At 65.3% G+C, this 53948-nt stretch carries 56 protein-coding genes and 1 pseudogene (1 of these 57 running past the window's edge); 27 read left to right on the top strand and 30 right to left on the bottom strand.

The window, feature by feature from the left end:
• A protein-coding gene (locus tag DFK10_RS11275) for a polyprenyl synthetase family protein (RefSeq protein ID WP_109389135.1) crosses the window boundary here: on the top strand, positions 1-957 show its 3' portion. 39 nt of this gene lie to the left of the window's left edge; 957 of the gene's 996 nt are visible here — the last part of the coding sequence; the start codon falls outside the window, past its left edge; it ends in the stop codon at positions 955-957.
• Here DFK10_RS11275 and DFK10_RS11270 read toward each other — a convergent pair.
• The 3 genes from DFK10_RS11270 to DFK10_RS11260 all read right to left on the bottom strand — a co-directional run bounded on the left by DFK10_RS11270 (position 954) and on the right by DFK10_RS11260 (position 5271).
• The gene (locus DFK10_RS11270; protein WP_109389134.1) at positions 954-1811 is read right to left on the bottom strand and encodes a 4-(cytidine 5'-diphospho)-2-C-methyl-D-erythritol kinase; all 858 of its coding nucleotides are present in this window, start codon (positions 1809-1811) and stop codon (positions 954-956) included. The genes DFK10_RS11275 and DFK10_RS11270 overlap by 4 nt on opposite strands.
• Complete coding sequence (locus DFK10_RS11265; RefSeq protein WP_235866829.1) at positions 1798-3492, bottom strand: tetratricopeptide repeat protein; 1695 nt, start codon at positions 3490-3492, stop codon at positions 1798-1800. The genes DFK10_RS11270 and DFK10_RS11265 overlap by 14 nt, the downstream gene beginning before the upstream one ends.
• Positions 3493-3621: 129 nt before the next feature.
• Positions 3622-5271, bottom strand: coding sequence for an electron transfer flavoprotein-ubiquinone oxidoreductase (locus DFK10_RS11260; protein ID WP_109389132.1), 1650 nt, complete (start codon positions 5269-5271; stop codon positions 3622-3624).
• Positions 5272-5498: 227 nt separating this feature from the next.
• Between DFK10_RS11260 and greA the strand changes: the two genes are divergently transcribed.
• Together greA and DFK10_RS11250 are read left to right on the top strand one after the other, a co-directional pair.
• Positions 5499-5969, top strand: a complete 471-nt coding sequence (greA, locus tag DFK10_RS11255; protein ID WP_109389131.1) for a transcription elongation factor GreA — start codon at positions 5499-5501, stop codon at positions 5967-5969.
• A 24-nt stretch (positions 5970-5993) separates the two neighbouring features.
• The gene (locus tag DFK10_RS11250) at positions 5994-7004 is read left to right on the top strand and encodes a hypothetical protein (RefSeq protein ID WP_109389171.1); all 1011 of its coding nucleotides are present in this window, start codon (positions 5994-5996) and stop codon (positions 7002-7004) included.
• 516 nt (positions 7005-7520) lie between these two features.
• Here DFK10_RS11250 and DFK10_RS11245 read toward each other — a convergent pair.
• Positions 7521-8102, bottom strand: coding sequence for a GNAT family N-acetyltransferase (locus DFK10_RS11245; protein ID WP_109389130.1), 582 nt, complete (start codon positions 8100-8102; stop codon positions 7521-7523).
• Positions 8099-8692 carry a molybdenum cofactor guanylyltransferase MobA gene (gene mobA, locus DFK10_RS11240; protein ID WP_109389129.1) on the bottom strand — a complete coding sequence of 198 codons (594 nt, stop codon included), beginning with the start codon at positions 8690-8692 and terminating at the stop codon, positions 8099-8101. The genes DFK10_RS11245 and mobA overlap by 4 nt, the downstream gene beginning before the upstream one ends.
• 64 nt (positions 8693-8756) lie before the next feature.
• On the opposite strand from mobA, the gene DFK10_RS11235 reads away from it, so the two are divergent.
• Together DFK10_RS11235 and DFK10_RS11230 are read left to right on the top strand one after the other, a co-directional pair.
• Positions 8757-9470 (top strand): AzlC family ABC transporter permease, encoded by a 714-nt coding sequence (locus DFK10_RS11235; protein ID WP_109389128.1) that lies wholly within the window; start codon positions 8757-8759, stop codon positions 9468-9470.
• Entirely contained in the window at positions 9467-9799 is a 333-nt protein-coding gene (locus tag DFK10_RS11230; RefSeq protein WP_109389127.1) for an AzlD domain-containing protein, read from the top strand. Before DFK10_RS11235 ends, DFK10_RS11230 begins: the two co-directional genes overlap by 4 nt.
• Here the strand turns inward: DFK10_RS11230 and DFK10_RS11225 are convergent.
• From DFK10_RS11225 to DFK10_RS11210, 4 genes are all read right to left on the bottom strand, one after another.
• Positions 9780-10394 (bottom strand): hypothetical protein, encoded by a 615-nt coding sequence (locus tag DFK10_RS11225; RefSeq protein WP_109389126.1) that lies wholly within the window; start codon positions 10392-10394, stop codon positions 9780-9782. The two genes, DFK10_RS11230 and DFK10_RS11225, sit on opposite strands and share 20 nt — an antisense overlap.
• 15 nt (positions 10395-10409) lie before the next feature.
• On the bottom strand, positions 10410-10544 hold the full coding sequence (locus DFK10_RS11220) for an aa3-type cytochrome c oxidase subunit IV (protein WP_109389125.1): 135 nt from the start codon (positions 10542-10544) through the stop codon (positions 10410-10412).
• Positions 10545-10622: 78 nt separating this feature from the next.
• On the bottom strand, positions 10623-11108 hold the full coding sequence (locus tag DFK10_RS11215) for a DUF6173 family protein (RefSeq protein ID WP_109389124.1): 486 nt from the start codon (positions 11106-11108) through the stop codon (positions 10623-10625).
• A gap of 17 nt (positions 11109-11125) precedes the next feature.
• Positions 11126-11584 carry an Lrp/AsnC family transcriptional regulator gene (locus DFK10_RS11210; RefSeq protein ID WP_217810139.1) on the bottom strand — a complete coding sequence of 153 codons (459 nt, stop codon included), beginning with the start codon at positions 11582-11584 and terminating at the stop codon, positions 11126-11128.
• A 105-nt stretch (positions 11585-11689) separates the two neighbouring features.
• Between DFK10_RS11210 and DFK10_RS11205 the strand changes: the two genes are divergently transcribed.
• On the top strand, positions 11690-11932 hold the full coding sequence (locus DFK10_RS11205; RefSeq protein WP_109389122.1) for a DUF6356 family protein: 243 nt from the start codon (positions 11690-11692) through the stop codon (positions 11930-11932).
• Positions 11933-11934: 2 nt separating this feature from the next.
• Here the strand turns inward: DFK10_RS11205 and DFK10_RS11200 are convergent, their stop codons facing one another.
• Positions 11935-12960 (bottom strand): MBL fold metallo-hydrolase, encoded by a 1026-nt coding sequence (locus tag DFK10_RS11200; RefSeq protein WP_109389121.1) that lies wholly within the window; start codon positions 12958-12960, stop codon positions 11935-11937.
• 15 nt (positions 12961-12975) lie between these two features.
• On the bottom strand, positions 12976-14676 hold the full coding sequence (locus DFK10_RS11195) for an acyl-CoA dehydrogenase (protein ID WP_109389120.1): 1701 nt from the start codon (positions 14674-14676) through the stop codon (positions 12976-12978).
• Positions 14677-14800: 124 nt separating this feature from the next.
• Between DFK10_RS11195 and DFK10_RS11190 the strand changes: the two genes are divergently transcribed.
• Positions 14801-15745 carry an L-threonylcarbamoyladenylate synthase gene (locus DFK10_RS11190; RefSeq protein ID WP_109389119.1) on the top strand — a complete coding sequence of 315 codons (945 nt, stop codon included), beginning with the start codon at positions 14801-14803 and terminating at the stop codon, positions 15743-15745.
• 45 nt (positions 15746-15790) lie between these two features.
• On the opposite strand, the gene DFK10_RS11185 is transcribed toward DFK10_RS11190, so the two are convergent.
• Positions 15791-16357 carry a YqgE/AlgH family protein gene (locus DFK10_RS11185; RefSeq protein ID WP_109389118.1) on the bottom strand — a complete coding sequence of 189 codons (567 nt, stop codon included), beginning with the start codon at positions 16355-16357 and terminating at the stop codon, positions 15791-15793.
• A 103-nt stretch (positions 16358-16460) separates the two neighbouring features.
• Between DFK10_RS11185 and DFK10_RS11180 the strand changes: the two genes are divergently transcribed.
• Positions 16461-17261: a protein-disulfide reductase DsbD domain-containing protein gene (locus tag DFK10_RS11180; RefSeq protein WP_109389117.1), complete on the top strand. Its 801-nt coding sequence runs from the start codon at positions 16461-16463 to the stop codon at positions 17259-17261.
• On the opposite strand, the gene DFK10_RS11175 is transcribed toward DFK10_RS11180, so the two are convergent.
• The 4 genes from DFK10_RS11175 to DFK10_RS11160 all read right to left on the bottom strand — a co-directional run bounded on the left by DFK10_RS11175 (position 17240) and on the right by DFK10_RS11160 (position 23558).
• Positions 17240-20620, bottom strand: coding sequence for an efflux RND transporter permease subunit (locus tag DFK10_RS11175; protein ID WP_109389116.1), 3381 nt, complete (start codon positions 20618-20620; stop codon positions 17240-17242). The genes DFK10_RS11180 and DFK10_RS11175 overlap by 22 nt on opposite strands.
• A gap of 3 nt (positions 20621-20623) precedes the next feature.
• Positions 20624-22084: an efflux RND transporter periplasmic adaptor subunit gene (locus DFK10_RS11170; RefSeq protein WP_109389115.1), complete on the bottom strand. Its 1461-nt coding sequence runs from the start codon at positions 22082-22084 to the stop codon at positions 20624-20626.
• A gap of 128 nt (positions 22085-22212) precedes the next feature.
• On the bottom strand, positions 22213-22755 hold the full coding sequence (moaB, locus tag DFK10_RS11165) for a molybdenum cofactor biosynthesis protein B (RefSeq protein WP_109389114.1): 543 nt from the start codon (positions 22753-22755) through the stop codon (positions 22213-22215).
• Positions 22752-23558 carry a uracil-DNA glycosylase gene (locus tag DFK10_RS11160; protein WP_109389113.1) on the bottom strand — a complete coding sequence of 269 codons (807 nt, stop codon included), beginning with the start codon at positions 23556-23558 and terminating at the stop codon, positions 22752-22754. The genes moaB and DFK10_RS11160 overlap by 4 nt, the downstream gene beginning before the upstream one ends.
• A gap of 102 nt (positions 23559-23660) precedes the next feature.
• On the opposite strand from DFK10_RS11160, the gene DFK10_RS11155 reads away from it, so the two are divergent.
• From DFK10_RS11155 to plsY, 6 genes are read left to right on the top strand one after another with little or no spacing between them, the layout of a single operon-like run.
• Entirely contained in the window at positions 23661-24623 is a 963-nt protein-coding gene (locus DFK10_RS11155; RefSeq protein WP_109389112.1) for an aspartate carbamoyltransferase catalytic subunit, read from the top strand.
• On the top strand, positions 24620-25051 hold the full coding sequence (locus DFK10_RS11150; RefSeq protein WP_109389111.1) for a hypothetical protein: 432 nt from the start codon (positions 24620-24622) through the stop codon (positions 25049-25051). The genes DFK10_RS11155 and DFK10_RS11150 overlap by 4 nt, the downstream gene beginning before the upstream one ends.
• Complete coding sequence (locus DFK10_RS11145) at positions 25048-25608, top strand: hypothetical protein (RefSeq protein WP_109389110.1); 561 nt, start codon at positions 25048-25050, stop codon at positions 25606-25608. The genes DFK10_RS11150 and DFK10_RS11145 overlap by 4 nt, the downstream gene beginning before the upstream one ends.
• Positions 25605-26039, top strand: a complete 435-nt coding sequence (locus tag DFK10_RS11140) for a hypothetical protein (protein ID WP_109389109.1) — start codon at positions 25605-25607, stop codon at positions 26037-26039. The genes DFK10_RS11145 and DFK10_RS11140 overlap by 4 nt, the downstream gene beginning before the upstream one ends.
• Before the next feature lies 1 nt (position 26040).
• On the top strand, positions 26041-27318 hold the full coding sequence (gene pyrC, locus DFK10_RS11135) for a dihydroorotase (RefSeq protein WP_109389108.1): 1278 nt from the start codon (positions 26041-26043) through the stop codon (positions 27316-27318).
• Positions 27311-27919 (top strand): glycerol-3-phosphate 1-O-acyltransferase PlsY, encoded by a 609-nt coding sequence (gene plsY / locus DFK10_RS11130; protein WP_109389107.1) that lies wholly within the window; start codon positions 27311-27313, stop codon positions 27917-27919. The genes pyrC and plsY overlap by 8 nt, the downstream gene beginning before the upstream one ends.
• On the opposite strand, the gene DFK10_RS11125 is transcribed toward plsY, so the two are convergent.
• Positions 27916-28608: a peptidoglycan recognition protein family protein gene (locus DFK10_RS11125; RefSeq protein WP_109389106.1), complete on the bottom strand. Its 693-nt coding sequence runs from the start codon at positions 28606-28608 to the stop codon at positions 27916-27918. The two genes, plsY and DFK10_RS11125, sit on opposite strands and share 4 nt — an antisense overlap.
• A gap of 202 nt (positions 28609-28810) precedes the next feature.
• Between DFK10_RS11125 and DFK10_RS11120 the strand changes: the two are divergent.
• Positions 28811-29193: pseudogene (locus DFK10_RS11120) on the top strand (DUF805 domain-containing protein).
• A 42-nt stretch (positions 29194-29235) separates the two neighbouring features.
• On the opposite strand, the gene DFK10_RS11115 reads toward DFK10_RS11120, so the two are convergent.
• The 3 genes from DFK10_RS11115 to DFK10_RS11105 form a co-directional block, all read right to left on the bottom strand.
• Positions 29236-30606, bottom strand: a complete 1371-nt coding sequence (locus DFK10_RS11115; RefSeq protein ID WP_109389105.1) for a glutamate--cysteine ligase — start codon at positions 30604-30606, stop codon at positions 29236-29238.
• Positions 30607-30698: 92 nt separating this feature from the next.
• The gene (locus tag DFK10_RS11110) at positions 30699-31196 is read right to left on the bottom strand and encodes a hypothetical protein (protein ID WP_235866828.1); all 498 of its coding nucleotides are present in this window, start codon (positions 31194-31196) and stop codon (positions 30699-30701) included.
• A complete protein-coding gene (locus DFK10_RS11105; protein WP_109389103.1) occupies positions 31196-31912 on the bottom strand; it encodes a 16S rRNA (uracil(1498)-N(3))-methyltransferase in 717 nt (238 codons plus the stop codon). Before DFK10_RS11105 ends, DFK10_RS11110 begins: the two co-directional genes overlap by 1 nt.
• Before the next feature lie 11 nt (positions 31913-31923).
• On the opposite strand from DFK10_RS11105, the gene ubiA reads away from it, so the two are divergent.
• The 3 genes from ubiA to DFK10_RS11090 are packed head-to-tail and all read left to right on the top strand — an operon-like array spanning position 31924 to position 35185.
• Entirely contained in the window at positions 31924-32889 is a 966-nt protein-coding gene (ubiA, locus tag DFK10_RS11100) for a 4-hydroxybenzoate octaprenyltransferase (RefSeq protein ID WP_109389102.1), read from the top strand.
• A 57-nt stretch (positions 32890-32946) separates the two neighbouring features.
• Complete coding sequence (locus tag DFK10_RS11095) at positions 32947-34866, top strand: OmpA family protein (protein ID WP_109389101.1); 1920 nt, start codon at positions 32947-32949, stop codon at positions 34864-34866.
• Positions 34859-35185: a hypothetical protein gene (locus tag DFK10_RS11090; RefSeq protein WP_109389100.1), complete on the top strand. Its 327-nt coding sequence runs from the start codon at positions 34859-34861 to the stop codon at positions 35183-35185. Before DFK10_RS11095 ends, DFK10_RS11090 begins: the two co-directional genes overlap by 8 nt.
• Before the next feature lie 274 nt (positions 35186-35459).
• Here the strand turns inward: DFK10_RS11090 and DFK10_RS11085 are convergent, their stop codons facing one another.
• Positions 35460-36050, bottom strand: a complete 591-nt coding sequence (locus DFK10_RS11085; protein WP_109389099.1) for a TlpA family protein disulfide reductase — start codon at positions 36048-36050, stop codon at positions 35460-35462.
• Positions 36051-36077: 27 nt separating this feature from the next.
• Between DFK10_RS11085 and argH the strand changes: the two genes are divergently transcribed.
• The 5 genes from argH to DFK10_RS11065 all read left to right on the top strand — a co-directional run bounded on the left by argH (position 36078) and on the right by DFK10_RS11065 (position 42047).
• A complete protein-coding gene (argH, locus tag DFK10_RS11080) occupies positions 36078-37472 on the top strand; it encodes an argininosuccinate lyase (protein ID WP_109389098.1) in 1395 nt (464 codons plus the stop codon).
• The gene (locus tag DFK10_RS16500) at positions 37469-37642 is read left to right on the top strand and encodes a hypothetical protein (RefSeq protein ID WP_217810137.1); all 174 of its coding nucleotides are present in this window, start codon (positions 37469-37471) and stop codon (positions 37640-37642) included. Before argH ends, DFK10_RS16500 begins: the two co-directional genes overlap by 4 nt.
• Entirely contained in the window at positions 37642-37947 is a 306-nt protein-coding gene (locus DFK10_RS11075; RefSeq protein WP_109389097.1) for a DUF2834 domain-containing protein, read from the top strand. Before DFK10_RS16500 ends, DFK10_RS11075 begins: the two co-directional genes overlap by 1 nt.
• A 164-nt stretch (positions 37948-38111) precedes the next feature.
• Positions 38112-39377, top strand: coding sequence for a diaminopimelate decarboxylase (gene lysA / locus DFK10_RS11070; protein ID WP_109389096.1), 1266 nt, complete (start codon positions 38112-38114; stop codon positions 39375-39377).
• A 72-nt stretch (positions 39378-39449) separates the two neighbouring features.
• Positions 39450-42047 carry a TIGR02302 family protein gene (locus DFK10_RS11065; RefSeq protein WP_109389095.1) on the top strand — a complete coding sequence of 866 codons (2598 nt, stop codon included), beginning with the start codon at positions 39450-39452 and terminating at the stop codon, positions 42045-42047.
• A 60-nt stretch (positions 42048-42107) separates the two neighbouring features.
• Here the strand turns inward: DFK10_RS11065 and DFK10_RS11060 are convergent, their stop codons facing one another.
• The 3 genes from DFK10_RS11060 to DFK10_RS11050 form a co-directional block, all read right to left on the bottom strand.
• The gene (locus DFK10_RS11060; protein ID WP_109389094.1) at positions 42108-42383 is read right to left on the bottom strand and encodes a DUF1905 domain-containing protein; all 276 of its coding nucleotides are present in this window, start codon (positions 42381-42383) and stop codon (positions 42108-42110) included.
• An 88-nt stretch (positions 42384-42471) separates the two neighbouring features.
• Positions 42472-43092, bottom strand: a complete 621-nt coding sequence (locus DFK10_RS11055) for a YdeI/OmpD-associated family protein (RefSeq protein ID WP_109389093.1) — start codon at positions 43090-43092, stop codon at positions 42472-42474.
• Positions 43093-43097: 5 nt separating this feature from the next.
• Positions 43098-44060, bottom strand: coding sequence for a zinc-ribbon domain-containing protein (locus DFK10_RS11050; RefSeq protein ID WP_109389092.1), 963 nt, complete (start codon positions 44058-44060; stop codon positions 43098-43100).
• Between the two features lie 182 nt (positions 44061-44242).
• Between DFK10_RS11050 and DFK10_RS11045 the strand changes: the two genes are divergently transcribed.
• Genes DFK10_RS11045 through DFK10_RS11030 form a run of 4 tightly spaced genes read left to right on the top strand, consistent with a single transcriptional unit; the run spans position 44243 to position 47146 of the window.
• Positions 44243-44914 (top strand): cell division ATP-binding protein FtsE, encoded by a 672-nt coding sequence (locus DFK10_RS11045; protein WP_109389091.1) that lies wholly within the window; start codon positions 44243-44245, stop codon positions 44912-44914.
• Positions 44914-45816, top strand: a complete 903-nt coding sequence (locus DFK10_RS11040) for a cell division protein FtsX (RefSeq protein ID WP_217810136.1) — start codon at positions 44914-44916, stop codon at positions 45814-45816. Before DFK10_RS11045 ends, DFK10_RS11040 begins: the two co-directional genes overlap by 1 nt.
• Entirely contained in the window at positions 45816-46550 is a 735-nt protein-coding gene (locus DFK10_RS11035; RefSeq protein ID WP_109389089.1) for a lysophospholipid acyltransferase family protein, read from the top strand. The genes DFK10_RS11040 and DFK10_RS11035 overlap by 1 nt, the downstream gene beginning before the upstream one ends.
• The gene (locus DFK10_RS11030; protein WP_109389088.1) at positions 46547-47146 is read left to right on the top strand and encodes a pyridoxamine 5'-phosphate oxidase family protein; all 600 of its coding nucleotides are present in this window, start codon (positions 46547-46549) and stop codon (positions 47144-47146) included. The genes DFK10_RS11035 and DFK10_RS11030 overlap by 4 nt, the downstream gene beginning before the upstream one ends.
• 1 nt (position 47147) lies before the next feature.
• Here DFK10_RS11030 and DFK10_RS11025 read toward each other — a convergent pair whose 3' ends face one another.
• From DFK10_RS11025 to DFK10_RS11000, 6 genes are all read right to left on the bottom strand, one after another.
• Positions 47148-48560, bottom strand: a complete 1413-nt coding sequence (locus tag DFK10_RS11025; protein WP_109389087.1) for a 3'-5' exonuclease — start codon at positions 48558-48560, stop codon at positions 47148-47150.
• A gap of 1 nt (position 48561) precedes the next feature.
• Positions 48562-49080 (bottom strand): hypothetical protein, encoded by a 519-nt coding sequence (locus DFK10_RS11020; RefSeq protein ID WP_109389086.1) that lies wholly within the window; start codon positions 49078-49080, stop codon positions 48562-48564.
• Between the two features lie 3 nt (positions 49081-49083).
• Positions 49084-50904, bottom strand: coding sequence for a DUF294 nucleotidyltransferase-like domain-containing protein (locus DFK10_RS11015; RefSeq protein WP_109389085.1), 1821 nt, complete (start codon positions 50902-50904; stop codon positions 49084-49086).
• A 101-nt stretch (positions 50905-51005) separates the two neighbouring features.
• Positions 51006-52793 (bottom strand): sodium:solute symporter family protein, encoded by a 1788-nt coding sequence (locus DFK10_RS11010; RefSeq protein WP_109389084.1) that lies wholly within the window; start codon positions 52791-52793, stop codon positions 51006-51008.
• 5 nt (positions 52794-52798) lie between these two features.
• Positions 52799-53059, bottom strand: coding sequence for a DUF4212 domain-containing protein (locus DFK10_RS11005; protein WP_109389083.1), 261 nt, complete (start codon positions 53057-53059; stop codon positions 52799-52801).
• A gap of 60 nt (positions 53060-53119) precedes the next feature.
• Positions 53120-53791: an adenylate kinase gene (locus tag DFK10_RS11000; protein WP_235866827.1), complete on the bottom strand. Its 672-nt coding sequence runs from the start codon at positions 53789-53791 to the stop codon at positions 53120-53122.
• Between the last annotated feature and the right edge of the window lie 157 nt (positions 53792-53948).

The raw sequence follows: 53948 nt of genomic DNA, 5'->3' as shown, positions 1-53948 counted from the left end.
GCCGAGGCGCTGGCCGAGGACATGGGGCGCGTCAACACGATGATCCGCGAGCGGATGGCCTCGGAACACGCTCCGCGCATCCCCGAGGTCACGGCCCACCTGGTCGAAGCGGGTGGCAAGCGACTCCGGCCCATGCTGACGCTCGGGGCGGCGCGGATGTGCGGCTATGACGGACCTTATCATGTGCATCTGGCCGCGACGGTGGAATTCATCCACACCGCGACCCTGCTGCATGACGATGTCGTGGACGAAAGCCAGCAGCGGCGCGAGCGGCCCACGGCGAACCTGTTGTGGGACAATACCTCGTCCGTTCTGGTGGGGGATTACCTGTTCGCGCGGTCTTTCCAGCTGATGACCGAAACAGGCTCGATCCGCGTTTTGCGCATCCTGTCCAATGCGGCGGCCACCATCGCCGAAGGCGAGGTGCTGCAACTGACCGCCGCACGCGACCTCGCCACGACCGAGGAGACCTATCTCAAGATCGTGCGCGGCAAGACCGCAGCGCTGTTCTCGGCGGCGATGGAGGTGGGCGGTGTGATCGCCGGTCAGGATGACGCGCGCGTGCAGGCCATGTTCGACTATGGCGATGCGCTGGGCATCGCCTTCCAGATGGTGGACGATATCCTCGACTATGCGGGCAGTGATGCGACCGGCAAGAACATCGGCGACGATTTCCGCGAACGCAAACTGACCCTGCCGGTGATCAAGGCGGTGGCAAAGGCCGATGCCGAGGAACGCGCCTTCTGGCAGCGCACCATCGAGAAGGGCAAGCAGGACGACGGTGACCTCGGAACCGCTTTGGCCCTGCTGGACAAGCACGCTGCGATCGACGCGACCCGCGCCGAGGCCGTCGCCTGGGCGGATCGTGCCAAGGCAGCGTTGGCCGGGCTACCGGACCATCCCATCCGGGGCATGCTGATCGACTTGGCCGACTACGTGGTGGCGCGGCTGCGCTAGAGGTTCCATTCCTCGCTGGCCGCGACCCACCAGTCGGGACGGGCGGTTCGGATGGCCGCTGCGGCGGCGTCGCGGGTCGCTGCATCCTCGAAGATGCCGAAACAGGTCGCCCCGGATCCGGACATGCGCACCAACTGGTTGCCCGGCTGGGCGTCCAGCGCCTCCAACACCTCGCCGATGACCGGCGCCGCGGCGATAGCGGGCTCTTGCAGGTCGTTGCGCTGCTCTGCCAGCCAGCCGACCCACGAATCGATCTCGAACGGGTCGGGCATGTCACCGGGCAGGGGGGGATTGTCCTTGCACCGCAGCCCCTTGAACACCTCTGGCGTGGACAGGGCGATGCCGGGATTGACCAGAACGATGTCAAGCATCGGCGCCGGGCCGAGCGGGGTCAGGGCCTCACCGATTCCCTCCATCCGCAGCAATCCTGGGTGCATGCAGACGGGTATATCGGCGCCCAGCGGCAGGACCTCGGCGGCGGTGGGAAGTGGCATGTCCCAGAGGGTAGCCAGCGCGCGCAGGGTCGCTGCGGCGTCGGAGGAGCCGCCACCGATCCCGGCGGCAACGGGCAGGGCCTTGTGCAGGTGAATCCGTGCGCCGCGATCCGGGTCAAGCAACCGCGCCGCGCGCAGCACCAGGTTGTCCGCCTCCATCGACAGGCTGTCCGCAAACGGGCCATCAATGGTCAGACTCAGGTCGTCTGCGAGTGTGGCGGTGATCGTATCGCCGGTGGCGGCAAACATCACAAGCGAATCGAGCTCGTGATAGCCGTCAGGCCGCTGCCCCGTGACATGCAGGCAAAGGTTCAACTTGGCCGGTGCAAAGGCGGTGACGCTGTCCTTACTGGCGGTCATAGGCCATGTCGGCTGGGTCCTGGTCCTCTTCCCTAAGAACCTCGGTCAGCCCGACCTCCAGCTTGCGGCGGATGCGCTCGGCCAGGTCGGGCTCGGGGTCGAAGGACAGGGCCCGCTGCCACTGGAAATACGCCTCGGCCTCGCGGCCCACCATCCAGTAGGTGTCGCCGAGGTGATCGGTAATGATCGCGTCAAGCGGTTCCAGTTCAACGGCCCGTTCCATGTGGGTGACGGCTTCGTCATAGCGGCCCAGCTTGAACAGCACCCAACCGAGGCTGTCGGTGATGGCGCCACTGTCTGGGCGGGCCTTGGCAGCCTGTTCGATCATGGCCAGAGCCTCGTCCAGGTTGATGCCCATTTCTACCATGGAATAACCGAGGTAGTTCAGCACCGAAGGCTGGCCGGGGTTGAGGCGAAGGGCCTCGCGGAAATCGGCCTCGGCGGCGTCCCACTGGCCCAGTCTTTCATGGGTGATGCCGCGCGCATATGTGACCCACCAGACCGATGGGTCGTCCTCGGGATAGAGCGACAAGGCGGTATCATAAGCGGCATTGGCCTTCTCGTACTCCTGTTCCCGGCGCAGGATGTCGCCCAATGCGGTATGCACCATCGGAAAATCCGCATGGCTGCGGGACAGTTGCGAAAGCACCTCGATCGCCGCGGCAGTCTTGCCATCAGACCGAAGCGCCTCGGCTCGGCCCAGTTCGGCGGCCAGGAAGGCGGGATCGTCCGTGGCGACCTTGGCGAAGGTGGCGGCGGCCAGGTCATGCTGGCCGATATCGTCCAGCAGGTTGGCCGCCGCGATATGGGCATCGGCGCGGTCCGGGTCGATATGGGCGGCAGACTGCGCATACATGAGCAGGTAAGCGTCTTCGGCCTCGCCCCGCAGGGCCTGTGCCAGGCTCAGGAACAGGTAGGCCATGGCCTCGCGCGGTGTTTCGGCCACGCCGATGCCCTCCGGCGCGATGCCGGCGGCGAGGCTTTCACGGATTGCCTGCAATTCGGGATTGGGGCTCTGGCCGAAGGCCTGTTCCAGCACCTCGTGCGCCTGCTCGAACCGGCCCAGCCGGGCCAGCACCTGCACATGGGTCAGCACCGATGCCCGGGTCGGGATCACACCCTGATCGGGCGAACGCGACAGGATCGCATCGGCGCCTTCGAGATCGCCGACCATGGAAAGGGCCAAGGCCTTGTGAAGGTAACCGAAGCTCTGCAGTCCGGGCGTGTCGATCATCTCGTCGAACGTGTCCAGAGCCGAATCCATTCGCCCTTTGCCGACGAAGGCCCAAGCTTGCGTTATCCCGTCGATCATCGGCCCGACCTCGTGGCCGGATTCCAGCAGATCGAAGATCCCGTCCCAATCCTCGGTCCGGGCGGCTTCGGCCAGAAGGGTCAGGTTGGCCATCTGACTGGTCTGGCCGTCGTCATGCATGGCTTGGGCGACGGGCAATGCGGCATCCATCTCGCCGATGGCGATGAACGAGGTCAGCGCGTTTTCGCGCAATGCGGGATTGGCCGGATCGCGCGTCAGCGCCTGCCCGAAATACTTGGCTGCGGCATCGAAATCCTGCGTCAGACCAGCCTGACGCGCTGCCAGGTAAGACCCGAGGTCCGGTTCAGCGGCCACGGGTCCCGATACCAGGAGTGCGGCGACCAGGGCGAGGCTCAGGGGCTTGGGCACATGTCTCTCCGTAAAAGGGCGGCTTTTCATGAGTATAGCGCCCTCTCATTCGGGGCAAATCACAAGCTTGGGGGACGGCAATGCGCCGCCTGCTATATCAAAGGGCCCCGCGCGGGGCCCTTCTTGAAGTCACATATTCGGGTAATTCGGTCCGTCGCCGCCCTGCGGGACCGTCCAGTTGATGTTCTGACTCGGATCCTTGATGTCGCAGGTCTTGCAGTGCACGCAGTTCTGGAAATTGATGACGAATTGCTGCGTGCCGTCCTTTTCCACGACCTCGTAGACGCCGGCCGGGCAATAGCGTTGGGCCGGTTCGGCGTATGTCGGAAGGTTGACCGAGATCGGCACACTGGCATCCTTGAGGTGCAGATGCGCTGGCTGGCTTTCCTCGTGGTTGGTCATCGAATAGCTGACATTTGTCAGCCGGTCGAAGGACAGCGTGCCATCGGGCTTGGGATAGTCGATGGGCTGGTGCTTGTCCGCCGGCTCGGTGGCCTCGGCGTCGGATTTGCCCTGCTTCATCGTGCCGAACAGCGACAGGCCGAACAGGTTGTTCGTCCACATGTCGACGCCGCCGAGGGCAAGCGATGCCGTCAGTCCCCACTTGGACCACATCGGTTTAACGTTGCGGACCTTCTTGAGATCCTTGCCGATGGCGCCTTCGCGCACTTCGGCCTCATAGGCGGTCAGCTCATCGCCCGCGCGGTCGGCCTTGATCGCCTCAAAGGCGGCCTCGGCCGCGGCCTTGCCGGACAGCATGGCGTTGTGATTGCCCTTGATGCGCGGCACGTTGACCATGCCCACCGAACAGCCCAGCAGCGCCACGCCGGGTGCAACCATCTTGGGCATGGACTGGTAGCCGCCCTCGGAAATGGCGCGGGCGCCATAGGCCACGCGTTTGCCGCCCTTCAGCAGCTCGGCCACCATCGGGTGATGCTTGAAGCGCTGGAATTCCATGTAGGGATAAAGGTGCGGGTTCTTGTAGTTCAGGTGAACCACGAAGCCGACATAGACCTGGTTGTTTTCCAGGTGGTAGATGAACGACCCGCCGCCCGCGTTGCCGTTCAGCGGCCAGCCCATCGTGTGGGTCACCGACCCCTCGCGGTGCTTGTTGGGGTCGATTTCCCAGATTTCCTTCATGCCGAGGCCGAATTTCTGCGGCTCTTTCCCGGCGGAAAGGTCGTATTTCTCGATCACTTCCTTGGCCAGAGACCCGCGCACGCCCTCGGAGAGGAAGACGTAACGCCCATGCAGTTCCATCCCCGGTTCGGTGTTTTCGCCAATGCTGCCATCGGCCTCTAGGCCAAAGACCCCCGCGACAACGCCTTTCACTTCGCCATTGTCCCCGTAGACCAGTTCGGAACAGGCCATGCCGGGGAAAATCTCGACGCCGAGTTCCTCGGCCTGCTCGGCCATCCAGCGGCAGACATTGCCCATCGAGACGATATAGTTGCCGTGGTTGTTCATCAGCGGTGGCATGGGGAAGTTGGGGATACGGATCTGGCCCGCTTCGCCCAGCATGTAGAAATTGTCATCCTTGACGGGGACGTTCAGCGGCGCGCCCTTTTCCTTCCAGTCCGGGATCAGCGCGTCGAGACCGCAGGGGTCAAGAACCGCGCCCGACAGGATGTGCGCCCCGACCTCGGAGCCCTTTTCCAGCACCACGACATTCAGGTCGGCATCGAGCTGTTTGAGCCGGATCGCAGCCGACAGGCCGGCAGGCCCTGCGCCGACGATGACGACATCATATTCCATGGATTCGCGTTCGATCTCGGCCATTCCGGGCCTCCCCTGTCATGCGCGCAACTATGTTTCGCCTTGGTTACAGGACCGGCAATTCAAGGGCAATCGAGACACGACGTTAAATTGTCGCGTCGCGACCTGTGCGGGGCTTGCGGACACGCTTTCAGCCCATATTCTCCTGCATGGCGCATGCCCCCTTGAGGCCCAATGGTCCAAGGGGTTATGAACGCCCACTTGCTGTTTTACCTTTTCAGGACGGACCAATGGAAAAGATACCGCTGACTCGTGCCGGTTACACCAAGCTCGAAGCCGAGCTGAAGCAATTGAAGAGCGAGGAACGCCCGGCCATCATCAAGGCCATTGCCGAGGCGCGCGAACATGGCGATCTGTCCGAAAATGCCGAGTATCATTCCGCCAAGGAAAAGCAGTCCTTCATCGAGGGCCGCATCAAGGAGCTGGAGGGCGTGATGTCGCTGGCCGACGTGATCGACCCGGCAAAGATGTCGGGCGCGATCAAGTTCGGCGCCACGGTCGAGATCGTGGACGAGGATACCGACGAGGAGAAGACCTACCAGATCGTCGGTGAATACGAGGCCGATCTTGAAAACGGACGCCTCAACATAAAGTCGCCCCTTGCCCGTGCCCTGATCGGCAAGGAAGAGGGCGACAGCGTCGAAGTGCGCACGCCCGGCGGCGACCGCAGCTACGAGATCCTGAAGATTTCCTACCTCTAGGGCCGGAGACCCGCGATAATGGCGATGCGCCCCACCAAGGCCGACGCGGCCCTCAAGGCAGGAGAAAAGCCCGAGGGGCTGCGCCTCTCGGCTGTGGAAATCATTGCCGGCGCGCTCAGCCTGGTGTGGCTGGCGGCGGCGGCGCTGTTCTTCCTCATCCTGCCCACGGAAACCGAGGGCGGCGGGTTCGACACCATGGGGTTCGTGATGACCCTTTTGGCGGTGTTCCTGCCCATTGCGGTGATCTGGGTGGCCGCCATTGCCATGCGCTCGGCCCGGATCGTGCGCGAGGAATCGCGTCGGTTGCAGGCGGCCATCGACGCCATGCGTCAGACCTACGTGGCCGACCGGCAGGCGCGCGGGGCGGGCGGCATGGACCCGACCGTCGAGAAGAAGCTCAACGAGATCGCCAAGGCCGCGCAAAAGACAGAGACCGCGCTGGCGACCTTCACCTCGGCGCGGCCCGCCCAGGCTGCCACGCGTCTTGCCCCCGCGCCCAAGCCCGAACCGGGCGACGACCAGCCGACCCTTGCCCTTGGCACCAGCGCCGAGGACATGACCCCGCCGATCCAGCGGTCCGATCTTGTGCGCGCGCTGAACTTTCCCGACACCCAGGATGACGAAGTCGGCTTCGCCGCCCTGCGCCGGGCGCTCAAGGACCATTCCGCCCGCCAGCTGATCCAGGCCAGCCAGGACGTGCTGACCCTGCTCAGCCAGGACGGCATTTACATGGACGACCTGCGCCCCGATCGGGCGCGCCCGGAATTCTGGCGCCGCTTTGCACGGGGTGAGCGTGGCAAGGCCGTGGCCGCTCTGGGCGGTGTGCGTGACCGCTCTTCGCTGGCATTGACGGCGGGCCGGATGCGCGAGGACACGATCTTTCGCGATGCGGCGCACCATTTCCTGCGCAAGTTCGACCAGATGCTCGAAAGTTTTGAGCCCGAGGCCAGCGACGAGGATATCGCCGCCCTTGCCGAGACCCGCACGGCGCGGGCCTTCATGCTGCTGGGGCGCGTGACGGGGGCCTTCGACTAGGCGGCGCCCCCCGGACAGCAGATGCCGGGGGAAAGCGGTGGCCTGAACACCCGTTCAGCTTCCTTGAGGAAGAGAATCGGACGGCTGCTTTGCGGGACGAAGCGGTCATTCTGTAGCCCGGGCCGAATAGCACCGAAGGTGCCGGCCTATCGCCAGACCGCCCACGGGGCTGGCGATCAGGTTGGGCTGGGTGCATCGCTCATGCGGCGCGCGAACATGGCAGGGATAAAGCGCGCAGAAAAGGCGTCGGTCGCCATCCCGCGGTCTGTCGACAGGCCACCCGACAAACGTCGGACATGGGTTCGACCTGCCTTTCGCCGCAGTCGGCCTGAGTGTCCGCCCGGGCCGGCACGTGCCGTTCGCGAAGGGTCGCTCCGAACTCTGCAAGCCCCGCTCCCTGCGCAAAGCTGCCGCTCGGGGGGCGGCCAAGTGGCGTGCATTCGGGTCGCGGGGGTGCGCGCGGAGCGGCACGACGGCCCGCCGCGCTGATCGGGGTGCAAGGGCGGCGTCGGCCGTTCAGCCCACGCGCCGGATCATCGTCGTGGCGCTGCGAAATCCGAAGACATGGCGCAGCACGCCCAGCCTGTGTTCGCCGCCCGGCACGAAACCCTGCCGTTCATACAAGGCGCGGGCGCGCGGGTTGCTGTCGATGACGTCCAGCCGAAGCTCGGAATAGCCGCGCCCCGCGGCCTCTTTCGCGATGGCGTCCAGCAGGGCGGTGCCGATGCCTCGACCGCGGTCCTCGGGCGCGACGATGATCCCGTCCATCAGGAAGCGATGATTTTCCACCTCGCGCTCCAGCAGGGCGAGCATCCCGGCCCGCCATGTCCCCCCAAGCCGGCCGTAATGGCGCGTCATGTCCCCCAACCCGCCACCGACAAAGGCGCCCTCATAGGTCTTGAAGCCCACAAGTCCCAGCAATTCACCCGCCGGGTTGCGCATGGTGATCGCGTGGGCCGGGTCCATCACGTCCTGCAGGAAACCAAGGGCGCGGGCGCGTGGCCCCATCACCCGCCCGAGCTTTTCTCCGAAGGCCTCCCAGTAGAGCGCCGCGATACGTGGCCGCTCCTCATCAGCGAAGCCGCGGCTGATGCTCATGTAGCGTTGGCCAAGGCAGCTTCGGCGCGCGCCAGGTCTTCGGGCCGGTTTACATTGAGAAAGGCCGAGGGCTCGGTTGTCGGGAAATGGGCCTGTGCAGCGCCAAACTGGTCGGTCCAGTCGGTGACCTTGCGAACCCCACTGTCCAAGGCGGCGGAAAGGTCCGGGCGCAGGTCCACGGGCCAGAGTCCAAAGGTCGGGTGCAGGCCGCTTTCGTCCGCCGCGATGGCCAGCCCCACAGGGTGCGCCTCGGCCGCCAGCAAAAGCCGCGGCACCAGATCGCAGGGAAAGAAGGGCACGTCGACCGGCACGGTCACGACGTGGCGTGCGCCCATCGCCGCCGCCCAGTCCAGGGCGGCCAGAATCCCGGCCAACGGGCCGGGGTGGCCAGTGATGCTGTCGGGCAGCCGCGTGAACTCGGTCGGCAAGTCCGTATTGGTGTTTACCGCCAAGGCGGCGACCTGCGGCTCCAGCCGGTCGATCGCCCGTTGCAGCAGCGTTTGGCCGCCCAGGATCAAGGTGGCCTTGTCCGTGTGCCCCATTCGCGTGCCGCGCCCGCCTGCCAGTATCACGCCCAGCGGCTGTGTCATCGGTTGCCTTGCTCCTTGCGGCGCGATAGTCCGAACCGTCGCTATCGAACCTTAGGTCAGTCCCTTGGCCCGAACCAAGCCAAAAAACACGTATTACCTGGGCCTGCGTGACGGGCTTCCCTTCCTGTTGGTGACTGGGCCCTTCGGATTGCTGTTCGGTGTGGTGGCGGCCGAGGCCGGTTTGACCACACCGCAGGCGCTGGCCTTTTCCACCGTTGTCTTCGCCGGCGCAGCGCAATTCGCCGCCCTGCAATTGATGGTCGAGAACGCCCCGGTGCTGATCATCGTCGCCACCGCGCTGGCGGTGAACCTGCGCATGGCGATGTATTCGGCATGGCTGGCGCCCTGGCTGGGCGCCGCGCCGCTCTGGCAGAGGGCATTGGCGGGCTATCTGAACGTGGACCAGAGCTTTGCCTGTTCTGCGATGCGCTTCGAACAATACCCCGACTGGACAGTGTCGCAGCGCCTGGGCTTCTTTTTCGGCGTGGTCACCCCCATCGCACCGTTCTGGGTGGCGATGACCGCGCTGGGCCTGTGGTTGGGCGAAGGAATCCCCGACTGGCTGGCGCTGGATTTTGCCCTGCCGATCTGCTTTCTGGCCATGATCGGCCCCATGATGCGCACGCTGGCACATCTGGCGGCGGCCTTCACCTCGGTCGTGCTGGCCCTTGTGTTGGCAGGGGTGCCCTACAATCTTGGCCTGCTTGTTGCGGCTCTTGTGGCGATGATGGTGGGTGCCCAGGTCGAGCTGTGGCAGGCGCGGAGGGTTCAGACATGAGCGACGCGACGATCTGGACGATCATCGTGGCGGTGGGGATCGGCACCTTCCTTCTGCGGTTTTCCTTCCTCGGGGTCCTGGGGGCCGCGCGGCTGCCGGACTGGGTGCTGCGGCATCTGCGCTATACCGCCGTCGCGGTTCTGCCCGGGCTGGTGGCGCCGCTGGTTCTGTGGCCCGCTGCCACCGGGGGCACACCAGACCTGCCACGTTTCGCGGCGGCGGTTGTGACTGTGGGGGTGGGCTATCTCACACGGAACGTGATCGGCGCAATGGGTGCCGGGGCAATCACGCTCTACGCAGTTTTGTGGCTTACTGGCCTGTCCGGATAGCCCGGTCGATCTGTGCGGCAGCGACGGATTTGTCGTCGCTGTCAGTCTCGCGGTATTCCGAGGTTTGCACTCCTGGCACACGGGCAAACTGATCGGCCAGGTTGTTGGGGAAAATCGTCGTCCGGATGAAGCCGAACCCCGGCAATTGCGCGAGAATGCGCGAGGTATGCGTCGTGCACAGCGATTTCGGCGTGGGGCCGTTTTCCATCACCAGCCGCATCGCCAGTTCGGCGGTTTCGGGTGAAACCTCAACATACTGTATCAGCGTGTAGTAGGTGATCCGCGAATGATAGGAAATATAGAACTGCTCGATCCGCGGCGTGATGCCGAAATGCACGTCGTTGCGTTCGGGGATCGAGGGGTGGCCGAATGTGCCGGCCGGATCGAAAAGCACCCTTTGGCTGGCATTGATCATCAGACCGGTATGCGCACCGTTGTCGCTACCGGTATTCTTCATGGTGAACAGCGTCAGGGACTTCGGCCCGGGATGGGAATAGGCCTTTGCCGCCACGAATTCATCGGGTGCCCACACGCGGGGCGCCCCGCAGGCGGCAAGGGCCAGCGGCGCGGTCAGGATGAATTTGCGGCGGTCCATGACGGGGCTGCCCGATCAGCCGTTGATCAGCGCAAGCAGGATCAGCGCCACGATGATCACGATGGTGGTGCGCACCGTGAATGTCATGAACCCGGCAAAGGTCTTTTCCTGTTCGGTGATGTCCATCTCACCGTGCTTGTGGTCTGCCATGTCGTTCCCTCGGAAATCCAGCTTTCGATGCAGCGGATGTAGCCCATTCCGGCGGCCCTGTCAGCCCCGATCCGGCGGTCAGCCTGTCGCATCCTCGTTTTCACCCGCTCCGGCCTCGTCCTGGAGATCGCGCGCCAGTCGGAATCCGATCCGGGTTGGCTCCTTGCGGTCGATATGCTTGGGCAGGGCCCGGAGCATCACAGAGAGCTGGCTCACATGCTGGATCAGCTGCGTCTTGATCCCGTTTGCGTCGGATCCGTAAAACGTAATGATGTCAGGATCGAAGAACCCCATCCCCTCGATCCGCATGACGCCGCTGTCACTGCCGGCAAAGCCCATGGCGATCTCGTGCTCGTCATCGAGCTGTTCCTCGAAGTTCTGGATGTAGAGAATCAGGCGCTCATAAGCCCATTCCGCCGGGCTCTTCTGCTGCACCGGGGTCTTGGCGATCGCATCCGGCAAGGGTTTTTGCGAGGGGGACTCGTCATCCGCGTGGACCTCATGGCGGCGGGGCAGGGCCTGGGCCTCTATCGCCTCGGCTGTGGTCTTGATGTCGTTTTCCATTCCGGCCTCCGGCTGTGTCACAACGGCAGGGCCGTCGTTTCCTTGATTTCCTCCATAACGAAACTGGCCGACATATCCGAGACCGGAACCTGCGCGATCACACGTTTGTAAAAGGCGTCATAGGCGGCCACATCCGCGACACGCACCCGCAGCAGGTAATCCAGGTCGCCGGACATGCGGTAGACGCCCACCACTTCGGGCATGGCGCGAACGATGCGCTGGAACCTGTCCATCCAGCGGGCGTCATGGGTGTTGGTGCGCACAAGGACCATGACCTCCAACGGGCAACCCAGCTTGACCGGATCGGCCAGGGCGACGCGCCCGGTGATGATGCCGGCTTCTTCCATCTGCCGGATGCGCCGCCAGACCGCGTTGCGCGACAAGGCCACCCGTTCCGAGATTTCGTCGGCGGTCAGCGTGGCGTCCTGCTGCAGCAATGCAAGGATTTTGCGGCTCAGATCGTCCAATTCTGCCATTATGTGAGATCATATCCCAAGAATTTCGACTACCGCCCCATTCTTTGAGATCAGACGTCGCGGTGCAAGCGCTAAGATGGCGGCAGTTCAGATCAAGGAGGTCCCATGACCGACACCACCGACCAATCCCATCGCGCCAGCCTTGCCCGCCGGGTGTTCCTCGACCATCCCGCAAGCGTCGAAGAGAGCTATCTGCAGCATATGGGCTTTGCCTTGCGTTTTGCCTTCTGGCTGGCCGTTGCGGCGGGTGCTGCGCTGATTCATGCCGTGGTGCCGGCGCTGTGCGAGAAGACCGCCAGCCGCATCGTGGCACGGCTATACGCGCGCACGGCCAACCGGGGGCAATAGCGTCAGGCGGCCTGAAACCACCAGGCGCCGTCTTCCCGCAATTCCCGAGTGGCCTGTCCTGTCTGATACAGGTGGTTCAGATGGGCCAAGGCTTCGACCAGGGCCAGCCCGTATTGGCCGCCGGAAATCTCGCGCTTGAAGATCGGAAGGAAGCAATCGCCTGCGCGGCGCGGTTCGGCCAGGTGATCCATCAGCCGCCGCAAGGCCCCATGGTGGTTCTCGATCAGCTGCGTCAGGCGCAAGGGTAGTCCGGTAAAGGGTAGCTTGTGCCCGCCCAAGACAAGATGGCGGTCCTCGGCCAAGGGTTGAAACCGCGCGCAGCTGTCCAGCCATTCGGCCAGGGGGTCCGCCTCCGGTTCGGTCGGATAGACCCCGATATTGGGGCTGATCGAGGGCAGCAACTGGTCACCAGCAATCACAAGGTCGTCGTCGCGCGACCAGAACGTCGCATGTTCCGGGGCGTGGCCATTCCCCATCCGGACGTCCCAGTCGCGGCCGCCCATGCGGATCACTTGTCCTTCTTGCAGCCGGGTATAGCCCAGCGGCAAGGGATGCGTGCAATCGGCAAAGTTGAAGGGCCGTTCGCTACGGCGACTTTCCAAGATCTGCGGGTCCATGCCCGCACGTTCGTAGAAGGTGATCGACCGGGCCGGATAGGCCGGCTGTTCGTCCAGTTGCAGCATCCGCGCCATCAGCCAACCGGTGCGTGGCATGGCCAGGTCCGCGCCCGCCTCCTGAAACCAGCCGGCCAGGCCCATGTGGTCGGGGTGGTGGTGGGTGCAGATGACGCGGGTGACGGGCTTGCCGGCCAGCGGTCCGGCAAGGATCGTTTCCCATATGCCCCGCGACTTGCGGCTGTCAAAGCCGGTGTCGATCAGGGTCCAGCCGTCGCCCTCGTCCAGTGCGTAGACGTTGACATGGTCCAGTGCCATGGGAAGGGGCAGGCGCAGCCATAGGACGCCTTCGGCAATCTCCGTAGCCGCGCCGTGCTCTGGCGGTGTGTCCCAAGGATAGCGGATGCCGGTCATGGCCGCCTCAGACCATCACGCGCCCAGGTCGTCAAGCGTCAGTGCCATGAGGTCTGCCGCCCCGGCGCGGGCTTCGGCCAGGTGGGCCGCATATTCCGGCAACAGTCGGGTGATGTAGAATCGCGCCAGCCTTTCGTGGCCGTCATCGCCCTGACGCGCCGCAATGAGGTGAAAGTGTCCACCCAGAACGCGGGCAAAGCCCATCAGAAACGGTGTGGCCCCGGCCAGCCGGTCCGGCATTTCCTGCGCAACCAGCCATTCAACCGCTTCGCGCAGCGTTTCGGCGGCCTCATACACATCCTGCGCCAGGTCCGGCAGGGTTGCCTTGGCCGCGTCGGCCCCTTCGCAGATCTCGTCGATCAGGGCGATGGCGGCCTCGCCCCCGTCCATCATCTTGCGCCCGACAAGGTCGATCGCCTGGATGCCGTTGGTGCCCTCGTAGATCGCCGAAACGCGCACATCGCGGGAATACTGGGCGGCGCCGGTTTCCTCGATATAGCCCATGCCGCCATGCACCTGCACGCCGAGTTCCGCCACCCGCATCCCGACCTCGGTGCCGAAGGCCTTGGTGATCGGCGTCAGAAGGGCGGCGCGGGCCTGCCAGGCCGGGTCGTCCGTCGCCGTGCCCATGTCGATGGCCACGGCATTGGCGAAGGCGATGGCGCGGGCGGCGAAGGTGTCGGCCTTCATGCTGGCCAGCATCCGCCGCACATCGGGGTGTTCGACGATGGTGCCGGTGCCGCCGACCTTGCCTTGCCTGCGATCCAGCGCATAGGCCAGCGCGTGCTGATACGCGCCCTCGGCCACGCCGATGCCATGGGTGCCGACGCCGAGGCGCGCATTGTTCATCATGGTGAACATCGCGGCCATCCCGCCATGCGGCTCGCCGACCAGCCAGCCGGTTGCCCCGTTATATTCCATCACCGCCGTGGGCGACCCGTGCAGGCCCATCTTGTGTTCCAGGCTGACCACACGCAGGGAGTTGCGCGCGCCGGGGTTGCCATCTTCATCGGGGATCATCTTGGGCACCATGAACAGGCTGATCCCCTTGGTGCCCGGCGCCCCGTCCGGCAGGCGGGCCAGCACGAGGTGGCAGACGTTCTCGGTGAAATCGTTGTCGGCCCAGCTGATATAGATTTTCTGGCCGGTGATCGCGTAGGTGCCGTCGCCGTTCGGCTCGGCCTTGGTGCGCAGGGCACCCACGTCGGACCCGGCCTGCGGCTCGGTCAGATTCATGGTGCCGCACCAGTCACCGGAAATCAGCTTGGGGATATAGAGCGCCTTGATATCCTCGCTGGCATGGTGTTCCAGCGCCTCGATCTGGCCCTGGGTCATCAGGGGATTGAGCTGGATCGCAAGGCAGGCGCCACAGATCATGTCGTTGACCGCGTTGGTCAGGGTCATCGGCAGGCCCAGCCCGCCTGTGTCTGGATGCGCGGACATGCCGATCCAGCCACCATCGGCAATGGCGCGATAGCCTTCGGCGAAGCCGGGCGGGGTGCGCACCTTGCCGTTTTCGAGGGTCGCCGGGTGCTGGTCGCCCACGCGTTGCAGCGGGGCAAGAACCTCGTCGCACATCTTGCCGGCCTCGGTCAGGATCGCATCGACCATGTCGGGCGTGGCCTCGGCAAAGCGGTCGGTGGCCCGGACGGCATCGAAGCCCACCACCTTGTCGAGAAGGAAGCGCATATGCGGAACCGGGCTTTGATAGGGCATCTGGACCTCTTGGCGATGGTGCTTGGATTCGCGCAAGAGCAGGGGTAAGCCCACCCTAACGCGCGCCTCACGCTAGCTGGCGCGGGGTTTGTCGCAACCGAAACGCCACGTCATGACAGCTGATATGCCCGAGATAGAGACCGAGCGCCTGGCCGCCGACCGCAGCGGGCTGGACCGGGCCGCTGCCTTGCTGGCGGCGGGCGGGCTGGTGGCGATACCGACCGAGACGGTCTACGGCCTGGCCGTGGATGCGACAGATGATGCGGCCGTCGCGCGGCTTTATCAAGCCAAGGGGCGGCCCAGTTTCAACCCGCTGATCGTGCATGTCGCCGGTCTCGACGAGGCCCGCGCGCTGGTCGAGATGCCGCCGGATGCCGAACGCCTGGCCGAGGCCTTCTGGCCCGGCGCCTTGACGCTGGTTCTGCCGCTCCGCCCGGCCTCGGGGATTTCGCCATTGGTCACGGCGGGGCTGGAAACGCTGGCGGTTCGGGTGCCGGCGCATCCGCTGGCACAGGGCCTGCTGCGCCGCACCGGGCCGCTGGCAGCGCCTTCGGCGAATCCTTCGGGGCAGGTCAGCCCCACCAGCGCGGCGCATGTTCTTGATGGCCTGTCGGGCCGGATCGCCGCCGTGGTCGATGGCGGCCCCTGCGCGGTGGGTGTCGAAAGCACCATCGTCGGATTTCTTCCGGATCCGGTGCTGCTGCGCGCCGGGGGCCTCCCGGTCGAGGCGCTTGAGGCCTGCCTGGGCGCGCCTTTGCCCATCGGCGGCGAGGCCGGACAGCCGATTTCGCCGGGGCAACTGGCCTCGCACTACGCGCCGAAAGGCGCGGTGCGCCTGAATGCCACCGCCGCAGAGCCGGGGGAAACGATGCTTGGTTTCGGCGACGTGGCCGGTGACCTGACGCTTTCGGCCAGCGGCGACCTTGTCGAGGCGGCGGCGAGCCTGTTCGCGCGTCTGCATGAGATGAACGACATGGGCGCGGACCGCATCGCGGTGGCGCCGATCCCGGAGACCGGGCTCGGCCGGGCGATCAACGACCGCCTGCGCCGGGCGGCCGCGCCCCGTTAGGACGGGTCGCGAAAGGCGGCACCAACAGGGCGTCCGGCGGCCGCCCTAGGCGTGACCGGCGGTGTCCGACAGGGTCAGTGGATCGACCCCAAGGCGCTTCAATGCGGCGGTCCACTTGTGCTCGTTGGCGCGCCCGAACAGGATGTCGTCCGAGGCCGAAACGGTCAGCCATCCGTTCTGGGCGATTTCCGACTCCAGTTGCCCCGGCCCCCAGCCGGCATAACCCAGGGCAAGCAGGCTGCGACGTGGCCCGTCACCCCTTGCGAGCGATTCGATCACGTCCAGCGTGGCGGTCATGGCGACGCCGCCGCCCACCGTGATTGTTCCCTCTTGCGAGGTGAAATCGTCGGAATGGAGCACGAAGCCCCGCGCGGTTTCCACCGGCCCACCGAAATGCACCCGCACGTCCGGCGGGTTCGCCCCCTCGATTTCCAACTGTTGCAGAAGCTCGGCAAAACGAATCTCGGGCGCGGGCTTGTTGACGATCAGCCCCATGGCCCCGTCACGCGAATAGGCGCACACGAAAACCACCGAATTGGCGAATCTAGGATCGCCCATGCCGGGCATGGCGATCAGTAGCTGTCCGGTCAGGTCACTGGGCGCGGTTTCCATGATCCGATCATGTGGTGCAGCCGCGCCACGTGCAAGGGCCGGGTCACCGCTGATTGACCCAAACGTGACTTTTCATTTGCCGGGTCTTGCGTATCTAGAACGAATGATCCGTTTGGCGTTCCCGCTTCTTCCGCTGGCCGTGATGGCCGTTCCGCTTTGGGCCAATCCCATCGAGGACGTGGTCGAGCTGCGTGTGTTGCCGGGCTGGCGGATGGAGAACGGGCACCACATGGCCGGGCTGGAGATTACCCTGGCCGAGGGTTGGAAGACCTACTGGCGTGCGCCCGGCGATGCCGGCATTCCGCCGCTCTTCGATTGGTCGGGATCGCGCAATATCGAGACCGTGGCCTTTCACTGGCCCGTGCCGGAGCTGTCATGGTCCAACGGCATGCGGTCCATCGTCTATAGCGACAGGGTGGTGATCCCGATGGAATTCGACCTGTCCGAGGCCAGCGGACCCGCGCAGGTGATGGCCGCGGTGCAATTGGGCGTGTGCGAGGATATCTGCGTGCCGGTTCAGCTGGACTTCGACGTGGTGTTGCCGGATGCGGACCGGCGCGACGCGCACATCGCCGCCGCGCTTCTGGACCGACCCCGCACGGCAGCCGAGGGCGGGGTAAGCGCGGCGCGCTGCACGCTCGATCCGACCGCGGATGGCATCGGGCTGACCGCGCATATCGACATGCCGTCCCTGGGGGATAGCGAAGAGGTCGTGATCGAGGCTGGCACACCCGATATCTGGGTGTCGGAACCCGAAACCCGGCGCGACGGTCGGACCCTGATCGCCAGCGCCGACATGGTGCATGTCTCGGGCGGGGCGTTCGGGCTGGACCGGTCCGATGTCCGTGTCACCGTGTTCGGTGGCGGCACAGCGGTGGATATTCAGGGCTGCACTGCCGACTGATCCGGCCCGCCGCCGCGCAGGGCCCAGAAAAGCCCCGTCAGCACATAGACCAGGATAAGCCAGACCAGCGTCAGGCCCGCGAACCCGGCGATTGCCATCGCCGCGCCGTTCAGCATCGGCAGGGCGGCGGCCACCGGGCCGAGCGCCTGACCAGTGGCCAGAACCGGCACCACCAATGCGGCAAAGATCGCGGCGGCCCCGCCCGCACCGACCCAGTTGGGCCAGCGGATGGCCCCGGGCCGCGCGCGCAGACCACGCTTGGCCGCGCGCACCTGGTTGCCCACGTCCTCCTGGATGGCCAGCAGGGCCGGCACCACGATCAGCACCAGGACCATGCCAAAGCCAAGCCCGTAGACCAGGGTGATGACCGTGGGCTTGAGGAACTCTGCCTGGCTGGAGCCTTCGTAGAGCAGCGGCATCAGGCCCAGCACGGTCGTCAGCGTGGTCAGAAGGACGGGCCGCAGGCGGTCGCAGGCCCCGTCGATGATCGCCGGAATGATGCCGCGCGTCTTGGCGTGTTCGTCGATCGTCGTCACCAGCACGATGGAATCGTTGATGATGATCCCTGTCATGCCCAGCAGGCCGACGACGGTGAACATGCTCAGCGGCACACCCCATTGGTAATGGCCATAGATCGTACCCACCAGGCCGAACGGGATGATCGCCATAACGATAAGCGGCCGGGTCCAGCTGGAGAAGATCCAGGCCAGGGTCAGGAATATCCCGGTCAGCGTCAGGATCAGTCCGTTGCGAGCGTCATTGAGGAATTCGTTTTCCTGCTCGGCCAGCCCGGAGAGGGACGTGTCCACGTTGTAGCGTGCCTGCACGTCCGGCAGGATACGCTCCTGGATAATGCGGGTGATCTCGGCGGCGCGTTCCGCGTCATCGTCGGTCAGGTCGCCACTCACGGTGATCAGCTGGACGCCGTTTTCGCGGTTGACCGTGGAGAAGCCGGTGCGGGTGTCCACCGTGACGATATCGGCCAGGGGCACATAGATGCCTTCGGGGCTGCGCATCTGGGTGCGATCAAGGAAATCGGCCGTCAATTCGCCGGCGGGTAGTTCAACGCGGATCTCGGCGCTGCGTGCGCCCAGCGGGTAGGTCGCCGCCTCGATCCCGCCAAGACGGTTGCGCAGGACCCGGCCCAGCCCGTCGATGGTGAAACCCAGGGCCTGCCCTTGCGGTGTCAGATCCAGAACCAGTTCCTCCTTGTCGTAGGACAGGCTGTCCTCGACCGCCGAAACCTCGGGGAATTGCCCCAATTCCGCCTTCAGCGCCTCGGCGGCGGATTTGAGAGTTTCGGAGTCTGCGCCGTAAAGCTGGATGTCGATATCGTCGCCACCGGGGCCGCTGGCCCAGGATCGGAAGCTGACGGTTTCCACCATCGGATGGCGGCTGACGCGGTCCTGAAGGTCGGCCACGAAGGCAAAGCTGGAAAACGGCCGCAGATCCGCGTCGATCAGTTCGATCGAGATCGAGCCCAGCTGGTCGGCATCCTTGGTATCGGCCCCCGACAGCCCCCGACCCGCATTGCCGCCGATCTCGGCGATCACGTAGTCCAGCGGGTTGACGCCGTATTCGGCTTCGTATTCGCGGCCGAGCTCTTCGGTCGACTCCTGCATCCGGCGCATCATTTCCAGCGTGTCTTCGCGCGTGGCGCCGGGCAGCATGGCAAAATTCCCGGTGACCGACCCCTGCTCGGGCGCGTTGAAGAACCGCCATTGCACGTCGCCCTTGACGAAAAGCGCCGCCTGGCTGGCGAGGATAACCACGACACCGGCGATGACCGGGTAGCGCGCCCATATGACCCCGGCCATCAGCGGGCGGAAGACATTGTGGCGTATCCACACGAACCCCCGGTTCACCACGCGCGAAGGCAGATCATACCACGCGGTGTCCGAGGATTTCTCCAGCGACTTGTACATGTGGTGCGGCAGGATCAGGAAACACTCGACAAGCGAGGCAGCCAGCACAACGATCACCGTGAAGGGAATATCGGCGATCAGGTTGCCGAAGCCCCCGCCAATGGCAATCAGGCCCATGAAGGCGATGATCGTGGTCAGCGTGGCCGAAAAGACCGGCTGGAACATGCGTTTCGCGGCATTCTCGGCAGCCAGGGCCGGGGGTTCGCCCATCCGATAGCGCGCATCGGCATGTTCGCCCACGACGATCGCGTCGTCGACCACGATGCCCAAGGTGATGATCAGTGCGAACAGCGAGATCATGTTGATCGTCAGCCCCGCGAGCAGCATCAGCGCGATGGCCGCGGACATGGCCACCGGAATACCGGCGGCGACCCAGAAGGCCGTGCGTGCGTTGAGGAACAGGAACAGCAGCCCGACGACAAGCCCCAACCCCAGCAGCCCGTTGCTATAGAGAATGTCGAGGCGTCCGGTGATGTAATCGGCGCGGGCGCGGATCAGGTCGATGCTGACGTCCTGGGGCAGCGTGGCCTGCATGGCGGCGGCGACCTCTTCGACCGTTTCCTGGATTTCGATGGCGTCGCCCCGGGCCGAGCGATCCACGCGAATGGTGATCGCCGGGTCATCCCCCACGAAATAGGCGCGTTCGCGGTCCACACCCTCGACCTGGACGCTGGCGACATCGCCAATCGTGAGCGTGCTGCCGTCGGGATTGGAACGCAGGACGATCCCCGCGATCTCGTCGGCGCTGCGCTTGGCCACGCCCGTGCGCACCCGAGCCGAGCTCGAGACGTCACCGGCGGGGTCCGTGCTGACCTCTTCGGCGATGGCGTCGGCGATCTGGGCCATGGTGACGTCATGGCGGATCAGTGACAGGGACGGCACTTCGACGATCGTGGAGGGTGCGGCGACACCGCGAATGGTCGTGCCGGTTACGCCTTCGGCAAAAAGCCGAGTGACCAGTTCATCGGCGAAACGGCCCAGCTGATCGACGCCAACCGGGCCGGTGATGACCACGTCCGTGACCCGGTCCGACCAGCTGCCGCGGCGCACCTCGGGGTCTTCGGCGTCCTCGGGCAGGTTGCTGATCGTGTCCACGGCCAGCTGTGTATCCTCGGTGGCCTTGGCCATGTCGTAGCCCGGTTCGAATTCCAGCGTGATACGGGCGCTGCCCTCGCGCGAGGTGGCGCTGGTTTCACTGACGCCTTCCACGGCCATCAAGGCCGGTTGCATGAGCTGGACGATGGCGGCGTCCACATCCTCGGCGCCTGCACCGTCCCAGCGCACCGAGACTGAAACGGTATCGACGATCACGTCAGGAAAGAACTGAGCCCGCATCTTGGGATAGGAAAAGATACCGGCGGCCAGTAGCAGCACGAGCAACAGGTTCGCCAGCGTTGCATGGCGGGTGAAATAGGACAGGATGCCAGTGCCCATGCGTCAGCCCCCCATCCGGGTTTCAAGACGGGTCACGACATCGGCGGGCACCTCGTCCTGTTCCAGTTGCGACAGCACGCGGGCCTTGGCCTCGTCGGGCATCTGGCTGCCTTCGACAAAGGCCACCAGTCGGGCGCGTCGCTCGGGGTCCAGCGATATGACCTGCGGTTCGGCCGGTGCAGCCGAGCGCTGTTCATCAAGGTTGAGCGGCTGCACGGCAATACCGGCCCCCAGCAACGGTGAGCGTTCGGCCACGATGCGTTGTCCAGCCAGGTCCGGGGCGCGAATTATCACGTCATCGCCTTGGCGCCGCATCAGGGTCACGGGCGCCTCGCGCAGCCGGTTTTCCTCGTTCAACACAAGCACCGTTTCATCGGCGGCGACAGCGGTTGCTGGCACCAGCGCCACGCCATCAAGCGCCGGTTCGGTAACGGTGACCGTGACGAAATCGCCCGGTCTCATGCCGGCCGTATTGTCCAGCCGCGCGAACAGGACGCGGCCGGTCTGCCCTTCGCCGACCAGCGCGCTCTCGCGAGAGACGCTGCCCTGCGCGGTCAGGTTCAGCCCCTCGACTGCCAGCGAGACCGTGACCGGCGCGCCGATGACCGTGCCGTCGGATTCGAGCAGCCGGGCGTATTGCGAGGTCGACAGGCGAAACGAGACGTCCAGTTGGTCGGGGTCGATCAACTGGCCCAGCCGCTCGTTCGCGGTGACCCGGATACCCGGAGAGGCCGCGACCTCGGCCAATGATCCGGCAAAAGCGGCGTGGATTTCCGTATCGGCCAACGTCCGTTCGGCATCGTCGAGGTCGATCTCGGTGCGAGCGAGGCGGGTGCGGGCCTGGTCCACGCGTGCCTCTGCTTGCGCCAGGGCCTGACGGCGCGACAGCACGGCTTGTTCGGCGCTGGATGCGGCCAGTTCGGCATTCTCGACCGCAGCCGCGGTGCCGACACCGCGATCGGCCAGGTCCACCTGCCGGGCCAGTGCCCGGCGGCGCAGGTCGGCCTGGTCCTCGGCGGCGGCCAGTTCGTCGCTGGCCAGGGTCAGGGCGCGTTCGGCATCGCGCAGCTCGGCCTGGGAATCCTGCAGGTTGGCGCGGGTGCGGTTCAACGCCGCCTGAGCATCGCGCGGGTCGATCCGCACCAGCAATTCGCCCGCCTCGACTCGTCCGCCATCTCTGAAATTCTCCGAGACCTCCAGAACCGTGCCGCCGACCACGGCCCGCAGGTCCAGTGTCCGGGCGCTTTCCAGCTCCCCGAAAAGGGTCAGATCGGGCGCGATGGTCTGCGGCTGCACCTCGACCACGTTGACCGACAGCACGCGTTCGCGCTGCTCGAAGCTGCGCGGCTCGGCATTCATGCGTTCCTGGACCGCCAGGCGAACCGTGTTTCCCGCCCAGGCGAACAGGGCCAGCGTGATCGCCAGCAGGAAAATGCCCACAAGGCTTCGGCGAAGGAACTGCATGTGCAACCTCTTTGATCAAATGCCCGACGCAAGCCCTGCTGGCCCAGACGGTCCGTTGTTATACTTCTACGCCCCCGGACGTGTACCCGATCACGTGAAGGCCATTGTCCGTCCTACGCGCGCAGCTGTCATTTCCGTCGCTTGTGTTCGTCAAGGCGCGGAAAAATCTCGACGAAGTTGCAGGGCATGTGCCGGTAGTCGAGTTGGTATTTCAGAATCTCGTCCCAGGCATCCTTGCAGGCACCGGTGCTGCCGGGCAGGGCGAAAAGGTAGGTGCCCCCCGCCACGCCGCCGGTGGCGCGGGACTGGATCGCGCTGGTGCCGATTTTCTGCATCGAAACCATGGTGAAGACCGTGCCGAAAGCATCGATTTCCTTTTCATAGACATCGCGATGGGCCTCGACCGTCACGTCGCGCCCGGTCAGGCCGGTGCCGCCGGTGGAAATGACGACATCGACCTCCGCACTGTCGATCCATTCCTGCAATTGCGCGCGGATCGCGTCGCGTTCGTCGCGCACGATCATCCGGTCGGCCAGAACGTGACCGGCCGCTTCGAGCCGGTCCACCAGCGTCTGCCCCGATCGGTCCTCCTCCAACGATCGCGTGTCGCTGACGGTGAGAATGGCGATGCGGACGGGGATGAAATCGCGGGTCTCGTCAATGCGGGTCATGCCAGTTCCTTCAGTTTGGCCTTGAGCGCCAGCAAATCCGCCCAGGCCTCGCGCTTTGCCGCGGGGGTGCGCAGCAGGTAGGCCGGGTGGAACATGGGCAAGACAGGCAGGGCCAGCGCCTCTGCCCACTGTCCGCGCATCCGTGTGATGCCCGACCGGCCCAGCAAGGCCTGGCAGGGTGTGTTGCCCATGAGAACCAGCAGCTTCGGTGCGGCCAGCTGGATATGGCGTTCCACGAAGGGCAGCATCATGGCGATCTCGGCCTTTTCCGGGGTGCGGTTCTGCGGTGGCCGCCAGGGCAGCACGTTCGAGATGTAGACTGGGGCGTCTTCTCGGGCGCGGCCCATATCGATGGCGGCCAGCATCTTGTCCAGCAACTGCCCGGCGCGCCCCACGAAGGGACGCCCCTCGCGATCCTCGTCCCGGCCCGGCGCCTCGCCTAGGATCATTACCGGCGCGCCGGCAATGCCATCCGCGAACACGAGATTGCGCGCCCCGGCCTTCAGGTCGCAGTGCTCGTAGGCGGCGAGCGCCGCGCGCAGCCCGTCGAGATCCTGCGCGGCGCGGGCGGCCTGCCGCGCGGCGGCGACGGCATCCTCGGGACCGGGTGCGGCAGCTGGTGCGGCGGGCGCACTGGCAGGGTCTCTGGGCGCCGGCGCTTGCGGCGAAGCCGTGGCTTTCGGCGGTTTGTCCGGCAAATCGTAGCGGTTGATCGGGGCGTCCTGAATGGCCTCATCGACGCCCATCTCGACTTGCCAGTCGAGAAGCGCCTTCGCCGTCCAGTAGTCCAGTGCCGATTCCATGGCGTTACCCTACCCCTTGGCTTGACCGGGCAAAAGCCATGCCGCGCTTGCCCCCGCGCCGGGGCGCAACTATAAGCCCCGAGGACCGATACGGGGGGACCGATGACTTTCCGCGCTGAACACCTCTTGGGGATCGAGCACCTCTCTCCCGCGGACATCACCACCCTTCTGGACCTTGCCGACCAATATGCCGAGCACAACCGCCAGGGTCGCGCCCATCGGGACGTGCTGGAGGGGCTGACCCAGATCAACATGTTCTTCGAGAACTCGACCCGCACCCAGGCGAGTTTCGAGATCGCCGGCAAGCGGCTGGGTGCGGACGTGATGAACATGGCGATGCAGGCCAGTTCGGTGAAGAAGGGCGAGACCCTGATCGACACAGCCCTGACGCTGAACGCGATGCGGCCGGACCTTCTGGTGGTGCGGCACCCGCATTCCGGGGCGGTGGACCTTCTGGCGCAGAAGGTGAATTGCGCGGTTCTGAATGCCGGTGACGGGCGACACGAGCACCCGACGCAGGCGTTGCTGGATGCGCTGACAATCCGCCGTCACCATGACCGTTTGCACCGCCTGTCCATCGCCATTTGCGGCGACATCGCCCATTCGCGCGTGGCGCGGTCGAATATCCTGTTGCTGGGCAAAATGGAAAACCGCGTACGGCTCGTCGGGCCGCCCACGCTGATGCCTTCGGGCGTGCAGGACTTCGGGGTCGAGGTCTTTCACGACATGAAAGAGGGCCTCAAGGACGTCGATGTCGTCATGATGCTGCGGCTCCAGAAAGAGCGGATGGATGGCGGGTTCATCCCGTCCGAGCGCGAGTATTTCCACCGCTATGGTCTGGACGCGGAAAAGCTGGCCTGCGCCAAGGACGATGCCATCGTCATGCATCCCGGTCCGATGAATCGGGGGGTCGAGATCGACGGGACCATCGCCGACGACATCAATCGCTCGGTGATCCAGGAGCAGGTGGAGATGGGCGTCGCCGTGCGCATGGCCGCGATGGACCTTCTGGCCCGCAACCTGCGCGCCCGGCGCGGGGCCAAGGCCGCCGGGGTGATGGTGTGACGGCCAGAGCAGGCACGGGCCCGGCCCTGCAGGAGGGGGAAGAGGTGATCTTCGACCATATCCCGTCGCTCCGGTCCTTCCAGCTGACCGCGCTGGTTCTTATCGGCCTGACCCTGCCGGTGGCGGTGGTCTTCGGTGTGGTCTTTGCGGACACGATCTGGCCCGCGCTGCCGGTCTTCCTGACCTGCATGATCCTGTTGCAGGAACGGTTCCGACTGGGCCGTTACCGGGCCTGGATCACCGACCGCCGGATCATCCTGCAGGGCGGCGAGGAGGTGGGCATGGCACAGGTCAACAGGGCCGAGCCGCGCGGCAACGGCGTGCGCGTGGCCCGCACGGACGGCGCACGACCCGTCAAGCTGCATTATGCCGCCGACCGGGTCGCGCTGGCCGATGCCATCAATATTGCCGCAGGAGGTGCCGAATGACCGACGAGCTGGCCATTCCCGCCGGGTCGATCCGCACGGTCTGGGTGTTTGGCGTGGACCTGGCGGAACAGGAGTTGCCCGGATTTCGCGGCGATGATCGCCCCGGCGGGCCGGATCGCCTGTCGCCGTTGGAACAGGCGGTTGGCGCCGGTCCGCTGGAAGCGTCCCATGTGGAGCTTTTCATGTCCGATACGCTCGCCGATTACGGCCTGTCGACCTATCTGACCGATGCCAACGGAATGGACGCGGAGAGTGTCGGCCCGGATCGCGACAGGCTTGATGCACTGACAGGGCCGGTTCTGCTTGTCTTTTCCGGCGCGCTCAGAGACGGGATCGACCGGCTTGATCCGAAGGCGCCGCTGTCGCTTGTGGGGCGCTACACCGAATCCATGAATTTCACGCTGCGCCCGCCCTTGCGGGCGCAAACGGCGGCGGGAGCGGTCGAGGATCCACCGACCAAACGCCCGTCGGACGCCGCGATGTCCGGGCGGATCGCCGCGCTGGCCTTGCTGGTGCTTTTCCTGCTGGTCGCTGTCATGATCTGGGTAGGCGCATGAAGGATTATGAACTGACACCGACCGTCGACCTGGACCCCGGCGAGAGGGTCCAGGCCAGTTTCCGGGCCGACCGCATGACCTATTGGCGGGACATGGCCTGGATGGCGGTTGTCGCCATGCTGGCCGGGATGGCCGTGCTCTGGGCCGTTGGCAACCCGCATGTCTGGACCGGCGCGGTGGGCGGGTTGGCGGCCATCGGGCTGCGCGGTTGGTATGCCCACAGCGACGAGATGGGCATACGCTGGGATCTGACCGATCGCCGCCTTCTCGGGCCTGCGGGGCGGGACATTCCGCTACGCGATATCGAAACCGTTCGCCGGCTTGGAAGTGCGGTGCAAGTCATTACGCGTGGCGGCGACAAGCACCTGATCAAGTACCAGGCCGACAGTGCAGCGGTGATGGCGGACCTGGAGCGCGTAAAAGGGGGATGACATGAAGACGCTGATCGAAAACGCGCGGCTGATCGACCCCGAGGCCGGGACGGAAACACCCGGCGCGGTGCTGATCGACAAGGGCCGCATTGCCGACGTGATCACCGGCGATCCCGGCGGGATCGACGCCGACCGTGTGGATGCAGGCGGTGCGTGCCTCGCGCCGGGCATCGTCGATATAGGCGTCAAGGTCAGCGAGCCGGGCGAGCGCCACAAGGAAAGCTTTGCCAGCGCCGGACGTGCCGCCGTGGCCGGGGGCGTGACCACGATCGTCACCCGCCCGGATACGGTGCCGGCGATCGATACGCCGGAAACGCTCGAATTCGTCGAACGCCGCGCCAGTGCCGATGCCCCGGTGAACGTGCTGCCCATGGCGGCCCTTACCAAGGGGCGCGAAGGCAAGGAAATGACCGAGATCGGGTTCCTGCTGGATGCGGGTGCCGTGGCCTTTTCCGACGCTGACCGGGTGGTCACGGATACCAAGGTCTTTTCGCGGGCGCTGACCTATGCGCGCTCGCTCGATGCGCTGGTGATCGCCCATGTGCAGGAACCCCGGCTGTCCGAGGGCGCGGCGGTGACCTCGGGCAAATTCGCGTCCCTGCGGGGTTTGCCGGGTGTGTCGCCCATGGCCGAACGTATGGGGCTGGACCGGGATATCGCGCTGCTGGAAATGACCGGCGCGGCCTATCACGCCGACCAGATCACCACGTCCCGCGCCCTGCCCGCATTGGAGCGGGCCAAGCGCAACGGGTTGAACATCACAGCCGGGGTCGGTGTGCACCACCTGACGCTGAACGAGCTGGACGTGGCCGATTACCGCAGCTTCTTCAAACTCAAACCGCCGTTGCGTGCCGAGGAAGACCGCCTTGCGGTGGTCGAGGCCGTGGGGTCGGGGCTGATCGATATCATCTCGTCCATGCACACGCCGCAGGACGAGGAGTCGAAGCGCCTGCCCTATGAAGAGGCTGCCAGCGGTGCCGTGGCGCTTGAAACGCTGTTGCCCGCCGCGTTGCGACTGGTGCATGCCGGGGCGCTCAGCCTGCCGCAGCTGTTCCGCGCGCTGTCGCTGAACCCGGCGCGGCGGTTGGGGCTGGACTGCGGGCGGCTGACCAAGGGCGCACCGGCGGACCTGGTGCTGTTCGACCCCGATGCGAGCCTCAAGCTGGACCGTTTCAAACTGTTGTCGAAATCCAAGAACACCCCGTTCGACGGCGCCATCCTGCAGGGCAAGGTTCTGGGCACATGGGTTGGCGGACAGAAGGTGACTGCCGATGCCTGAATTGATGTCCGGCCTGCCCACGTTGGGCCTCTGGGCCATCATCGGCTACCTGATCGGGTCTGTTTCGGCCGGGCTGCTGATGGCCCGGATCTTCGGGCTGGGCGACCTGCGCCAGATCGGGTCGGGCAATATCGGGGCCACCAACGTGCTGCGCACCGGCAACAAGCTGGCCGCCCTCCTGACCCTCGTTCTGGATGCGGGCAAGGGGGCCATCGCGGTCTTGCTGGCGCGGGTCTTCGTGGCCGAGGACGCGGTGCAACTGGCTGGGCTGGCCGCCTTCATCGGCCATTGCTTCCCGGTCTGGCTGGGCTTTCGGGGCGGCAAGGGCGTGGCGACATTCCTTGGCACATTGCTTGCGCTGGCCTGGCCGCTGGGTCTGGCCGCCTGCGCCACCTGGCTGGTGACGGCCGCATTGTTCCGCATCTCTTCGCTATCGGCGTTGGTCGCCGCCGTTCTAGCCCCGCTTTGGGCGCAGGTTCTAGGCCTGCCCGGCCTGACAGGGCTGTGCCTTGTTTTGGCGGTCGTCATCCTGATCCGGCACGCGGACAATATCCGGCGCCTCCTGAACGGGACCGAGAAGCGGATCGGCCAGAAATCCTAGCTGCCGTCGTGCTCGATCCGGTCATTGGCCAATAGAGCGGCCCAGGTGATCGGCCCCACGACACCATCGCGGGTCAGGCCCTTCGAGGACTGGAAATCGCGGACCGCGGCATCGGTCCGCGGGCCGAAAATACCGTCGTCCTTGACGACCAGCAGTTTCTGCATGCGGGCAACGGCCGGGCCGCGATCCCCCCGGCGCAAGACCGGCAGCGTTTCGGGATCGTCGCCGGCATCTTCGGCCAGGTCCTGCAGATCGGCCCCGTTCAGGCTAAGCCGCCCGAACCGATCGAGCTTGAGCACAGACTTGTAGTCGAAGACCGGGCAGGCCTTTGCCGCGACTTCGCGGTGGCCGTGAAAGGTCAGCGCGCCGCCATAGGCGTTGTTTATCTCCAGGCAGAGCTGGCGCAGCCTGTCGAACTGGGCCTCGGTGAACTTGTCCTCTTTCAAACCGTGCAGGCAGATCGCAATCGTGCCCATGTTGTTGCCGGCCTGGGCCGCTGGCGTTTCTTCCAGTGAACGGCCGTCTTCCAGCATCCCGGATTTGCGGATGAACAGGTGATAGCCGACATCGCGCCACCCCCTTTCCAGGTGCCAGCGTCGCATGGTGGCGACGTTGTCGTGATTGGCGTGATCGGATGCGGAACAGTGGATAAAAACCCGGTCCACGAAACGAGACGGTTTATTGAACATGACTTTCTCCAAATATCTGCGGCCGCGAAAAATGGGCGGGCCACCGCAATCCTAGCAAGCAGCAGAGCGCGCAAGGTAGTCGGGTTTTCGCGACCACAAGAGGCGTAGGGAAAACCATACCGCACAGAAGATTGGCGTTGACCGAAGCCGCAAGGTGGCGGACGCTTCTCGCAACTCACGATGCAGAAAAGGAGTTTGTTAGATGGATTTCATGACAGCTGTTCGCACCGCTCTGCTGGAGCGTTACCTTGATTTCAAAGGTCGTTCGAGCCGGTCGGAATACTGGTGGTTCTTCCTGTTCAACATCCTGGTGAATATCGTGTTGAACGTTCTTGTGGGATCGCCGCGATCTTTGCGATCCTGTCGCTGATCGTCAGCCTGGGCCTTCTGATCCCCGCGATCGCGGTCGGGGTGCGCCGCCTGCATGATATCGGAAAAAGCGGCTGGTGGCTTCTTCTGGCCTTCATCCCGATCATCGGGGCAATCATCCTGATTTATTTCTTCATCCAGCCGAGCGAGCCGCGCACCAATGACTGGGGCCCGGAACCGGGCGGCCCGTCCAACCCGGCGCAGACCTTCGAATAGGGACGTGAAACGCCCGGTTCCCTCGCGGGGCCGGGCTGTCGCCTAGTAGCTGAAGTCCCTGTAAATCCGGGTCAGGTCGCCGTTCCAGTCGCCGTGGTAGGCGTCCAGCAACTCATCCGCCGGGGCCTTGCCGGTTTCGATCGTGTCCTCGAGCGCATGCAAGAAGTGGCGTTCATCGGCGACCATACCGCCCAGCCCGGGCCGGGCCCGCGCCTTGAGCCCGCCGCGCGCGATGTCGACCACGTCGCCGGCCAGTTCCTGCATGGTCCGACCGCCGACCTTGGCCTGCAACCCGTGCACCGAGGCCTCGACGCGCCACGCTTCGCGGGTTTCCGCATCCCAGTCCTTGACCAGGTCCCACGCGGCATCCAGCGCGCCCTGATCATACATCAGCCCGACCCAGAAGGCCGGAAGCGCACATAACCGCCGCCACGGGCCGCCATCGGCGCCGCGCATCTCGATGAATTGCTTGATGCGCGCCTCGGGGAAGATCGTGGTCAGGTGGTCGGCCCAGTCCGACAGGGTTGGGGTTTCGCCGGGCAGGGCCGGCAGCTTGCCGTCAAGGAAGTCGCGGAAAGACTGGCCAAGCGCGTCGATATACCTGCCGTCGCGGTAGACGAAATACATCGGCACATCGAGCGCGTAATCGACCCAGCGTTCGAACCCCATGCCATCCTCGAAGACGAAGGGCAGCATGCCGGTGCGATCCGCGTCCAGATCGCGCCAGATGCGGCTGCGCCAGCTTTTGTGGCCGTTCACCTTGCCCTCGAAGAAGGGGGAATTGGCGAAGAGCGCGGTGGCGACGGGTTGCAGGGCCAGCGCGACGCGCAGCTTTTGCACCATGTCTGCCTCGGACCCGAAATCCAGGTTCACCTGCACGGTGCAGGTCCGGTACATCATCTGTTTGCCGTGGGTGCCGACCCGGTCCATGTAATCGGTCATCAACCGATACCGCCCCTTGGGCATCATCGGCATGTCCTCGTGCGACCAGATCGGGGCCGCACCCAGCCCGATGAAACCGACTCCGATCTCGTCAGCGATGTCCTTGACCTCTCGCAGGTGCGTGTTCACCTCGTCGCAGGTCTGGTGGATGGTTTCCAGCGGCGCGCCGGACAGTTCCAGCTGTCCGCCCGGTTCCAGCGATACGTTCGCCCCGCCCTTTTCCAGCCCGACGATGTTCTCGCCCTCGAAGACCGGGTCCCAGCCATAGCGAAAGCGCAGCCCTTCCAGCATGGCCTTGACCGATCGTTCCCCGTCATAGGGCAGCGGGCGCAGCGTGTCGGTGCAATAGCCGAATTTCTCGTGCTCGGTGCCGATGCGCCAGTCGTCCTTGGGCTTGCAGCCCTTTTCAAGGAATTCGGCAAGCTGGTCGCGGCTTTCGATGGGGCCGCCACCGGATTGGGGAATGGACATGGCACGCGGCCCTTCTTGTTTCTTTCAGAAAACCTTGGTGCCGCCTGTATCAGCCCAAGTCAATGCACGGAGGCTGTGCGATTTGGCGCGGGTCAGTGCAATTGCTTCCGCCCGCGTTGCCAGAGCGTTTGCGGCGTCTCGCCTGGATGATCCAGCAGGTGCAGCAGGTGATCCAACCCCAGCCCCGGAAGGGTCGCGAAGAGGTCAAAGAGCTGGTCCGCCCCGCGCGCATCTGCAGGAATGGTCAGGCGACTGCCATCCTCGCTGATCAACACCCAGGCCGGTCCATCCGGGGACAGATCCAGCCGGAGCAGCGCATCGATATCCACGATCCCGCCCGCCTCGGGGCCCATATAGGCGACGCGGCCCTCTCGGACCGTGACGATCCCCGGCCCGTCACCCGCACGCCGGAATCTTCCGCGCTGGATGCCGGTGACGATCAGCGCCAGACCGGCGACCACGATCACCCAGCCCAACCACCGAAGGATACCGAAGGAAACCAGGCCCCAATAGAGGCCCAGGGCCGCAACGGCCAGGCCGATAAGGGCCTCGCGCCAGCGCAGAAGCAGGGCTTTGACCTCGGGGCGCATCACCAGTCTCCGTGCGCGTTTTGCCACAGGGTAAGCGCCGCGACGGCCGCCGTGTCGGCGCGCAGGATACGCGGCCCGAGCGAAACGCCCGTGGCGCAGTCCATGCCGCGCAACCGGTCGCGCTCGCGCGGGGAAAAGCCACCTTCGGGCCCGATCAGGATGGCGGTCGGCGCGCGCAACGTGTCGGGCAGGTCATCGGCCGCCCCGATCCGGGTTTCGTCGCAGAACATCAGCGCGCGCGCCGGGTCCCAGCCATCGAGCAGCCGGTCCAGTTTCACAGGCTCGGCAACCTCAGGCACATAGGTGCCCCCGCATTGCTCGGCGGCCTCCACCGCGTGGGCCTGCAAACGATCCACCCGCACCCGTTCGGAATTGGTGAACTCGGTCAGCACCGGGCAGATCCGCCGCGCGCCCATCTCGGTCGCCTTTTCGACGATGAAATCGGTCCGCGCCTTCTTGATGGGTGCGAAAAGCAGCCAAAGGTCGGGCGGTTCCTGCAAGGGACGGGTTTGGGCAATGCAGGTCAGCGTGCCACGGCGCTTGGCCGCCTCGGTGACCTCGGCGTCCCATTCCCCGTCCTGCCCGTTGAATAATGACAGCACCGCCCCCGGCCCCAGCCGCATCACCCCGAACAGGTAATGCGCCTGATCGCGGTCCAGCGGAACCGTTTGCCCCGCCCCCAGCGGGTGATCTACAAAAAGCCGAACCTTGGACATGCGGGGACCATATGACCGGGACGCCAGAGACGCCAGAGCAGGATGGAACCGTTGCCGATGCCTACCGGGGCAACTGGGTGGATCGCCACGCCCCGCCCGAAACCCGGCCCTACCTGCGGCTGAGCCGCGCGGACAGGCCCATCGGCACTTGGCTTCTGCTGCTGCCCTGCTGGTGGGGCTTGCTCCTGGGCATGTTGCAGACCGGGCGCGCGGGCTGGTTCGACCTGTGGATCGCGCTGGGCTGTGCCCTGGGGGCGTTCCTGATGCGCGGGGCGGGCTGCACGTGGAACGACATCACCGACCGCGATATCGACGGCAGCGTCGAGCGCACCCGGTCGCGGCCGATCCCGTCGGGGCAGGTCGGGGTGCGGGCGGCGCTGGTCTGGATGGCGCTGCAAAGTTTCGTGGCGCTGCTGATCCTGCTGACCTTCAACATGAATGCCATTCTGTTGGGCGTGCTCTCGCTTGTGCCGGTCTGCATCTATCCCTTTGCCAAGCGATTCACCTGGTGGCCGCAGGTTTTCCTCGGCCTGGCGTTCAACTGGGGCGCGCTGCTTGTCTATACCGCCCATACGGGCAGCCTGGGCTGGCCCGCCGTGGTGCTTTACCTTGCGGGCATGGGCTGGACGCTTTTCTATGACACGGTCTACGCCCATCAGGACGCCGAGGATGACGCTCTGATCGGGGTGAAGTCCACCGCGCGGCTTTTCGGTGATGCCACGCCGCGCTGGCTGCGCTGGTTCCTTGTCGCCACGGTCAGCCTGATGGCGCTGGCGGTAATCCTTGTCGCCATTGACCGGTCTGTCCTGTCGCTTGTGGTGGCCCTGTGCGGGCCATGGGCGATGGGCTGGCACCTGTTGTGGCAGTTGCGGCAATTCGACCCCGAGGACAACCCAGGCCTTCTGCGCCTGTTCCGGTCGAACCGCGACGCGGGCCTGATCCCCGTGCCATTTTTCGCCGTCGCTCTGTTCCTGTGATTGAACCCTGTTCGGCTAGGGCCTAAGGAAGGGCATCCCTGCCGTTGTCGAGGCCAAATGCGTCTTTCGGAACTCTTCATTCGTATCGGTGCTTTCGCCCTTGCCGCGCTGGTTTGCGTCTTCGCGGCGCAGGCGGCGGTGCGGACGGTTGAAAGCACCTCGGTCGCGGCGGTGGAAACCGCACTTGAAGAACGCAGCCTCGGCTTTGCCTCGGTCATCGGCGATGGGCTGCAGATCGTTCTGGAAGGCCAGGCCGACAGCGAGGCCGAGCGGTTCCGGGCGATTTCCACGGCAGGCACCATGGTGGATGCCAGCCGCGTCATCGACAACATGACAGTCCGCGACCCGACAGGGATCGCGCCGCCGGAATTCTCGATGGAGGTTCTGCGCAATGACAGTGGGATCTCGATCATCGGCCTGATCCCCGCCGCCTCGGATCGGGAAAGGCTGAATGCCCGTCTGGAGGGGCTGACCGACTCGCCCGACCGTGTGGCGGATCTGCTGGAAGTGGCAGACTATCCCCAGCCAGAGGGTTGGCAGGCGGCCGTGGATTACGGCATTCGGGCCCTGCGCGCCTTGCCACGCTCCAAGGTTTCCGTGCGCGCCGACCGCGTTGCCGTCGAGGCCATCGTCGATTCCGATGCGGAAAAGGCCCGCATGGAAAGCGACCTGGCCCGTAACCAGCCCGAGGGCGTCGATGTGGCGTTGCAGATCATGGCGCCGCGCCCGGTGATCACCCCCTTCACAACCCGTTTCGTCAAGGATGCCGAGGGCGCGCGGTTCGAGAGTTGCGTGGCCGATACGACAGAGGCGGAGGACCGTATCGTCGCCGCTGCCCGCGCTGCCGGGGCCGAGGGGCGTGTGGGCTGCACCCTGGCGCTTGGCGCCCCGTCCGGCACCTGGGGGCAGGCTGTGTCGCTTTCGATTGCGGCCATTGGCGAACTGGGCGGCGGGACCGTTACGATTTCCGATGCCGATATCACCCTGATCGCGTCAGAGGGCACCGTGCAGGGGAATTTCGACCGTATCGTCGGGGCTTTGGAAAACGAGCTTCCGGAGCTCTTCGCGCTGGAAGCGGTGTTGCCCGAGGCCCCCGAAGATGCCGATCAGGGCCCGCCACAATTCATCGCCACGCTCAGCCCAGAGGGCACGGTGCAGCTGCGGGGGCGGGTCACCGACGAATTGCTCAACACTACCGCACAGAACTACGCCCGGGCGCGGTTCGGAACAGCCGATATCGCGATGGGCACCCGGGTGGTCGACGGATTGCCCGGCAATTGGGGCGTGCGGGTTCTGGCCGGGATCGAGGCCTTGTCGATCCTGTCGAACGGGTCGCTCGTGGTCGAGCCGGATACCGTTGTCGTGCGTGGCAAATCCGGCGACGAGGAAGCCGGCGCCCGCGTCTCGCGGTTGCTGATCGAAAAGCTCGGCGAAGACCAGGATTTCGAAGTCGAGGTCGAATATGTCGAGGCGCTGGACCCGATCGAGGCGATGCCCACGGACGAGGAATGCCTGTCGCGCATCGAAACCGTGACGCTGGATCGCAAGATCACCTTCGACCCCGGCTCGGCCAATATTTCGGGCGCGGCGATTTCCGTGGTCGACGACATTGCCGAGATCCTGCGCCGCTGTGCCGACCTGCGGATCGAGATCGCGGGCTATACCGACAGCCAGGGCCGCGAGGAAATGAACAAGCGCCTGTCCCAGCAAAGGGCGGAGGCGGTGCTGACCGCGCTGCGCATGCGGCGGGTGCCGACATCGAGTTTCCGCGCCGTGGGCTATGGCGAGGACAACCCGATCGCCGACAACGAGACCGAAGAAGGTCGCGAGGCGAACCGCCGGATCGAGTTCTCGTTGATCGAAGTTGAAATGACGGAAGAAGCCAGCACGCTGGACGAGTTGGCCGCCGAAGGCGCGACGGACGGGTCAGGGGAGGGCGGCTCAGACGCGGCCGCGACGGGAGAGACGAATGAATAGGACCGAGTTCATCATCGCCACGGCAATCGTGCTGTTCGTGGCCTTCAGCCTTGGCTGGTTCGCAAGCTGGCTGATCAACCGCTTCACCCGGGTCAGCAAGTCCGAGGTGGGCGAGTTGGACAAGATGGCGCAGGCCCTGCACGAGGCCGAGGAAACCCGCGACCAGGCGATCACCTACCTGCAACAGCGCGAAGCCGAGATGACCAACCAGATGGCCCAGACCGAGGCCGAACTGCGCGCCGCGATGGACGGGCTGCGCGACGCCCGCCGCGAAGCCGAGGAATTGCGCACCTATATCGAGCGCCAGAACGCCGGGTAGAGGCCGGGCAACAAAGGCTGGTTGGCGGGACTTTCCTGCCGTTCGACTGAGGCCATGGTCAGCCCCTGGGGTGGCGATCCAACGAAACTATCAGGGGCGCTTTATGGCTGCCGCACACTGCACCAGACCGAGCCTCGCGCGTCCATTTCCCAATCGCCAGCCCTCGGGAGGGGCTGACGATGGCCGGGCCGCTGCGCGACTGTTAGCCGGCCAGTTGCGCCGAACGGGCGGCACAGATGGGCTCAAACCCGCCACTCGCCGCATCCAACCGCCCCTACCCGTCGATCAGTGCAGCGATGATGGCCTTGGCTTCGGGGCTGGCCCAGTCGGCGTCGCCCTGAAGGCGGGCGATTTCCTGGCCAGTGGGATCGAGGATCAGTGTCACCGGCAGGCCGAGAACGCCCATGTCGCGGGCCAGCGCGCTGCTGGCATCTGTGTGCATCGGCAGGTTATCGACGCCGATCTCTTCAAAGAACGCCTCCATCGCCGGGCGCGGGTTTCGGCCGGTCGCGATGGTAACAACCTCGAAATCCTCGCCGCCGAACTCGGCCTGCAACTCGGCCAGTTGCGGCATTTCCTTGCGGCAGGGGGCGCACCATGTGGCCCAGAAATTGACCAGCGCGTATTTGCCCTCGTAGGCGGCGAAGGTCATGTCCTCGCCCGTTTCCGAGGCGAAGGCGACCGCCGAGCCGGGGGCCTGGGCGAATTGAAGCTTGGTCATGTCGCCGCCGCGCATCTCTTCGAGCGCGGTGAAATCCAAGACCGTGGTGGCAGGCGCGGGGCTTTCCCTGTCGCTCAAGGCCAAGTATAGCCCACCGGCAAGGCCAATGGCGGCGGCAGCTGTCAGGATGAGGGCTTTGTTCATGTAACCACCTTTGGAACGCGGGGACCCATGTCGGACAAAACGGGATCGAATGCAATGTGGGGCGGGCGCTTTGGCAGCGGACCGGATGCGATCATGGAGGCGATCAACGCCTCGATCGGGTTCGACAAACGGTTGGCGAAACAGGACATAGGCGGGTCTCGTGCGCATGCGGCCATGTTGGCGGCCCAAGGTATCATTTCAGAAAAGGACGCCGAAGCCATTCGGGAAGGGCTGCTCACGGTCTTGTCAGAGATCGAGGGCGGGACTTTCACCTTTTCCACCGCGCTGGAGGACATTCACATGAATGTCGAGGCGCGCCTGAAAGAGGTGATCGGCGAACCGGCCGGGCGCCTGCATACGGGCCGCAGTCGGAATGACCAGGTGGCCGTGGATTTCCGGCTCTGGGTGCGGGATCAGTGCGATGCGGCCGAGGCGGGCCTCGTGGCGCTGCAGAAGGCGCTGTTGGGCCAGGCTGAACAGGGGGTGGAGTGGGTCATGCCGGGCTTCACCCATCTGCAGACCGCGCAGCCGGTGACCTGGGGCCATCATATGATGGCCTATGTCGAGATGTTCGGGCGCGACCGCGCCCGGTTCTCCGATGCCCGCAAGCGGATGAACGAGTCGCCCCTCGGCGCGGCGGCGCTGGCGGGGACGCCGTTTCCCATCGACCGTCAGATGACCGCCGAGGCGCTGGGTTTCGACGGCCCCATGGCCAATTCGCTCGACGCCGTCTCGGCCCGCGATTTCGCGCTGGAATTCCTGGCCGCCGCGTCGATCTGCGCGATGCATCTGAGCCGCCTTGCCGAAGAGCTGGTGATCTGGTCCTCGGCCCAGTTCCGGTTCGTGTCCATGTCCGACAAATGGTCCACCGGATCGTCGATCATGCCGCAGAAGCGCAACCCGGATGCGGCCGAATTGCTGCGTGCCAAGATCGGGCGCATCTTCGGCGCCAACGTGGCGCTGATGACGGTGATGAAGGGCCTGCCCTTGGCCTATTCCAAGGACATGCAGGAGGACAAGGAACAGGTTTTCGATGCCGCCGACAACCTGATGCTGGGCTTGGCGGCCATGGCGGGCATGGTGGCGGACATGAGTGCCCGGCCCGAGAACCTGCGGGCCGCGGCCGCCACAGGTTTCTCGACCGCCACTGACCTCGCCGACTGGCTGGTGCGAGAATTGGGCCTGCCCTTCCGCGAGGCGCATCACGTCACCGGTGCGCTGGTCGCCGAAGCCGAAAAGCGCGGCTGCGACCTGCCGGACCTGCCGCTGGAGGTCATGAAATCCAGCCACGCGGGAATCACCGAAGGGGTGTATGATGTGCTGGGCGTGGACAATTCCGTCCGCAGCCGCACGTCTTACGGGGGCACGGCCCCGGACCGCGTCCGGGACCAGATCGCCCGCTGGAAGGAGGCACTGACATGAAGAAGACCCTTGCACTGATCGCCCTGCTCGGCCTTGCCGCCTGTGGCGCGGATGACCCGCCGTTCCAGCCGACCGCCGGTGTCGGCGTTTCCGTCGGAAGTGGCGGAGTGAGCACCAATGCCAGCGTCGGCGCGACCAACGGAACCGTCTCGGTCGGCTTGAACCTCTGATGCGGTGGCTGTTCCTGGCACTGGCGGTTTGGGGCACGGTGCATCCGATGTGGTATTTCATCTCCTGGTTTCAGGAGAATACCTGGTCGATCATGGCCATGGTCGATGCCTGGCACGCCAATGATGCAGCATCCGGGTTGGTCTGGGACCTGACCATCGCGGCCGTGGCGCTGACCATCTGGGTGATCTGGGAAAGCGTGACGACACGGCGCTGGGCCGGGTTGCTCGCGGTGCCCGCGACCTTTTGCATCGGGGTCAGTTGTGGCCTGCCGCTCTACCTCTTCCTTCGGATGGGACGCAGCTAGGCGGTGTCGCTGCCGCGACGCTTTCATTTACGAAATCGGTCAGGCGCCGCGCCGCCGCCCTGTCGCGCGGTCAGCCCCGTTGCGATGCGGTATTTTTGACCCAAAGAAGCCTTGGGGTTTTCGCCAGACCTGCTAAACCCGCGAGGATGTCGAAGGGGGCCGGGATGGACCATTTCCTGTATCGCGATGGCGCATTGCATGCCGAGGATGTGCCGATTTCCGAGATTGCGGCGGCCGTGGGCACGCCGTTCTACGTCTATTCCAGCGCCACGCTGCTGCGTCACTTCCGGCTGTTCGACGAGGCGTTGGCGGGCACCGATCACCTGGTCTGCTATGCCATGAAGGCCCTGTCGAACCTGGCAGTGGTCAAGCTGCTGGGCGAGGCGGGCGCGGGAATGGACGTGGTGTCGGGCGGCGAGTACCGGCGCGCCAGGGCGGCGGGTGTGCCCGGCGAGCGGATCGTCTTTTCCGGGGTCGGCAAGACCCGCGACGAGATGTGTCTGGCGCTGGAAGGTGGAATCCGCCAATTCAATGTCGAGAGCGAACCGGAAATGCGCGCGCTGTCCGAGGTTGCGGAGTCCATGGGCGTGGTCGCGCCCGTGACGGTTCGGGTCAACCCGGATGTGGATGCGAAGACGCACGAGAAGATCTCGACCGGCAAGGCCGAGAACAAGTTCGGTATCCCGATTGCCCGTGCCCGCGAGGTCTATGCCGAGATCGCGGGACTTCCGGGCCTTAAGGCCATCGGGATCGACGTGCACATCGGCAGCCAGTTGACCGACCTGGAGCCGTTCCGGCTGGCCTATCAGAAAGTGGCCGAGCTGACCGAGGCGCTGCGTGCCGATGGCCATGATATCCGGCGGCTCGACCTGGGAGGCGGGCTGGGCATTCCCTATGAGCGGTCGAACGAGGCGCCGCCCTTGCCCTTGGAATACGGACAGATGGTCCGCGAAGTCGTGGGCCATCTGGGCTGCGAGATCGAGATCGAGCCAGGTCGGCTGATCGCGGGGAATGCCGGGCTGCTGGTCGCCGGGGTGATCTATGTCAAGCAGGGCGAAGGCCGCGAATTCCTGATCGCGGATGCGGCGATGAACGACCTGATCCGACCCGCGATGTATGACGCCTGGCACGATATCGTGCCGGTGCGCGAAGCCGAAGCCGGGGCCGTCATGACCCCCTATGACATTGTCGGCCCGGTCTGCGAAAGCGGCGATACCTTCGCCAAGGGGCGCATGTTGCCGGCACTGGGCGAGGGCGATCTGATCGCGTTCCGGTCCGCCGGCGCCTATGGCGCGGTCATGGCCAGCGAATACAATTCGCGGCCCCTGATCCCCGAGGTGCTGGTGAACGGGGATCAATTCGCGGTTATCCGCCGACGCCCGACCTTTGACGAGATGCTGAATCGAGATACCATCCCCAAGTGGCTGTAGCGGGTATTCCGAACGGCCCCAGCGAATGGTGAGGTTGACATCCGCCCAGAGCAGACCCCCCGGCATCTGCGCATGCCCATTGCCCTGACCCGGATCGGCCTTTGGGCCGAACGGATCACGCGCGCATTCTGGCCGGTCTGGACAGTGCTGTTCGTCGGGTTGGCTCCGCTGATCATGGGCTGGCAGGATCGGCTGCCGTTGGAACTCGTCTGGGGTTTCGCGGTTTTGGTCGTCCTGGTCCTTGGCTGGACGTTGTGGCGCGGGGTCCGGGGCTTTCGGGTGCCCACGCGCGATGAAGCCGTTGCACGGGTCGACGCGCGCCTGCCGGGCCGCCCGATCGCCGCGCTCGAGGACCAGCAGGCCATCGGCGCGGGCGATGCGGCATCGGAGACTGTCTGGCGGGTGCATCTGCAACGCATGGCCGACCGGACCCGCGACGCGCGCCCGGTCGAGCCTGATCTGCGCCTGTCACGGTCAGACCCGTTCGGCCTTCGATATATCGCGTTGCTTGTCTTCGTCGTGGCGCTGATGTTCGGCTCGCTCTTGCGGGTCGGCAGCGTGGTCGAGGCCGGGATTGGCGGCACTGGCCAGATTGCCACCGGTCCGGTCTGGGAAGGCTGGGTGGAGCCGCCAGGCTATACCGGCAAGCCGACCCTTTACCTGGCCGACCTTCAGGGCCGGGCGATCCGCGCGCCGGAAGGATCGCTTATCACCGTGCGGCTTTATGGCGAGGTCGGCGAGCTGACCGTGGCCGAGACCGTCTCCGGCCGAACCGGAGAGGTGCCGCCGGCCTCGGATGTGCAGCAGAGCTTCGAGGTGGCGCAATCGGGCCGCCTGGAAATCATGGGCGATGGCGGCGCGGCCTGGGATGTTGTCATGTTGCCCGACGAGGCACCCATGGTGGAGCTGGCCGGGCCGGTCGAGGTCGAGGCCTCGGGCGAGATGGCCCAGCCGTTCCGGGCCAGCGACGATCACGGCGTGTTCGCCGGTGAGGCGCGGATCGACCTGGATCTGGGGGCGGTAGATCGCCGCCATGGGCTGGCCGTGGACCCGGACCCGCGCGAGGCGTTTGTGGTGGATCTGCCGATGCCGTTTTCCGGCGATCGCGCGGATTTCGAGGAGCGACTGATCGACGATTTCTCGCAGCATCCCTGGGCGAACCTGCCGGTGACGCTGACCCTGACTGTCGAGGATGCCGTCGGCCAGTCCGGCAGCAGTACGCCCGAGACCATGCGCCTGCCGGGACGGCGGTTCTTCCAGCCGGTCGCCAAGGCGGTGATCGAACAGCGCCGTGACCTGCTTTGGTCCAAAGCGAATGCATCGCGGGTGGCGATGGTGCTGCGCGCCGTATCGCACCGACCTGACGAGTTGTTCAACAACGAGACCAGCTATCTGCGGTTGCGCATTACCCTGCGCCGGCTGGAGGCCGAGATGGAAGGCGGCCTGTCCGACGCGGCGCAGGAAGAGATCGCCCAAGCGCTCTGGGACTTGGCGATCCTTCTGGAGGACGGCTCGCTCGCCGATGCGCGCGACCGTCTGGAGCGGGCGCAGGAACGGCTGGCCGAGGCGATGCGCAACGGGGCCTCGGAGGAGGAAATCCAGGAGTTGATGGATGAGCTGCGTGCCGCGATGGATGAGTACATGCGCATGCTGGCCGAAAACGCCGAGCCGGGCGAGAATGGCACCGATCAGCCCGATAGCGGCGAGGAGAACCGGCAGATTTCCCAAAGCGAAATCGACGCCCTGTTGGACCGCATCCAGGAGCTGATGGAAGAAGGCCGCATGGCCGAGGCGCAGGAGCTGATGGAACAGCTCAACCAGATGATGGAAAACATGCGCGTCACTCAGGGCGAAGGCGGTGATGGGCCGCAAACCCCCGGTGAGCAATCCATGCAGGACCTGGCCGAGACCCTGCGCGATCAACAGCAGTTGAACGACGATTCCTTCCGGGAGCTACAGGAGCGGTTCAATCAGGGCCAACCTGGCCAGCAGGGGCAACAGGGTCAGCAACCCCAGGGACAGCAGCAGGGCCAACAGCCCGGCGGCGAGGATCAGCCGGGCCAGGGCCAACAGGGCCAGCAAGGGCAGGGTCTGGGGCAGGGTGACAACAGCCAGCAGGGTATGATCGGCGAAGGTGGCCAGGGGGGCGAGGCGACCGGCGAGGGGTCTTTGGCTGACCGGCAAAACGCCTTGCGGCAGGGATTGAACCAGTTGCGCAACGCGCTGCCGGGCTTGGACGGCGAGGCGGCAGACCGCGCGGGCGAGGCGCTGGGCCGGGCCGAGGACGCCATGGAAGGTGCCGAGGACGCGTTGCGCGAGGGCGACATGGCCGAGGCCATCGACCGCCAGTCCGAGGCGATGGACGCCTTGCGCGACGGCATGCGCAACCTGGGCGAGGCCTTGGCCGAAAACCAGCGCGAACAACTTGAAGAGGGGCAGGGCACCCAGACCGGTCGTGCCGATGGTCGCCCCGAGCCGGGCCGCCGCGATCCGCTGGGTCGCCAGATGGGCAATTCCGGCCAGTTCGGCAGCGACGAGAACATGCTCCAGGGCGAGGATATCTACCGCCGGGCCGAGGAACTGCTCAAGGAATTGCGCGACCGCTCCGCCGACCAGGAACGGCCCGAGCTGGAGCTGGACTACTTGAAGCGGTTGCTGGAGCGTTTTTGAACCGCGTTTGCCCTCAGCCCGGATCGACCTGCAAGTGGTCGCCGCCGGCCTGACGGGCGGCTAGCCCTTCGGGGTGATGGTCACTTGGCACGTGTCGTTCGTCTTCAGGCCGGCTTTGGCGCATTGGGCCGCGGTCAGGTTGAAAAAGAAGACATCCGACCCCTTACCCCAGGGGCGAATATTGCGTTCGAACGGGCCTATACCATTGAGCGTCACCTCTGCCGGAAAGGCCGAATTGCGGCCTGGGACATGCGCCGGTTTGACGACGACATAACGTGGCAGGTCATCCTGCTTGCGCAGGATGCGCGTCGAGAATGTGATTTCTGCATGTGGCATTGGTCTGCTTTCACGGATCGCAACTGGAGCGGGCGAATGGCCCTGACCCGAACATGATACCGCGAATGGTCCGGCCGGCGCCAGTCCGCTATCGCTCCGTCGCGCCCTTGCCGGCGAGGATCCGGTCGCGGAACTTCTCGATCCGGGCGATGCGGGTTTCGGGCTTTTTCGCGCCTGCCAGGTTGAGGACATAGCTTTTCCGGCGCCCCGGGGTGAGGGCGTGAAAGGCCTCGGCCAGGACCGGATCGGTATCGAGCGCCGCGATCAGTTCTTTGGGCAACTCCAGCTCCTGCGTGGCGCTGGGCGGTTTGATCCCCGCCTCGGCATAGCCCTTGGACTCGGCCAGGTAGGCGCCAATGACCGGGGCCAGCCGATCCACCGCCCCATTGGTCATGAACCGGATCATGTCTGCATGCTGCGTGTTCGGACCCGGGCGTTCCAGAACGCCATCGGGGTCCCTCATAAGCGCAGCGTTGAAGAAACTGAGCCGGAAATCGCCCCGGAACGCGCCGATGATCACGATGTTGCGGCCCGCATACAGGTAGCAGGGATGCCCCCATTTGACGCGTTCTTCCAGCCCGGCCTCCAGGCAGAGCCGACGCAGCGCTGCCAGCCCGTCAGCCCATGTCCGGGTCGAACAATCGGGCGTGCCGAAGCGGGCGCAGCGGCCGCAGCCGCGCGCGAAATACTCTTCGATGTCCGTTATCATGCGCGTTACTCGGTTGGCGCCTCGGGCGTTTCCGGTGTTTCAGGGGCCTCGGGGGATACGGTCGGCGTGCTGTCGGTCGCCGCATCCGGGCCATATTCCATGCCGGCCATGAGGTCCTGCAGCGTCGCATCCAGCCACAACCGCCACTCGTTGACCTGCACCACATAGGCGTCCAGCGGATCAGCCAGGGCGGGCACGGCGTCACCGATCTGAGGCGCGAACACGTAGACGAGCGCCGCGATCACCGCCAGAAGGACCACCAGAAGGAAGCCGCGACGGAACCCGCCCGAGCGAGACGACTGCGCCCTGTCCTCCATTTGGGCAGGACCCGGCTCGCCATCCGATTGCAGGGTCGAGTTGATCTCGTCGATATCCGGCAAGAGGTCGCGCCGGACTTGATCGCCGTCCTTGCTGGCCGCGACCGTGGCTGCGGCTGCTGCTGCTGCGGCAGCGGGGCCCGAGGGCTTGGACTCCTCGCCACGCAACCGCGCCATGCGGCGCCGGGCCTCTTCACTGCGTTGGTCATCAGGGCTGGCGGCGTCGTCCAGCCCCAGGTCGGGCTGACTTTCCAGGCTGTCGGCCTCGGCATGACGAACGGCTTCTTCGCGTTCCCGCTCTTCGCGCAGAATCCGGGCGACTTCGGGGTCGATGGTGCGCCGCTCGGGGCCGGTTTCCGGCTGAGGCGCGTCGTCGGGTGTCTCGGTGTCCTCGGCTTGGTCAAGCGGTTCCGGTTCTGGCTCCGGTTCGTGAGCCTCCTCAGGTTCCGGTTCCGGCTCCGGTTCGGGTGTTGGCTCGGGGTCGGGTATTGGTTCGGGCTCGGGCTGGTGCGGGGCCGGCTGCGCCGCGATGCCCGGCTCTTCGAACCATGTGTGACCGCAGTTGGAACACTGCACATCCCGACCGCTATCCGGGATCACGTCGTCGGCCACTTCGTATTGAGCGCCGCAATTGGGGCATACCAGCCGCATCGGTCTTGTCCTTTCCCCTGATTTCGGGGCTTTTGTTCCTGCTCTTGCACTGGATTCTTAGCGATCCGCGGGTGCCAGCGCAAAGGATTTGCGTCTAACGGGCCAAAGGCGGAATTCCCCCGTGGCCAATTGCATACAGGTGGCTTTTCGGCCAGAACATCGTCCAGCAGGGAGATGCGGGCGTGATCGAGCTGGATAATGTTGCATACAGCTATGGCGGCGGAGAGCTGTTTTCCTCTGTCACGCTGTCCTTGCCGCCGGGGTCCTTTCATTTCCTGACTGGCCCATCAGGGGCGGGAAAAACCACGCTTCTGAAGCTCTGCTATGGCGAGTTGACGGCGACTGCCGGGCAGGTGCGCCTGTTCGGGCAGGATACACGCAGCCTTGGCCGCGACGACATCGCGCAACTGCGCCGGCGCATCGGCGTGGTGCATCAGGATTGCCAGTTTCTGGATCATCTGCCCGTGGCCGAGAACATCGCATTGCCGCTGACGGTTGCAGGCCGCGATGGCGCGCCCGAGGATCTCGAAGACTTGCTGGGCTGGGTTGGTTTGCGGCGCCAGGCGGGGCAATTGCCGCCTGAACTCTCTGGCGGTGAACGCCAGCGCGCGGCTCTGGCCCGGGCGGTGATCATGTCGCCGGATGTGATACTCGCGGATGAGCCGACCGGCAATGTTGACTGGGACATGTCGCAGCGCCTGCTGACGCTGCTGATCGAACTGAACCGGATGGGCAAGACGGTGCTGATCGCCACGCATGACTTGTCGCTGATCCGCGCCGCCAAATCCGAGGTCGAGGCGCGGGTGCTGCGGCTCAAAGATCGCCGTATTCAGGCGGCGGGGGCGAATCTGTGATGGAGATGCTGCGCCGCATGCTGGGCCTGCTGGCCGGCGACCCACAGGCCGACCGGGCGGTGCCGCCGACCGGGTTCACGGCGCGGTTGACGCTGATGTCGGCAGCGGCCATGGCTTTTCTGGCAGTCTTCGCGCTGGCCATGTCGCTTGCCACCGGGCGGCTGGCCGATCGCTGGTCCGAGGAACTGGCGCGCACTTCGACCTTGCGCATCTCGGCCCCCGCCGACCAGATGCAGGCCCAGACCGCGGCGGCGGTCGAGGTTCTGCGCACCACGCCCGGCGTGGCCGAAGCCCGGCCCCTGACCGCCGAGGAACAACGCGCTCTGCTGGAGCCCTGGTTCGGCCCCGACCTGCCGGTCGAGACCCTGCCGATCCCGCAGCTGATCGAGATCATCGAGGAGGGCGAGGGCTATGATCCGGCCGGTCTGCGGGCCCGGCTGCAGGCCGAGGTGCCCGGCGCGATCCTCGACGACCACGGACGCTGGCGCGAACCGCTTGTGCAGGCCGCCGGCCGGCTGCGTCTCTTGGCCTGGGTGTCCATAGGGCTGATCGCGCTGACGACGGCGGCGATGATCACGCTGGCTGCGAACGCGGCGCTGGCCGCCAATGCGCAGGTGATCCGGGTGATGCGACTGGTCGGTGCCCGCGATGTCTATATCGCCCGCGCCTTCGTGCGCCGTTTTACCTTGCGGGCCCTGGTGGGGGCGGCGGTCGGAACGGTGCTGGGGCTGCTGGCGGTGCTCGCGTTGCCATCCACGGACGTGGCGGGCGGTTTCCTGACCGGGTTGGGGTTCCAGGGCTGGCACTGGCTGTGGCCGCTGACCATCCCGCCGCTGGCCGCGCTGGTGTCCTTTTTCGCGACCCGGCAGGCGGCGTTGCGCAGTCTGGGGGAACAATCCTGATGCAATTCATCCAGTGGCTTCGGTCTTTCGTTTTTGTGGTGGTGATCTATTTCGCCATGATCCCCTATGGCCTGATCTATCTGCCTGCCGCCCTGCGCAGCCGGGACGGGGCCATCGCCGCCTGCCATGCCTGGTGCCGTTTCGTGAAATGGACTGCTCCGTGGATGGTCGGCATCCGGACCGAGGTGCGCGGCACGCCCCCTACCGGCGAATGCCTGATCGCCGCCAAGCACCAGAGTTTCCTCGACATCATCCTGATTTATTCCAGCGTGCCGCGTGGCAAGTTCATCATGAAAAAGGAATTGACCAAAGCACCGATCCTGGGCTGGTACGCGCTGCGCATCGGTTGTGTCCCGGTTGATCGGGGTAAACGGGCGCAGGCCGTTCAACGCATGGTCGCCGATGTCGAGGCGGGCCGGGCCGACCCGGGCCAGTTGATCATCTACCCCCAGGGCACGCGCATTCCACCGGGCGTCAAGGCACCCTACAAGGTCGGCTCATCCGTTCTCTATTCCGAACTGGGCCAGCCCTGCGTCCCCGTGGCCTGCAATGTCGGCCTGTTCTGGCCGCGCAAGGGAATCATGCGGCGGCCCGGAACCGCGGTGGTCGAATTCCTCGATCCGATACCACAGGGCCTGACAGGCCGTGATTTCATGAACAGGCTGGAGCATGAGGTCGAGGAGCGGTCCAACGCCCTGATGGCCGAGGCTGGGCTCAAGGAGATCGAAACATGACCCGGATTGAGACCCTCGATGCGCTCGATGCGATCTATGGCGCCCCGTCGCCCCGGTCTCTGACCAAGGTCGTCACCCGGCTGACCCCGGCCTATCGCAAATGGATCGGGGCCAGCCGCTTCGTGATCCTGTCCACGGTCGGACCGGAGGGGACCGACTCCACGCCGCGTGGCGATGACGGCCCGGTGGTGAAGATCGCCGATGACCGCACGCTTCTGCTACCCGACTGGAAAGGCAACAACCGGCTGGACAATCTGCGCAACATCGTCCGAGATCCGCGCGTCAGCCTGATGTTCCTGGTGCTGGGGTCGGACAACGTGGTGCGGGTTAATGGCCGTGCCGTGGTCACGGCGGATCCATCCTTAACGGAGCAGTTCGAGCAGAAGGGTCGGCACCCCAAGACGGTAACGGTGGTGACACTCGACGAGGCCTATTTCCAATGTGCCAAGGCGGTCATGCGCGCCGGCCTCTGGTCGCGCGACGATTCCGCGGGGTTGCCGAGTGCGGGCGCTTTCCTGAAAGAGGTCGAGCCGGATTTCGACGGGGAAACCTACGATGTTACCTATCCGGATTATGCAAAAGGCCGGATGTGGTAGCCTAGCCGTTCAGGTCTTCCAACAGCCGGCCGTGGCGGCTGGTTTCCTGCACCAACTGGCCGAATGTCTTGATGCCTTTGCCTTCGAGAAGGGGCAGCAGCTTCACCAGCGCCTCGGCGGTGGCACGGGCATCGCCCATGGCGGTGTGGCGCAGCTCTGGCGGGATGGAGACCGCCAACCTGTCGCACAGCGCGTCCAGAGAATGGTCTTCGTTGGTGCCGAAAACGACGGCCGACAACAGCACCGTATCGACCACCGGATGGGTCCACTCGACCCCCATCTCGGGGGCGAATTTGCGCAGGAGTCCAATATCGAAGGGCGCGTTATGAGCGACGAGCACCGAGTCGCGGGCGAAATGGTGCAGGGCGCGGCCCACCTCTGCGACCCCAGGCGCACCGGCCACGTGATCGTCGCTGACCTTGTGAATCCTTGTCGAGGCCGGCGGGATCGGCCGGCCCGGATTGACATAGCTGTCGATCGCTTCGCCTTCGACGATACGGCCGTTCAAAATCCGGACCGCGCCGACCTGCACGATGGCATCCTTTTCCACCGACAGCCCCGTGGTTTCGGTATCGAAGGGCACGAAACACAGATCGCGCAACGAGGTATCGGAGATTTCCTGCGTTTTGGTGGTCGTCATCAGGTCGAAATCGAAAACCAGCGGGCGCGGGGCAGGGCGCGGGCTGTCATGGGCGGTGATCTCGACGAAGACCATGTAGCCATCCTTGCCCAACGCCTTGAGCCGGGCATCATAGGCCGTGCCGCGGGCGGTGTCCTGTAACTCGAACGCGACTTCTGGTTGGTCCGGGGACAGCCTTTCCATGGCCGCGCGCAGCGTGGTCAGCTCGTAGTAGTCCGAAAGGGGGGCTTTCAGGCGCGGCGGTGCGACCAGCGACAGGATGCCGGCGGCCTGCGCATCGTAAAGCACGATCTCCAGCGACGGGTTCAACAGGATCGTGGCCAGCGGCATTTCCGTCAGCAGCGCGGTCAGCCGTTCGCTTTCCGCGCGCAGGCGCTGGGTTTCATGGGCGACATGTGCCGCGGAATCCATCACCGAGCTGCTGAAACTCTCGGTCAGGGCCTGCGCGGCGGGCGCAAGGTCGCCCAGATAGCGCGCGGCTTCGGCATCGACCTCGCTGTCGATACCGGAATGGGCCCGAAGACGCAGCGCAGCGGAAAGCGTGTTGATCGGTTTCGCGACGTATTCGTCGAACAATAGCCACACGCCCAGCGCCAGCCCGGTATTGACGAAGGCGAAGACGATAAAGGCCGTAACGAAAGGCGCGGTCGGCAGCGTCGCTTCGGCACGTGACCACCCCAACCAGAGCGCGCCGCCCGCCAGCGCCGCCCCGCCCGCCGCCAGCAGGCAGAAGAACAGGAAAATGCGCAGGCGCAGGCCAAGGCGGGTCAGCATGTCAGGTCTCGCAGACAAGTCTCAGGATAGGGTCGTCTTCGGGCATGGCTTCCCAGTCGGCATCCGCGACGCTGCCGTCCTCGGCAAAGGCGGCGCCATCGATCAGAAGGGCCGAACGGCCCGCATTGCAATCGAACAGCATCGGCGCCTGGCTGACAGGGGACCAGCGGCCGAAGAAATAGAGGTCGGCCATGCGTTGGCCGGGCAGCGCGGAATTGCGACGCATGGTGCCGGTATCCACGGCGGCAAAGCGCTTGGTATAGGGCCAGATCCGGGTCCACGGGCGCAGCCAGCCCTTTTCCTCGACGGTGGTGGCGATCACAACATCCTCGGGCAGGCGCTCTGCGGTGCGGTCGAACCATGTGTATTCGTTCGAGATCGTCATCGCGATCATGCCCGCACCGGCGGCAACGGGCATCAGCCAGCGCGGCAAACGGCGCCCTGTCATGAGGTTCACGACCATGACGATACCCGCACAGGCGATCCCTGCGAAGACTGTGGCGATCAGTTCAAGAAACATGGTTTATCCTATCGCACCTTTGCCGGACCCAACGGCGGATTGCATGGTCTTGACCACAACGAAGGCGTCGCGGAGGTGGCTGCGCTCGAAATCGGACAGGTCGGACGGGTCGAGATAGTTGGAGGGCGGCTCGCCTGCCTTGATCTGCGCCGCTTGGTGTTCCAGCCGCATGGTGGCGATCAGGTCATAGGCATCCAACAGGTCGGCGCCGCCCGATTTCGATACCGCACCGGCCGCGATCGCGGCCTCGATCCGGGCGCGGGTGTTCACCTGTGGCAACTGTCCCTGCAAGGTATAGACGCGACCAAGGTCCACCACCGGCACGACACCGTTATGCTTCAGGTCCAGCTGGTTGCGGTGTTCACCCGACCGGATCGTCGCCAACCCGCGCAGCAGGCCAAGCGGCGGCTGGTGCTTGAGAGAGTTGGAAATCATGTGCGCGGTGAAGATCGAGTTCCTGGCCGCCGCCTTGAGTGTCTCGGTCTGCAACCCTTCGAAGAGGCTTTCGTCGCCGCCGATGGGGCGCAGGTCGAACATGACCGAGGCCAGCATTTGCGCCTCGGGATCGGGCTTGGCGATCCAGCCTTCGAAATAGTCGCGCCAGACACTCATGGGCTGGCACCATCGCGGGTTCGTGGCCATCATGTCGCCGGGGCAATAGAAGTAGCCGCAGCGGTCCAGCCCATCGCTGACGAATTTGGCGAGGTCGGCGAAATAGGGCATGTCCGCATCGGTCACGTCGTCGGAAAGGATCAGGCAGTTGTCCTGGTCCGATACGCCGGTCTGTTCCTGCCGGCCTTGCGACCCGCAGGCCAGCCACAGGTAGGGCACTGGCGCCGGACCCAGCTTTGACTCTGCCAGGGCCAGCAGGCGCCGGGTGGCGGTATCGGCAATATCGGTGATCAGGCGGGTGACGACCTCGTGCCGGTTGCCGGTTTCAACCAGCTGCACCAGCAGCTTGGGGATCTGTGCCGTGGCGCGCGCCATTTCACCGGCATCGGCGGCCTTGGCGACGCTGCCCACGATATCGGCCGAGGACATGGCCTGGGCGCGGGTCAGGTCCGTTTGAGTGACTATACCCAGAAGCCTGTTGTCTTCGACGATGGGAACGTGGCCGATGCCGCGCTCGACCATCAGGTGCAGAACATCCGTCACCAACGCCTTGGGACTCAGTGCCAGCGGTGCCTCGGTCATGATATCCGAGACCGGCCCGGCGGCATCGGCGCCGCCAACGATAACCCGGCCATTGAGATCGCGCAGGGTGACGATGCCACGGAAGGCGCCTTCGTCATTGACGCAGATCGAGGAAATGTGCCGCTCATGCATCTGCCGGGCCGCGTCACGGATCGGCGTGTCGGGCGTGCAGGTGACCGGATCCCGCGTCATCAGACGTTCGACCGGCAGGGTGGCCACGTCGTTGCCGCCGGCTCGTTCGGGGCGGCGGCGGTCAAAGAAGCGGGCCACCGGAGCATGGGTCTCGATCAGGTCGAAGAACGTCGCGGCCGGGATGCTGATCATCCTGGCCGGGGCCTGCACCGTGGCGGTCCGGCTCGCCGCGTCGCCACGCAGCAGGGCGCGCTCTCCAAAGGAATTCCGGGGGCCCAGAATGGACAGTTGAACGCCGGCTTCGTCGGTGATCTCGATCTCGCCCTCGGCGATCACGTAGAGATTGCGAACCTTTTCCCCGACCGCGAAAACCGTGTCGCCTTTTGCGAACTCCTCGGATTGGGCCACCTGCGCCAAGTCATCCAGCGCTGCATCCGGCAGGCTGTCATAGGGGTGCACCGAGGCAAGGAACTGGATCAGCTGGGTCGGCAGAGGCATGGCGATGTGCCTTCTAGGAAAAAGTCCTGCCCACTATGACGCGGACAGGACGATCTTGGAATACGGGGCGCTGCAAAAGCGCGCGCGCCCCGAGCCCTTTCTTAGTGCCCGTCGACGGCGCCGCCGGCCCCACGCGGGATGCGGACGCTCTGGACAAGGTCCTTGATCTCCTGCGGGGTTTCCTTGGTCATGCCGGACACCACGTAGGCGACGGCGAAGTTGACCGCGGCACCGATCGCACCGAACGAGGTGGACTTGATCGGGCCCAGCAGCGGGTCAGCATCCGTGAACGAATTGGTGTCCGGGATGAAGAACCAGCCCTTGTGCAGGAAGATGTAGAGCAGGGTCACGATCAGACCGGCCAGCATGCCGGCCACGGCGCCCGAATTGTTGATGCGGGTCGAGAAGATCCCCATCATCAGCGCCGGGAAGATCGAGGCCGCTGCCAGGCCGAAGGCCAGGGCCACGGTCTGGGCGGCGAAGCCCGGGGGATTCAGACCCAGGATCACGGCGACGACGATCGCGGCCGCCATCGAGATACGCGCGGCTAGCAGCTCGTTCTTCTCTGACATGTTCGGGGTCAGCTGACCCTTCAGCAAGTCGTGGCTGACGGCCGAGGAAATGGCCAGAAGCAGACCCGCCGCGGTGGACAAGGCTGCGGCCAGCCCACCGGCCGCGACCAGGCCGATGACCCAGCCCGGAAGGGATGCGATCTCGGGGTTGGCCAGAACCAGGATGTCACGGTTGAAGTTGGTCAGCTCGTTGCCTTCCCAACCGTTCTCCGCAGCCTTGGCTTGCAGGTCGGCATTGGCGTCGTTGTAGTACTGAATACGCCCGTCACCGTTCTTGTCTTCCCAGCCCAGCAGGCCGGTCTTTTCCCAGGTTGCCATCCAGGCATATTCGGGATCGGTTTCAATGGCCTCAACGCTGACCGCCTCACCATCCGTGCCATTCGGCCACATCAGTTCCGAGATGTTCAGGCGCGCCATGGCACCCACGGCCGGGGCCGTCAGGTAGAGCAGGGCGATGAACACGAGCGTCCAGCCAGCGGACCAGCGTGCGTCGGACACACGCGGCACGGTGAAGAAGCGCATGATGACGTGGGGCAGACCCGCGGTGCCGATCATCAGCGACAGGGTGAAGAGCACCATGTTGATGGTCGAGCCATGGGCGGCGGTATACTCGGCAAAGCCAAGGTCGGTGACGATCTGGTCCAGCTTGGCCAGAAGCGGCTCACCCGAGGCAGCGTGTTCGCCGAACAGGCCCAGGGCCGGGATCGGGTTGCCGGTCAGCTGCAGCGAGATGAAGATCGCCGGGATCGTGTAGGCGGTGATCAGAACGCAGTACTGCGCCACCTGGGTGTAGGTCACGCCCTTCATGCCGCCGAACACGGCATAGGCGAACACCACACAGGCGCCGATCATCAGGCCCCAGAAGGCGTCGATCTCCAGGAAGCGACCAAAGGCGATGCCCACGCCCTGCATCTGGCCGATCACGTAGGTGATCGAGGCGACCAGAAGGCAGATCACGGCGACCATGCGCGCGGTCGAGCTGTAGAACCGGTCGCCGATGAACTCGGACACGGTGAACTTGCCGAACTTGCGCAGGTAGGGAGCAAGCAGCAGGGCAAGCAGCACGTAGCCGCCGGTCCAGCCCATCAGGAACGAGCTGTTGTCATAACCGGTGAAAGCAATCAGGCCCGCCATCGAGATGAAGCTGGCCGCCGACATCCAGTCTGCCGCCGTTGCCATCCCGTTGGTGACCGGGTGCACGCCGCGACCGGCGGCGTAGAATTCGCTGGTCGACCCGGCGCGGGCCCAGACCGCGATGCCGATATAGAGCGCGAAACTCGCGCCCACGAACAGCAGGTTGAGTGTAAACTGATCCATGGGTCCTATTCCTCTTCCACGCCGTGTTCACGGTCGAGCTTGTTCATCCGCCAGGCGTAGAAAAAGATCAGGGCCAGGAAGACCAGGATCGATCCTTGCTGTGCGAACCAGAAGCCGAGATCGGCCCCCCCGACAGAGATGCCTGCCAGCAACGGGCGCAGGACGATTCCGAACCCGAAAGAGACCAGCGCCCAGATAACGAGGCTGATCAGGATGAGACGCACATTGGCGGACCAATAAGCGTTGTTGTCGTTGTCTTGGGACATGGGCTTTACCCCCTCTTTGTTGTTCCCACCGGCCCCGTCAGGACCAGGTTGCGTCGCGCGTCAGGTCGTAGCCTTCGACACGACAGCACTCAGGTCGGCAGCGATCTCCTCAATCGCTCCCATAGCGTCGACACGGGCGAGCGCGCCGGCGTTTTCGTAATAGGCGATCAGCGGCGCGGTCTGCGCGTGATAGGCCTGCAATCGCTGTGCGACCGTGGCCGCGTTGTCATCGGCACGCCGCTGCATGTCGGTCGACCCGCATTTGTCGCAGGTGCCGGGCTTGTCTGTCGGCTTGAACCTGTCGTGATAGCCCTCGCCACACCCGCCGCAGGTGAAGCGACCGGAAACACGGTCGACCATGGCGGCGTCTTCGACCTCGAGGCTGACCGCGGCATTGATCCGCTGACCGGTCTGGGCCAGCAGATCGTCCAGCGCCTCGGCCTGCACGGCGGTGCGCGGGAAACCGTCAAGGATCACGCCCTTGGCACAATCGGGTTCGGCAAGGCGGTCGCGCAGGATCGCGATGACGATCTCGTCGCTGACAAGGTCACCGGATTCCATCACCGCCTTGGCGCGTTTGCCGGCCTCGGTGCCGGCGGCCACGGCGGCGCGCAACAGGTCACCGGTAGACAGCTGCACCAAGCCGTGACGCTCTTGCAGCATCCGCGCCTGGGTGCCCTTGCCCGCGCCGGGCGGGCCAAGCAGGATCAGGACGGGGGCGGTCGGTTTCATGTCTGCGCCGTCCATCACGCGTCCCCCCTGTTCATCCTGTTTTCGATGAGGTCATCGACGACGGAGGGGTCTGCGAGGGTTGAGGTGTCGCCGAGGCTGCCGTAGTCGTTCTCGGCGATTTTGCGCAGGATGCGGCGCATGATCTTGCCGGAGCGGG

The organism is Salibaculum griseiflavum (assembly GCF_003129565.1).
Lineage (GTDB): Bacteria > Pseudomonadota > Alphaproteobacteria > Rhodobacterales > Rhodobacteraceae > Salibaculum > Salibaculum griseiflavum.
This window is presented reverse-complemented; position numbering and strand designations above follow the sequence as displayed.

Excerpts from the sequence above, each read along its gene's own strand:
- DFK10_RS11270 (WP_109389134.1), bottom strand. The coding sequence starts at position 1,811 with ATGACCGCCAGTAAGGACAGCGTCACCGCCTTTGCACCGGCCAAGTTG.
- DFK10_RS11260 (WP_109389132.1), bottom strand. The coding sequence starts at position 5,271 with ATGGCCGAGATCGAACGCGAATCCATGGAATATGATGTCGTCATCGTC.
- greA (WP_109389131.1), top strand. The coding sequence starts at position 5,499 with ATGGAAAAGATACCGCTGACTCGTGCCGGTTACACCAAGCTCGAAGCC.
- DFK10_RS11250 (WP_109389171.1), top strand. The coding sequence starts at position 5,994 with ATGCGCCCCACCAAGGCCGACGCGGCCCTCAAGGCAGGAGAAAAGCCC.
- DFK10_RS11245 (WP_109389130.1), bottom strand. The coding sequence starts at position 8,102 with ATGAGCATCAGCCGCGGCTTCGCTGATGAGGAGCGGCCACGTATCGCG.
- mobA (WP_109389129.1), bottom strand. The coding sequence starts at position 8,692 with ATGACACAGCCGCTGGGCGTGATACTGGCAGGCGGGCGCGGCACGCGA.
- DFK10_RS11230 (WP_109389127.1), top strand. The coding sequence starts at position 9,467 with ATGAGCGACGCGACGATCTGGACGATCATCGTGGCGGTGGGGATCGGC.
- DFK10_RS11225 (WP_109389126.1), bottom strand. The coding sequence starts at position 10,394 with ATGGACCGCCGCAAATTCATCCTGACCGCGCCGCTGGCCCTTGCCGCC.
- DFK10_RS11220 (WP_109389125.1), bottom strand. The coding sequence starts at position 10,544 with ATGGCAGACCACAAGCACGGTGAGATGGACATCACCGAACAGGAAAAG.
- DFK10_RS11215 (WP_109389124.1), bottom strand. The coding sequence starts at position 11,108 with ATGGAAAACGACATCAAGACCACAGCCGAGGCGATAGAGGCCCAGGCC.
- DFK10_RS11210 (WP_217810139.1), bottom strand. The coding sequence starts at position 11,584 with ATGGCAGAATTGGACGATCTGAGCCGCAAAATCCTTGCATTGCTGCAG.
- DFK10_RS11205 (WP_109389122.1), top strand. The coding sequence starts at position 11,690 with ATGACCGACACCACCGACCAATCCCATCGCGCCAGCCTTGCCCGCCGG.
- DFK10_RS11200 (WP_109389121.1), bottom strand. The coding sequence starts at position 12,960 with ATGACCGGCATCCGCTATCCTTGGGACACACCGCCAGAGCACGGCGCG.
- DFK10_RS11195 (WP_109389120.1), bottom strand. The coding sequence starts at position 14,676 with ATGCCCTATCAAAGCCCGGTTCCGCATATGCGCTTCCTTCTCGACAAG.
- DFK10_RS11190 (WP_109389119.1), top strand. The coding sequence starts at position 14,801 with ATGCCCGAGATAGAGACCGAGCGCCTGGCCGCCGACCGCAGCGGGCTG.
- DFK10_RS11185 (WP_109389118.1), bottom strand. The coding sequence starts at position 16,357 with ATGGAAACCGCGCCCAGTGACCTGACCGGACAGCTACTGATCGCCATG.
- DFK10_RS11180 (WP_109389117.1), top strand. The coding sequence starts at position 16,461 with ATGATCCGTTTGGCGTTCCCGCTTCTTCCGCTGGCCGTGATGGCCGTT.
- DFK10_RS11175 (WP_109389116.1), bottom strand. The coding sequence starts at position 20,620 with ATGGGCACTGGCATCCTGTCCTATTTCACCCGCCATGCAACGCTGGCG.
- DFK10_RS11170 (WP_109389115.1), bottom strand. The coding sequence starts at position 22,084 with ATGCAGTTCCTTCGCCGAAGCCTTGTGGGCATTTTCCTGCTGGCGATC.
- moaB (WP_109389114.1), bottom strand. The coding sequence starts at position 22,755 with ATGACCCGCATTGACGAGACCCGCGATTTCATCCCCGTCCGCATCGCC.
- DFK10_RS11160 (WP_109389113.1), bottom strand. The coding sequence starts at position 23,558 with ATGGAATCGGCACTGGACTACTGGACGGCGAAGGCGCTTCTCGACTGG.
- DFK10_RS11155 (WP_109389112.1), top strand. The coding sequence starts at position 23,661 with ATGACTTTCCGCGCTGAACACCTCTTGGGGATCGAGCACCTCTCTCCC.
- DFK10_RS11145 (WP_109389110.1), top strand. The coding sequence starts at position 25,048 with ATGACCGACGAGCTGGCCATTCCCGCCGGGTCGATCCGCACGGTCTGG.
- DFK10_RS11140 (WP_109389109.1), top strand. The coding sequence starts at position 25,605 with ATGAAGGATTATGAACTGACACCGACCGTCGACCTGGACCCCGGCGAG.
- pyrC (WP_109389108.1), top strand. The coding sequence starts at position 26,041 with ATGAAGACGCTGATCGAAAACGCGCGGCTGATCGACCCCGAGGCCGGG.
- plsY (WP_109389107.1), top strand. The coding sequence starts at position 27,311 with ATGCCTGAATTGATGTCCGGCCTGCCCACGTTGGGCCTCTGGGCCATC.
- DFK10_RS11125 (WP_109389106.1), bottom strand. The coding sequence starts at position 28,608 with ATGTTCAATAAACCGTCTCGTTTCGTGGACCGGGTTTTTATCCACTGT.
- DFK10_RS11115 (WP_109389105.1), bottom strand. The coding sequence starts at position 30,606 with ATGTCCATTCCCCAATCCGGTGGCGGCCCCATCGAAAGCCGCGACCAG.
- DFK10_RS11110 (WP_235866828.1), bottom strand. The coding sequence starts at position 31,196 with ATGCGCCCCGAGGTCAAAGCCCTGCTTCTGCGCTGGCGCGAGGCCCTT.
- DFK10_RS11105 (WP_109389103.1), bottom strand. The coding sequence starts at position 31,912 with ATGTCCAAGGTTCGGCTTTTTGTAGATCACCCGCTGGGGGCGGGGCAA.
- ubiA (WP_109389102.1), top strand. The coding sequence starts at position 31,924 with ATGACCGGGACGCCAGAGACGCCAGAGCAGGATGGAACCGTTGCCGAT.
- DFK10_RS11095 (WP_109389101.1), top strand. The coding sequence starts at position 32,947 with ATGCGTCTTTCGGAACTCTTCATTCGTATCGGTGCTTTCGCCCTTGCC.
- DFK10_RS11090 (WP_109389100.1), top strand. The coding sequence starts at position 34,859 with ATGAATAGGACCGAGTTCATCATCGCCACGGCAATCGTGCTGTTCGTG.
- DFK10_RS11085 (WP_109389099.1), bottom strand. The coding sequence starts at position 36,050 with ATGAACAAAGCCCTCATCCTGACAGCTGCCGCCGCCATTGGCCTTGCC.
- argH (WP_109389098.1), top strand. The coding sequence starts at position 36,078 with ATGTCGGACAAAACGGGATCGAATGCAATGTGGGGCGGGCGCTTTGGC.
- DFK10_RS16500 (WP_217810137.1), top strand. The coding sequence starts at position 37,469 with ATGAAGAAGACCCTTGCACTGATCGCCCTGCTCGGCCTTGCCGCCTGT.
- DFK10_RS11075 (WP_109389097.1), top strand. The coding sequence starts at position 37,642 with ATGCGGTGGCTGTTCCTGGCACTGGCGGTTTGGGGCACGGTGCATCCG.
- lysA (WP_109389096.1), top strand. The coding sequence starts at position 38,112 with ATGGACCATTTCCTGTATCGCGATGGCGCATTGCATGCCGAGGATGTG.
- DFK10_RS11065 (WP_109389095.1), top strand. The coding sequence starts at position 39,450 with ATGCCCATTGCCCTGACCCGGATCGGCCTTTGGGCCGAACGGATCACG.
- DFK10_RS11060 (WP_109389094.1), bottom strand. The coding sequence starts at position 42,383 with ATGCCACATGCAGAAATCACATTCTCGACGCGCATCCTGCGCAAGCAG.
- DFK10_RS11055 (WP_109389093.1), bottom strand. The coding sequence starts at position 43,092 with ATGATAACGGACATCGAAGAGTATTTCGCGCGCGGCTGCGGCCGCTGC.
- DFK10_RS11050 (WP_109389092.1), bottom strand. The coding sequence starts at position 44,060 with ATGCGGCTGGTATGCCCCAATTGCGGCGCTCAATACGAAGTGGCCGAC.
- DFK10_RS11040 (WP_217810136.1), top strand. The coding sequence starts at position 44,914 with ATGGAGATGCTGCGCCGCATGCTGGGCCTGCTGGCCGGCGACCCACAG.
- DFK10_RS11035 (WP_109389089.1), top strand. The coding sequence starts at position 45,816 with ATGCAATTCATCCAGTGGCTTCGGTCTTTCGTTTTTGTGGTGGTGATC.
- DFK10_RS11030 (WP_109389088.1), top strand. The coding sequence starts at position 46,547 with ATGACCCGGATTGAGACCCTCGATGCGCTCGATGCGATCTATGGCGCC.
- DFK10_RS11025 (WP_109389087.1), bottom strand. The coding sequence starts at position 48,560 with ATGCTGACCCGCCTTGGCCTGCGCCTGCGCATTTTCCTGTTCTTCTGC.
- DFK10_RS11020 (WP_109389086.1), bottom strand. The coding sequence starts at position 49,080 with ATGTTTCTTGAACTGATCGCCACAGTCTTCGCAGGGATCGCCTGTGCG.
- DFK10_RS11015 (WP_109389085.1), bottom strand. The coding sequence starts at position 50,904 with ATGCCTCTGCCGACCCAGCTGATCCAGTTCCTTGCCTCGGTGCACCCC.
- DFK10_RS11010 (WP_109389084.1), bottom strand. The coding sequence starts at position 52,793 with ATGGATCAGTTTACACTCAACCTGCTGTTCGTGGGCGCGAGTTTCGCG.
- DFK10_RS11005 (WP_109389083.1), bottom strand. The coding sequence starts at position 53,059 with ATGTCCCAAGACAACGACAACAACGCTTATTGGTCCGCCAATGTGCGT.
- DFK10_RS11000 (WP_235866827.1), bottom strand. The coding sequence starts at position 53,791 with ATGAAACCGACCGCCCCCGTCCTGATCCTGCTTGGCCCGCCCGGCGCG.